Source organism: Gluconacetobacter asukensis (assembly GCF_014174375.1).
Classification (GTDB): domain Bacteria; phylum Pseudomonadota; class Alphaproteobacteria; order Acetobacterales; family Acetobacteraceae; genus Gluconacetobacter; species Gluconacetobacter asukensis.
Window position 1 is genome coordinate 227713 of sequence record NZ_JABEQE010000003.1, and the last position, 56655, is coordinate 284367.

Genomic DNA, 56655 nt, shown 5'->3' on the forward strand with positions numbered 1-56655 from the left:
TGAGGGTCGGGCAGCGCGTGCGTCACATCTCGCGGGCCGCGACGGCGGCGAGCGCGGCGCAGACCGCCGCCGCCGCCATCATCAGCAGCCCGTCGACCACCAGCGAATCGGCCGTCACGACATGCGAGCCGATGACGATCTGGTGCGGGATGGTGCCGGCGACATGGGTGACGATATCGCGGGTCTGCGGATCGGCGGAGGCGGCACTGGTGCCGATGGCGCCGACGATATGGGGCAGTGCGCCCCAGCCCACGCCCAGGATCAGGACCAGCGGGGCCAGCAGTTCGGTGACCTGCTGGACGAAATAGAAAAGCCCGTAAAACACGGCGCATATCGCCACGCGGGCGATGCGGGCGATGGGAAAGCGCTGCGATCCGCCCGCGCGGGGCGGGAGGAACCGGTCGGTGGCGCGGCCCGAATTGAAACTGTCCATGACGGTCGGATCTCCGGCGGCGGCTGCGGCGCGCCCGATCTGCCGGGTACGCATCCCTGCCGGAGGTAGCCGTCACTTGTCATAAATGCAATCTTCGGGGAGAAAAGCAGGCAGCAAACGCGCCGGCAAGGCTTTGCCGGACCGGCTCGGGTGGAAGGCAGCAAAGCCCCGGTGTCAGTGGCCGTCGTCATCTTCCGTCTTGTGGATACGTGTTACGGCCTGCCCGCGCCCGCGGTGCGGGAATGCATGCCCATGCCGGCGCTTGTCCGCCCGGCCGGGACGCCCGCGCCGGTGCTGGGATTCTTTCGCCTGGGTGCGGAACGCGTGGTTGTCATCGATCTTGCAGTCCTGCTGGGGTTGCGGGCGTGGAGCGCGCCGGACGATGACGCGATGCTGTATCGCCCGCTGCTGCTCTGCGATCCGGGTGCCGGGATGAAGGTGGCCTTCATGGTCGACAGCGTACTGGATGTGCGGCAGAGGACGGGGGCGGTGATGGCGCTGCCCGCCGATGGCATGCCGGCCGGCGGCTGGCTGGCGGGGGAGGTCGAACTGGCCGGAGGAATGACCGCGTTGCTGATGGACCCTGACCGGCTGCTGATGGAGCGCGAACGGCAGCGGATCGAGGCCCTGGCCCTGGATGCGGCATTGCGCGATGCAATGTGGGAGAGCGCGGATGGCTGACCGGCAAGGCACCCTGGAGCGGCTGGCCACCCGGATCGTCGCGCGGACCGGGCTGCATTACTACGTCGACAAGATGGACCTGCTGGAGATGGTGCTGCTGCGGCGCATGGATGCCTGTGGCTGTGCCTGCCCGATGGATTATCTGTCGCGGCTTTCGGACGATGCGGCGGGCGAGGCCGAGTGGCGGGCGCTGGAATCGGCCGTGACGATCGGCGAGACGTTCTTCTTCCGCTACGCCGAGCAGTTCCATGCGCTGGAACGCACGATCCTGCCCGACCTGATCACCCGGCTGCGCCCGCTGCGGACCATCCGGATCTGGAGCGTCGGGTGCTCCAACGGTGCCGAACCCTATTCGCTGGCCATTCTGCTGCACCGGCTGCTGCGGGCGCGGGGGGAGCAGGACTGGACCGTCGATATCCTGGGCACCGACATCAGCGATCTGGCGCTGGAGCGGGCCCGGCGCGCGGAATATGGGGCGTGGTCGCTGCGCGATGTCGGTGCCTCGGAACGGCGGCAATGGTTCCGCCCCGCCGCCAGCGGGCGGCACTGGACCCTGCGCGATGTCTATCGGCGCATGGTGCGCTTTGAATATGGAAACATCATGGACCTGCCGTCGGGCGGGGGGCCGGCCGGGCCGTTCGACCTGATCCTGTGCCGTAACGTGCTGCTGTATTTCGAGACGAAGCAGGCGCTGGAGCTGGTGCGGGCGCTGGCGGACCGGCTGTCGCCGCCGGGTTGGCTGCTGCTGGGCCATTCCGACCCGATCGGCGAATGCGGCGATTTTCTCGAGACCGTGACGTTCGCCGGTACGGTGGCGTTTCGTGCCGCGGGCTCGCGCCAGGGGCCGGCCGTGCCGCGCCGGGGCGCGCTGTCCTGCCTGCCGGATGCGCCGCTTGCCCCGCCGCCGCCGTTTCGCCCGGCGCGGGAGCGGGCGCCCGATATCCTCGCCCGCGCCGATGCGGGGCTGGCGCGGGCCGAGGCCCGGGCGCTGGCCGATCGCGGTGCGCTGGCCGAAGCGCGGGCCTGTTGCGGCGCGGCGCTGGCCCTGCATCCGCTGGATGCCGAGCTGCATTTCCTCTCGGCCGTTCTGGCGGAGGATTCCGGGGCCGCGGAGGATGAGTTCCGGCGCACGCTCTATCTGGATCGCGAGCATGTCATGGCGCATGTGCATCTGGCCCGGCTGCTGCGGGATGCCGGACAGACGGACGATGCCGAACGGGTGCTGCGGCAGGCCCGGACCCTGCTGCGCCGGTTGCCCGCCGACGCGCCGGTCGCGGATGGCGGCGGGCTGACCGTGGCCGGATTGCTGCGGCTGGTCGGCGGAGACGGGGCGGCGGATGCCGATGACGCGCGCGAGGATGGTTCGCCGATGCTGGCGCGGAGCGTGTCCTGACCGGTCGGGGCGGCATGCCGGGGGCGACGGGCCCGCGGGACGCGTCCGCCGGGAGCGCGGGCGGCTATGCCCGCCGGGTGATGGCGGAGCGTGCGCGGCAGCTGGCGGCGCGCGGGCAGGCGCCGGCCGATGATGCGGGGCGCCGCGCGGCGGTGATCCTGGACGTTGGCGGGCAGATCTATGCCATCGACCTGCATCATGTGCTGCGCATGGCCGAGCCGGCCTGGAGCGTCATGCCCCGGCGGCCGGACTGCCCGGCTTCGGTGCGGGGTGTCTATGGCTATGTCGGCCATCTGTATACAGTGATCGATCTGTCGGTTCTGCTGGGCGGGGCGCCGATGGATCATGCCGGGGCCATGGCGCTGCTGCGCCCGGTGGCCGGCCTGCCTGTGGCGCGGATCGCGCTGCTGGCCGGGCGGACGCTGGGTGTGGACGACGTGGTGGGGGCGCCGGCCGCCGCACCGGTATCGGCCCACCCGATGGCGGCCCTGCCTGATGGGCGGCTGGTCGCGGTGCTGGACCCCGCCCGCCTGTTCGCCGCGCGTCAATTCGGAGTCTGACCTGTCGTGACAATTGCCAATCGTCTTCTGTTCGGGTTCCTGGTCGGCGTCATGCTGATGGTGTCGATCGGCGTCTATGCGCTGGGGCAGATCCGCAATGTCCGCGACGAGATGACGGTGATCGTGACCCGGGACCTGCTGGTCTATCGCCACCTGAACCATCTGCGGGTGCTGGAGAACGACCTGGTGGCGCGGCGGCTGTCGATCCTGTCGCATTATTATGCGCGGGATTACCAGAAGGACCCGGCGATGCTGGACGCGGCGGTCACCGACTGGACCGGGGTGGACCGGCAGGCGGAGGATACGCTGGTGCAGGCGATGGCCGCAGCCAGCCAGGCCGATGACGAGGCGCGGATCGACGCGCGCCGCGCCATGTTCGCCGCCATTTCGGCCCGCCTGCACGAGGCGCTGGACCAGGCGCGCCAGAATGCCGAGGCGGCGTCGGACCTGTTCGCGGCCATCCGCCAGGGCGATGATGCGGCGGTACGCCAGCAATCGGCGCGGTCGGACACGCGCGACCAGACTATCGACCGGCTGATCTCCGACGCCGGGACCACGCTGGATGGCGGGGTGCAGGCGGGCGAGATGCAGAGCAGCGCGCTGTATGAATTCAGCCGCCGGTCGCTGATCCTGGGGCTGGCGGTGGCGGTGATCGTCGCGCTGATCGTCACCTTCTGGACCCGGCGGTCGATCCTGGCCCCGCTGGCGGCGCTGATGCGGGTGATGGAGCGGGTGGGGCAGGGCGACCTGTCGACCCATGTGACGGTCGGTGGCTCGGGCGGCGGACGGGATGAGTTCGAACGCCTGGCCGACGGGCTGAACCGGATGATCGACGGCCTGCGCGAGATCGCGCAGCAGAGCCGTGATGCCACGCGCAACCTGGATGCGGCGGTGGCCGATATCCGCGCCTCTGCCCAGCAGCAGGCGGCGAGCGTGGAGGAACAGTTCGCGGCGGTGCAGGAGACGGCGGCGACGGTGGACCAGATCACCCATTCCGGCGCGCAGATCAGCAAGCGCGCGCGGGAAGTGATCTCGTCGGCCGAGACCATCGTCCACAGTTCGGCCAGCGGGCTGGAGGCGGTGGAGGAGACCGCGCGGGCCATGGAGCGCACGCAGGAAGGCGCGGAGGCCGTGGCGTCGAACATCGTCGCACTGTCCGAGCGGACGGATGCGATCAGCGAGATCATCACCGCCGTCAACGATCTGTCGGAACGTTCGCACCTGCTGGCGCTGAATGCCGCGATCGAGGCTGCCGCCGCCGGCGAACATGGGCGCTCCTTCGCCGTGGTCGCGGCCGAGATGAAGATCCTGGCCGACCAGTCGCGCGATGCCACCCAGCATGTGCGTGCGATCCTGGGCGACATCCAGCGCGGCATCAACACTTCGGTCATGCTGACGGAGGAGGCGGTGAAGCGCGTCTCGGCCGGCAAGGAACGGACCGATATCGCCTATCGCACCATCGAGCGCATGACGGGCGGCATCGAGGAAGGGGTGAACGCGTTCCAGCAGATCGTGGCTTCGACCAACCAGCAGCAGATCGGCATCGAGCAGGTGATGACCGCGTTGCAGAGCATTCGCCAGGCCAGCCAGCAGACGGCGGCGGGGACCCGCAACCTGGAGGCATCCGCCAGCAATCTGGGCAGCCTGTCGCACCAGCTCCTGGCCATTTCCGCGCGTTACCGGACCTGACGGCCGGCCGTGGAGGCTCTGCGACAGGAACTGCTGGCGGTCTTCGATGCCGAATATCGCGACCATCTGCGCGTCGTGCGCGACATTCTGGCCGCCGGACCGCTGGATGGGCGCGGGATCGGCGAGATCTTCCGGCGCGTTCATTCGCTGAAGGGTGCGGCCCGCGTCGTCGAGCGCGCCGATATCGAGACCATTGCCCATGCGCTGGAGGGGCGGCTGTTCGGGCTGCTGGACGGGCAGCAGCCCGTGACGGCGGAGGATATCGCCGCCATCGGCACCGCCATGGACCAGGTCGACGCCCGCATGCAGGATCTGGCGGAGGCGCCGGTCGGCCCTGACGGGGGCGAGGCGGGGCCGCCGGGGCGGGAGGAGCCGGCCGACAGCTATGTGCAGGTGCCCGTGTCGCGCCTGGATGCGCTGGTCGGCGTCATGCACGACATGATGGGCATTGCCGAGCGGCAGGAACGGCTATGGGCCGATCTGGAAGACCTGACCGCCGCCGCGGCGCGGCGGACGGGGCCGGCCGCCGACCCGGCGGCGGAATTGTCGCGCCTGACCCGCGCCCTGTTTGCCCTGTCGCGCGAGCGCGGGCGGATCGCGGGGCAGGCCGACCGGGCCATGATGCGGCTGGACGAGGAAGTGCGGGCGGTGACGCTGGTGCCGGCCGGGACGGTCTTCGGCTCGCTGACCGGCATGGTGCGGCAGATCGCGCGCGAGCATGGCAGCGGCGAGGTGACGGTGCGCCTGCTGGGCATGGATGTGCGCGCCGACCGGCGGGTGATGCAGGCGCTGCGCGACCCGGTGATCCATCTGCTGCGCAATGCCATCGTCCATGGGCTGGAAAGCCCGGCCCGGCGGCAGGCCGAGGGCAAGCCGGCGGAGCCGGTCCTGACCCTGTCGGTGCGGATGCTGGGCGTGCGCCTGCTGGTGTCGGTCAGCGATGACGGGCGCGGCCCGGACCTGGAGGCGATCGCCGCGCGCGCCATCCGCCAGGGGCTGATGCAGCCGGATGATCCGGGCTTGCCCGAAACCCTGCTGAGCCTGGTGTTCGCGCCCGGTTTTTCCACGCGGGCCGAGGCCGACCGGCTGTCCGGCCGGGGCATGGGCCTGTCGGTGGTGGCGGAGGCCGCGCGTGCCCTGCAGGGGTCGGTCCGCATGGAGGCGGGCAACCCCTGGGGAACGGTGGTGACGATGGCGGTGCCGGTCTCGCGCCGGCAGCGCACCACGCTGGTGGTCGAGGCTGGCGACATGACCATCGGCCTGCCCGGGCGGGTGATCGAGCGGCTGGCGCGGGTGCGGCAGGCCGATATCCGCATGGTCGATGGCCGGGCCTGTTTCGCCCTCGACCGGCGGCGCGGGCCGGGGAGCGGGCAGGATGCGGGGGCTGCGCTGGTGCCGGTGGTGCCGCTGGCCGCCTTTCTTGGCCGGCCGGATGCGGCGTTGCCGGTCCATGACGGGGCGCTGTCGGTCGTCGTGCTGGGCATGGTGGATGGCGGGTGCTGCGGCTTTGCCGTCGACCGGATGCGCGAGGTCCGCATCCTGCATATTTCCGACGCCGAGGCGGCGGGGCTGGACAGCGAGCTGATCCCCGGTGTGGGCTGGCCGCGCGGGGACCGGCCGGTCTTCGTCCTCAATCCCGACACGCTGCTGGAACGGTGGCGGATGGCGGGGGCCACGGGGGGGCATTTCGACGGTGCCGGCGATGCGGGGCCGGACGGCGGGGCGCCGGCGGCCCGCCGGGTGCCCACCGTGCTGGTGGTTGACGATTCGATTACCACACGGACTCTCCAGAAGACGATCCTGCAGACCCACGGCTATGATGTGCTGCTGGCGACGGACGGGGTCGAGGCCCTGGCGCTGCTGCACCGGTCGCCACGTCGGATCGACGTGATCGTGACGGACGTGGAGATGCCCCGGATGGATGGTTTCGCATTGCTCGACGCGGTCAGATCGGACCCGCGCCTGTCCCGCATTCCGGTGGTGCTGATGACGTCGCGCAACGAGGAAGCCGATATCAGGCGCGGGCTGGAGGGTGGCGCCCGGGCCTATGTGACCAAGCAGGGGTTCGAACAGGGCGAATTGCTGGACATTATCCGAGGCGTGCTGTGACCGGCCTGGCCGGGCCGCGCGTCCGGGTGCTGGTCGTCGAGGATTCGGCTGTGGTCCGGCATGTGCTGGTGCGGCTGATCCGCGACGATCCGCGGCTGGAACTGCTGGAGGCGGTGGAAACGGCCGAGGAGGCGCTGCGCCTGGTGCCGATGCTGCGGCCCGACGTGATTTCGATGGATGTGCGGCTGCCCGGCATGGACGGGTTGGAGGCCACGCGGCGCATCATGGCCGAATGCCCGACGCCGATCGTGATCGTCAGCGACTCTTCGACCGATCCGGCGCTGCGGATCTCGATGAATGCGCTGCGTTCCGGCGCGCTGTCGGTGGTGCAGAAGCCGGCCGGATGGCCGGTCGATGCCGCCGGGGGGGCGGCGATCGCGACCCAACTCTACATCATGAGCCAGGTGCCGGTGATCCGTCACCGGCTGCATTATGGGGCGGTGGTGCCGGATGTGGGGACTCCGCCGCCGCCGCGTCTGCGCCCGCGCCTGGTCGGCATGGCGGCATCGACCGGCGGGCCGCAGGCCTTTGCGCATATCATGGGGGCGCTGCCGGTCAGCTTTCCGTGGCCGATCCTGCTGGTGCAGCATATGGGCACGGGGTTCATGGAAGGTTTTGCCGCCTGGCTGGATACTCAGACCCGGCTATCGGTCGCGCTGGCCCGGCAGGGGGAGATCATGCGGCCGGGGCATGTCTATGTGGCGCCGGCCGAGGCGCATCTGACCCTCGGGCTGAGCGATGAGATCCGGTTGTCGAACGCGCCGCCGCTGGGCGGGCAGCGGCCGTCGGCCACCGCCCTGTTCGCCTCGATGGCGCGGGTGGGGGCTGGGGCGATCGGCATTCTGCTGACCGGTATGGGCGAGGACGGGGCCGTGGGGCTGCGCGACATGCGCCGGGCGGGCGGATACACGATCGTCGAGGACCGGAGCACGTCGATCGTGCATGGGATGCCCGGTGCGGCCGAGCGGATCGGCGGGGCCTCGATCAGCCTGCCCCTGGGGCAGATCGCGCCGCATCTGGTGGCCGTGGCCTCGGCCGCCGCGCCCTTGCCGGTGGTGGCCGGGATGGAAGGACGGGGGCCATGACCGACGCCTCCGCCGAGGCGCAGGTGCCGCCGACGCTGCTGCTGGTCGAGGATTCCGACACCCAGGCGCTGCGCATACGCCGGATGCTGGAAAGCCACGGTTTCGCGGTGACGCGGGTGGCCAGTGGCGAGGCCGCGCTGGATACGCTGGATACGCGGATTCCGGATCTGGTGGTCGCCGATTATCATCTGCCGGGCATGAATGGCGGGCAGATGGCGCGCCAATTGCGCATGAGTGCGGCCACCCGCATGATCCCGGTGCTGATGCTGACCGAAGGGGGCGAGCCGGGCCTGGAGCGCGAGGGGCTGGAAAGCGGCGCCGATGCCTATGTGCCCAAATCGGCCGAACCGGACCTGATCGTCTTTCGCATCCGTGCGCTGCTGCGCGAGGGGGCGGGCACGGGGGCCGGTACCGGGCAGCGGGATGCCAGCCCGCTGTTCCGCCGGGCGCGAATCCTGATTGTCGGCGGCGAAGGGGCGCGGGAGCATGCGGTGGCGGCCCTGGCGGCCCTGATGCGCAATGACGGGCATGATGTGACCGTGATCGGCCATCCGGGCGCGATGGAGCGGGGGGACTGGTTCGACCCTGCGCGTGCGCCCGACTGCGTGGTGGTCGACCTGGTGTCCGATCGGTTCGACGGCATCGCCTTCTGCCAGGAACTGGACGATCTGCGGCAGGATGTCGTGGTGGCGGGCGGAGGGGCGCCCCGCATCCTGGGGCTGAGCGGGCCGGGTGCGGCGCGCGGTGTCTTTCCCGCACGGGCGTTCGAGGCCGGTGTGGACGACATGGTGGCCGACGATATCGAGCCCGATGTGCTGGCCCTGCGGATTCGGGCGCTGGTGCGGCGCAAGCTGCTGCAGGACGATGCGCGGCGTATCGACCTGGACCGGCAGGCGCGCGAGATCGCGGTCGAGGCCGCGCGGGCCGAGGCGGCGGCGATCGCCTCCAAGGCCTCGCTGGCCGAGGCGCTGGAACAGGCGAATGCCGAACTGGCCGATGCCAACCGCCGGCTGATCGAGACCCAGGGCAAGCTGGTGCAGACCGCCAAGATGGCGTCGCTGGGCGAGCTGGTGGCGGGCATTGCGCATGAGATCAACAATCCGCTGGCCTTCATCCTGGCCCACAAGGAGACGGTGGCCCGCCTGCTGGCGCAGGTGATTGCCGAGGAGGACCTTGGCACGGATGCGGATGGGAGCCGGCACGCGGCGCTGATGAAATGCCGCGACCGTGTCGAATCGATGAGCCTGGGCCTGCGGCGCATCCAGAACCTGGTCCTGAACCTGCGAAAATTCTCGCGCCTGGACGAAGGGCTGTTCCAGGTGATCGACGTGCCCGAGGCGCTGGAGACGGTGCTGGCCCTGCTGACGCAGAAATTCGGCAACCAGATCGTGGTGGAGCGGGATTATCGCGCGCCCGAGCGCCTGTATTGCCAGTCCGCGCTGCTGAACCAGGTGATGATGAACATCATCAGCAATGCCGCCGACGCGATTTATTCCATGCTGGAGGATGCCGGCGAGGGCGACCCGGCGGGGCCGGCGCGGGGGGTGATCAGGATTGCCACCGAATTGCGTGTCAGCGAAGGCTCGGGCGAGCAATCATATGTCTTTATCGTGACGGATAACGGTCCGGGCATTCCGCCGGAGATGGCGGAGCGGATCTTCGAGCCGTTCTTTACCACCAAGCCGGTGGGGGCGGGGACGGGGCTGGGGCTGGCCATCGCCTATAGTGTCGTGCAGGCGCATCATGGCACGATCACGATTGCCGACGCGCCGCGCAGGGCCGGCGGTGCCGGCACCGATGGAGGACGGGGAACGATGTTTACGATTTCGGTGCCCTGGCAGCCGCATCTGGAAGCGATGGCCGAGCCTGCACGGGGTGCTGCGGAGATGCAGGCGTGACCGACCGCCCCGTCGTGCTGCTGGTGGATGACGAGCCCGAGATCCTGGTGGCGCTGACCGACCTGCTGGAAGACAGTTTCACCATCCTGTCGACCACCTCGCCGGTCGAGGCGCTGGATATTCTGGCCCGGCGCCGCGATGTCGATGTCATCGTCTCGGACCAGCGCATGCCCGAGATGGGCGGCGACGTGATGCTGGCGCGGGCGCGCGGGATGTGCGACGCGCAGGCGATCCTGCTGACCGGGTATGCCGATATCGGCGCCGTGGCGGCGGCGCTGAACCAGGGGCGGATTTCCTTCTATTCGCACAAGCCCTGGGATGGGGATGCCCTGCGCGCGATGGTCGTCCAGGCGGCGCATCGCCACAAGCTGGAAGGCGAGTTGCAGACCGAGCGGATGCTGCTGCGCGGCCTGCTGGGGAATCTGCGCGCCGGCCTGGCCTTCAAGGACCCTGATGGGCGCTTTATCCGCATCAACCGCAATGCCGCCGCCTTCTATGGCCGGGACGAGGCCGATTGTCTGGGGCGGCGGGAGGAGGATTTGTCCGATCCGGCTCTGCTGCCGGCGCTGCATGCGGCCGAGGCGCGGCTGGAGGCCGAGGGCCGGGACGAGGAAGTGCTGCCGGTTTCCGGCCCCGGCGGCAGTGTGAGCTGGCGGGAGTTCACCCGTGCGCGTCTGGGCGTGAATGCGCGGGGCGAGGCCTATTCGGTGCTGATCAATCGGGACATTACCCGCCAGCGCGAGATGGAGGCGCGCCTGCGCCAGGCGGAGAAGATGCAGGCGCTGGGCACCATGGCCGGCGGAATCGCGCATGATTTCAACAATCTGTTGACGGCGGTGATGGGGTCTCTGGAACTGGCCGTCGATATGGGCGAGGGGCTGGACGACCGCACGACCCATCTGCTGGACAATGCGATGGGCGCGGCGCGGCGGGGGGCCGACCTGACGCGGCGGCTGCTGAATTTCAGCCGGCCGCGCGATCTGAGCCTGCAACCGGTCGATGTGAACGCCCTGTTGCGCGGCATGCATGACCTGCTGGTGCAGGGCGTGACCGCGCGGCGGCGCGAGGGGGCGGCGGGGCGCCCGCCGGTCGAGATCGGGATGGAGACCGCGGACCCGGGCGGGGAGGTGCCGCTGGTGCGGACCGATGCCGGGCAACTGGAACTGGCGCTGCTGAATCTGTGCCTGAATGCCAGCGACGCCATGCCGGATGGCGGTGGGATCATGCTCTCGACCCAGGTGGCGCGGCTGGAGGCTCCCGTGACCGAAGGGGACCTGCCCCAGGGCGAGTATGTGGTGGTGTCGGTGGCCGATCAGGGCACGGGCATGGCGCCCGAGACACTGGCGCGGATCTTCGAGCCGTTCTTCACGACCAAGGATGTCGGGCGGGGGACCGGGCTGGGCCTGTCGATGATCTATGGTTTCGTGCGCCATGCCGGGGGCGATGTGCGGGTGACCAGCGCGCCGGGGCAGGGGACGCGGGTGGATCTGTATCTGCCGGTCCATCGCTGCCCGGTGGCGGCCCTCGATCGGCCGGAGGCGCTGGAGCCTCTGCCTGTCCGCAAGGGGTTGCGCATCCTGGTGGTGGATGACGAGGCCACGGTCAGGACCGTGACGGCCGGCTTCCTGCGCGGCATGGGGCATGAGGCGATCGAGGCGCCGGGCGGCGAGGAGGCGCTGGCGCAAATCGGTGCGATGGCGCCCCATCGGCCCGACCTGGTGGTGCTGGACGTCATGATGCCGAAAATGGGCGGCGAGGAGGCGGCGCGGCGGATCGGCGCGCTGTATCCCGAAACGCGTATCCTGTTCCTGACCGGCTATGCCGACAATGCCGTGTTGCCGGAGGATGCGCTGGTGCTGCGCAAGCCCTTCACCCAGGCCGAATTGTCGGGGCATGTCGCCCGCGCGATGGGCGGATGAGGGGGCGGCTCTTGTCCTGAGGCGCGAACGGCCTATTTCTGTCAGTCATGCAGAACATACACGCGACCCCCCATGATCCAGTCGGCTGGCATGGAACGACGATCCTGTGCGTGCGACGTGGCGCAGAGGTGGCAATGGCCGGTGACGGGCAGGTGACGCTGGGCGCCACCGTCATCAAAGGCAATGCGCGCAAGGTGCGGCGGATCGGGCCGGCCGGCACCATCCTGGCCGGCTTTGCCGGCGCTACCGCCGATGCCTTTACCCTGCTGGAGCGGCTGGAGGCCAAGCTGGAGCGGTTTCCCAACCAGCTTGAGCGCGCCTGTGTCGAACTGGCCAAGGACTGGCGGACGGACCGCTATCTGCGCCGGCTGGAGGCGATGATGGCGGTGGCCGATCTGGAACGCTCCTTCACCCTGACCGGCAATGGCGATGTGCTGGAGCCCGAGGATGGCATCATCGCCATCGGTTCGGGCGGCAATTATGCGCTGTCGGCCGCGCGGGCGCTGGCCGAGGTGGACGGGATGTCGGCGGCCGAGATCGCGCGGCGGGCGATGCGCATTGCCGGCGAGATCTGTGTTTATACCAACCATTCGGTGATCCTCGAGACGCTGGGTGAAAAGGGAAGGGAGGACGCATGATGGATATTCCCAACCATTCCCCGCGCGAGATCGTCTCGGAACTCGATCGCTTCATCATCGGCCAGGGAGACGCGAAGCGCGCGGTGGCCATTGCGCTGCGCAATCGCTGGCGGCGGGCGCAACTGGCCGATGGCATGCGCGATGAGGTCGTGCCCAAGAACATCCTGATGATCGGGCCGACCGGCTGCGGCAAGACCGAGATCGCCCGGCGGCTGGCGCGGCTGGCGCAGGCGCCGTTCCTGAAGGTCGAGGCCACCAAGTTCACCGAGGTCGGCTATGTGGGCCGCGATGTCGAGAGCATCGTCCGCGATCTGGTCGAGGTGTCGCTGAACATGCTGCGCGACCTGCGCCGCCGCGACGTGCAGGCGCGGGCCGAGCAGGAGGCCGAGAACCGGCTGGTCGATGCGCTGGTGGGCGAGGGGGCCTCGGCCGATACCAAGAACAAGTTCCGCCGCATGCTGCGCGCGGGCGAGCTGGAGGAGAAGGAGGTCGAGATTTCGGTCGCCGATGCCCAAGGCGGCCCCGGCATGGGCGAGATGCCCAACATGCAGCCCGGTACCGTCATCAATTTCTCCGACATGATGAAGGGGCTGATGAACCGCGTGCCGCAGCGCCGGCGCATGACCGTTGCGGCGGCGCGCGAGGCGCTGACCCGCGAGGAAGCGGACAAGATGCTGGACAATGACGCCCTGGTCGGTGAGGCCGTGGCGCATGCCCAGGATCATGGCATCGTGTTCCTCGACGAGATCGACAAGGTCTGCGCCCGGTCGTCGGAGAGCGGTTTCCGGGGCGGCGATGTCTCGCGCGAGGGGGTGCAGCGCGACCTGCTGCCGCTGATCGAGGGGACCACGGTTTCGACCAAATACGGGCCGGTGAAGACGGACCATATCCTGTTCATCGCCTCGGGCGCGTTCCATATCGCCAAGCCGTCGGACCTGTTGCCGGAATTGCAGGGGCGGCTGCCGATCCGCGTGGAACTCTCGCCGCTGACGCGCGAGGATCTGCGGCGCATCCTGACCGAGCCGGAACATTCGCTGCTGAAGCAATATACGGCGCTGCTGGGGACCGAGGGGCTGGATCTCGATTTCTCGGACGATGCGGTGGATGCGCTGGCGGAGCTGGCCGCCGACATCAACGAGCGGGTCGAGAATATCGGCGCGCGGCGGCTGGCGACGGTGCTGGAAAGGCTGCTGGAGGATGTGTCCTTCACGGCGGCCGACCGATCGGGCCAGACCGTGCGGATTACCGCCGCCGATGTGCGCGACCGGGTGGAGCCGCTGGCCAGGAAGGGCGACCTCAGCCGCTTCATCCTCTGAGTTTGTGCCCGTAAACGCGCGCTGGTGGCGATCCGGCGCGCGTTTCCTGTGCTCCGATGCTCACGGCCCACAAGGCCGCTCCGCTTCGGTGCTCGGAAACACACGCTGGCCGTGCCGCTGCGCGGCACTCTCGCTCACCAGCCCACGTTTCCGGGCACAAACTGAGCGGCACAGGGGGCTGGTGGCGATCCGGCGCGCGTTTCCTGTGCTCCGATGCTCACGGCCCACAAGGCGGCTCCGCTTCGGTGCTCGGAAACACACGCCGGGCGTGCCGCTGTGCGGCACTCTCGCTCGCCAGCCCACGTTTCCGGGCACAAACTTTGTGTTCGGGGCCCCATCGCGGGTCGCGGGTTTCTGGTGAGTGGGGATGTGGTTTAGTCTCTGCTCGCCCATTTGATTGTTTTTTGTCAGGTAGCCTTGATGACTGATCCTTTCGTCACGCCCCAGGATGCGACTGCCGCCGACGCGATTGCCGCGATCGGTGAGGAGCTGGACCTCTTTGATGACTGGATGCAGCGCTACCAGTACATCATCGAACTGGGCCGCACGATGCCGCCCTTTCCCGCCGAATGGATGGATGACGCCCATCGCGTGCCCGGCTGCCAGAGCCAGGTGTGGCTGGAAATGACCGCGCGTGACGGTGTGCTGTTCTTTGCCGGGGCGTCGGACGCCGCCATTGTCTCGGGCCTGGTGGCGCTGCTGCTGCGGGTCTATTCGGGGCGGCCGGCGGAGGAAATCCTGGCGACCGATTCCGGTTTCCTGCGCGATCTGGGGCTGGTGCAGGCGCTGTCGACCAATCGCGGCAACGGGGTCGAGGCGATGGCGCGGGCCATCCGGCATGCGGCAGCACAGGTCGGCGCGTAGACACGCGGCTTGCGGCGACCCGGCGCGCGGGCCGGGTCGTGTCGCGGTTCAGTCTTGCCCGGCTGGTTCGGCGTCGGCGTCGTACAGCACCTGCAGCACGACGCACCATGGATAGCGCGGGTCGTAGCTGTGGCCGGTGGCGTCGGCCAGTTTTCCATCCGGCCCGACCGGGACGTGGGTCAGGGCCACCGTGTCGTCGACATTGCCGCCGATGATGCTGATCTGGCGGCCGAAGGGCTGTCCGTTCTGGCCGGTGGCGACCACGATGCCGCAATGGGCCGGGAAACCATACCGCGTCGGCAGGTCGGCGAAGCGGACCGATTTGCTGGCACCCCGGCCGACGCAGATCAGATCGCCCAGTGCCGGGGCGTAGGCGGCCGGGTCCTGCGCGCGGACGCCGCTTTCGGTGCCGGAGGCGGCGGCGTTGATATAGGTGGAATGGTTGGGCGAATAGGCGAAGCGGTCGTTCGCGCCGGCTACCCGCATGACATAGGAAATGAAGGCCGCCGACCAGGCGAACATGGCGTCATGGACATAGTCGGTGATCGCGCCTTCGGTATTGTGCTTGCCGGTCCAGGCGACCTCGCTTTCGCTCGGGTCCTGGCCGATCCACCAATATTCGCCCACCCTCTGCCACAGGCCGGGCATGCGTTCCGGCTTGACGGTCGCGCTGGCGGCCTCGGGGCGCTGTTCGGGGTCGTCGTCATCGACCGCCTGTCCGAACATCCGCCATTCCCGCATCGCGATCGCGGCCACATCCTGGCGGGTGAAGGGTTCGAAATTGCGGCTGGCGAAGTCGGGGACATGCTCGTCCACCACCAGCGCGCCCTGGCCGTTCGCGTATTGCGCCGATGGCGTATGGGCTCGGTGCGGGGAGGGATAATGCGGGGCGCAGGCGGCGAGGAACGCCAGGGGGGCCATGAGGGTAAGCGTGCGTGATGCCGTCATTGCGACCTTGCGCGACATTGATTCGCTTCTCCATTCAGCGCGGGCCGGCTGTGTCGCGCGCACGACGCCGGCTCCCTACCCATAGGACGCGACGCGTGGCAGGAAAAGAGGCCCCGGCGGGGAAGCCGGGGCGGGCGACCGGGCGCGTCCACCTGGAGTTTAGCAATATTGTGAAATGTTTTTTCATTGCCGCGTGGCCGGTTCTGGCGCCCGATGACAGATGACGGCTCGGCCGTCGCTTGCATACGAGGGAAAGACTTGGCCGGGGCGTGCGTACGCTCCGGTCCTTTTTGCGTTCTTTCCCCGTCGTTGAGTCCGCTCTCGATGAGAGGCGGGCAGGAAGGAGCATTTCATGCCGATGGAAAACATTGCCGTCTCGGGCATTCCCTTTCCGGTCTCGCGCATTGCGCTGGGCACATGGGCGATCGGTGGCTGGATGTGGGGTGGCGCGGATGACCGCCAGGCCATCGCCACGATTCACGAGGCGCTGGATCTGGGGATCAGCCTGATCGACACTGCGCCGGTCTATGGGTTCGGCCATTCGGAGGAAGTGGTGGGGCAGGCGCTGGACGGGCGGCGCGACAAGGTGGCCATCGCCACCAAGGTCGGGCTGGACTGGAAGGACGGCAAGCCGTTCCGCAACTGCTCCGCCGCGCGCATCCGGCAGGAAATCGAGGATTCGCTGCGCCGGCTGCGCACCGACCGGATCGACCTCTACCAGATCCACTGGCCCGACCCGTCGGTGCCGCTCGACGAGACCGCGCGGGTGCTGGAGGATCTGCATCGCGAGGGCAAGGTGCTGGCGCTGGGGGTGAGCAATTTCTCGGTCGCGCAGATGGAGCAGTTCAGCGCCGTGGCGCCGCTGGCTGCCGTCCAGCCGCCCTATAATCTGTTCGAACGTGCGATCGAGGCCGATATCCTGCCTTGGTCGGTCGAGCATGGTCTGGCCGTGCTGGCCTATGGGCCGCTGTGCCGGGGGCTGCTGTCGGGCAAGATGAAGGCCGACAGCCATTTCGGGAATGATGATCTGCGGAGTGCCGATCCGAAATTCCAGGCGCCGCGCTTTGCCCAGTATCTGGCGGCGGTTGCGGCGCTGGAGGCGTTTGCGAAGGAACGGTTCGGGCGGTCGGTGCTGGCGCTGGCGATCCGCTGGGTGCTGGACCAGGGGCCGACCATCGCACTGTGGGGGGCGCGCAAGCCCGAGCAGATCGCGGGGATTGATCAGGCGTGCGGCTGGACGCTGTCGGCAGACGACAAGGCTGAAATCGACCGTATTCTGGCGGCCCACATCACCGACCCGGTGGGGCCGGAATTCATGGCGCCGCCGGGCGGCTGAGGCTGATCACATCGGAGGCTTGTCGTTCAGAAACCGGTCAGGAGCAGGTCGAGGGCTCGGGTGATGTCGTCCTGGTGGATGGCGAAAGACGCCACCACCTTATTGAGCTCTCGATCGGGCACGGCGGCGAGGTACTGGGTCATCATGACCCAGGGCAGCCCGTCGAACGCGAAGACCGGATTCAGTCCTTTGGCGGGTTTCGGGGCTTTGTCGGGCGGCAGGAGCGGCACGACGACGCGGGTGCCGAGTTCCTGGAGCAGATCGGCCTGCACATCCAGAGCGTAACGCGCCTCTTCCCGGCCGGCGAGGCGGTAGACATCGAAGCGGGCCATCAGAAGGTGCGGAAATCTGCCAGCGGTAGGCCGTTCTCTTCGACGTAGCGACGGGAGCTTTCCAGCGCCTCGCGATTCTCGGCCAGCCACTGGCGCGCCCGGACGGAGGCGATGGCGGCGGCCAGGCCCTGCGCGCAGGCCTGGGAGATGTTCAGGTCGAGCGCTCGCGCTTCGGCGAGCAGGTCGGGCGGCAGCGTGACATTAGTCGGGCGGCGCATGGGCGCTGTCTTGGACGGGCGAGGCATGGAGAGAGTCCTCCGAAATGGCACGGGACCTGTATAGCGCATTTCTATGCGCATCGAAATGCGTGTCCGCGGCTTCCTCCAATCTCGTTGTCCCCTGATGATATCCTTCATGAGGGGCTGGGCGTGCCTGATTCCCTCTTATCGGGGTGTGAAGCAGACAGACAGGCTGCGGACACCCTGGGCGCCGCGGATGAGGACGCCCTGGATGTCGGCGGTGGCGGAGGGGCCGCTCATCAGGACGCCGTAGCGGGCGGTGTGGAGTTCGGGGCGCAGGTAGGCGGTGTGCATGTTTGCCGTGATCTGCGCCGGGTCCAGCAGGACCACCATGTGCTGGGTGAGGTGGGCCAGGGCGTTGAGGTGGAGTTGGGCTTCGCTGAGGAAGATCGAGCCGGTTTCGGCGATGCCGAATGCGGCGCGGACGATGGTGACGTCGACCGGTTCGGCGGCTTGCGGGGTGGGCAGGTCTTCGATTTGTACGGTGCCGGTGGCTTCGGGGACCAGGGAGCAGATCATCAGGCCGGGTTTGGGGAAACGGCGGGCGATGGCTTGGTCCAGCGTTTCGTCAGGGCGGCGGTCCAGCATGGTGCCGCCCATCGGGATGAGGTTGGTGGTGAAGCGTTCCGGGCTGGCGTCGGATTCACCCAGCAGGGCCGGCTCCGGCAGCGGGTGGGCGGCCGGGTCGGGGCTGTTGCGGCGCAGGGTGGCCAGAATGGTGTCGCGGGCGCTCATGGCGTGTTCTCCGCAATGTCGAGTTTGCCGGGCTTTGCTGCCGGGCGGTTGCGGCGGTACCAGCTGTGGAAGGTTTCCGTGACCGGTTCGGGGAGTTCCCGGTTTTTGCCCCAGGGGTTCAGCCAGTTATAGAGCGCGAAGCGGGGCAGGGTGCCGAGTGCGGTTTCGGTGCCGGCGATGGCAGCGCGGTAGAGTTTGGGCTGGCCCATCAGCTTGCCGGCCATGTGCATGATCTCGCGCTTCACGAACGGCATCTGGTGGTGCTCGACCAGGACCTGGCGCCATTTGAAAAGCTGTTCGTGGATATTGATCTTGACCGGGCAGACATTGGTGCAGCTGCCGTTGAGCGTCGAGGCGTAGGGCAGGGTGCTGTATTTGCGCTCGTTGAAGGTAGGATCGATGATCGCGCCGATCGGGCCGGAATAGACCGCGCCATAGGACAGGCCGCCCGAGCGGCGGTAGACAGGGCAGGTGTTCATGCACGCGCCGCAGCGGATGCATTTCAGGGACGTCCAGAAATCGTCCATGCCCAGTCGGGCGGAGCGGCCGTTATCGACCAGTATGACGTGCATTTCGCTGCCATCCTGCGGGCCGCGGAAATGGCTGGTATATTGGGTGATGGGCGAGCCCAGGGCGCTGCGCGAGAGCAGGCGGATGAACACGCCGAGATCGGCCATGCGGGGCACGACGCGTTCGATGCCGATGGTGGCGATATGCACGCCCGGCACGGTGGCGCTGAGATCGGCATTGCCCTCGTTGGTGCAGACGACGAACGTGCCGGTTTCAGCCACGAAGAAATTGCCGCCGGTCATGCCTGCGTCGGCATGCAGGATGACCGGGCGCGCGGCCAGGCGCTGTGCCTCGGCCAGTTGATGGGGATCGTCGGCGTTGGGATCGGTGCCGTAATGCCGGGCGAAGATCCGGGCCACGTCTTCGGTCAGTTTGTGGACCGACGGCACGACGATGTGGCTGGGCAACTGGTCGTCGAGCTGCTGGATGCGTTCGCCCAGGTCGGTTTCGGTGACCGTGACGCCGCGCGCCGCCAGATAGGAACGGAGGTCGCATTCTTCGGTCACCATCGACTTGCTCTTGATGAGCGTCCTGGCGCCGCGTGCGGCCAGGATTTCGGCGACGATGCGGTTATGCTCCGTGCCGTCGGCGGCCCAGTGGACGTGGATGCCGTTGCGTTTGGCGTTGCGTTCGAATTCTTCCAGATAGTCCGCGAGGTTTGCCAGCGCGTGTTCCTTGATGGCCGACGCCCGGCTGCGCAGTTCCTGCCATTCGGGCAGCAGGTGCATCTGGGCGTCGCGCTTCTGGCGCATGTCCCACAATCTTGCATCGTGGAAGTCCAGGTGCGGCTTGTCGGCGATGAAGGTGGCGGCGGCGCCGGCGTGGTTGATGGGCTTCTCCTTCATTGCCGGGCTCCGTTCAGGATTTCAGCGATGTGGATGAAGCGGATGTTCACGCCGGCGCGCTCGGCGCAGCCGCGCTGGTGCATCATGCACGAGGAATCGGCCGACACGATATATTCGGCGCCTGCCTGGTGGTGGTCGCGGACCTTGTCGAGGCCCATGCGGGCGGACACGGCTTCCTCGGAGACGGAAAAGGTGCCGCCGAAGCCGCAGCATTCGTCGGGCCGGGCGGGGGTGGCGAAGCGGATGCCCTTGACGCCGGACAGCAGGGTCATGGGTTTGGAGAAGGCAGGTTCGCCCAGTTCAGACATGCTGGCGGTGCGGAGCGCGCGCAGGGACGAGCAGCTATTGTGCAGCCCGACCGTGTGGGGAAATTCCGCCCAGGGGAAATCGCGCACTTTCAGCACGTCGTGCAGGAATTCGACCAGTTCGTAGGTGTGGGCGCGGACGTGGCGCACCGCGTCGGTCTGTTCGATGGCGTCGAAATGCGCGCGGACGTGATGGGTGCAGCTTCCCGAGGGCATCACGATCGCGTCGAAGCCGGCGAACAGGCGCACGAACAGGGCCTCGGCCGCCGCGGAATCCGACACGCAGCCGGCGTTCGTCATCGGCTGGCCGCAGCATGTCTGTTCCTGCGGATAGGTGACGTCCTGGCCCAGCCGTTCCAGCAATTCGAGCGTCGCGATGCCGACGCCGGGGTAGAAGGCATCGATATAGCAGGGCACGAACAGGCCTATTTTCATTCGCATCGGGCTTTCCCCCCTCGGCACCGCCGCCCGTGCGGGCCGTCATGATGGGCCGTTCCCGGCCTTCTCGGTTCTTGGATCGGCGATTGTTATAACAAGATGCGGGGGTGACTCAACCGGGCGTTTTGGGGGGATTTCGCGCCCGGTGGTCAGTCCCTGTGATCAGTCACTGTCGGGCCGGTCGCCGGCTGCGTTGCCGGTGATGCGTATCCAGGCGCCCTGGCTTTCCATGCAGACGGCGTATTGGGTCTTCAGGCGCTTGAACTGGTTGCCGCCGCCGCCGCCACCGCCGCTCATCACCGTCGTGGTGCCGCTGGTGGCCGCGTTGACGGAGGCATTGGTCTGGCAGAAGGCGTCGGCGGAGTGATAGGCGTCGCTGTTGCGGTCCATGATCGCGCGATAGCCGGAAACGGAACCGTAGATCGAATGTTCCTTGTGCGGGTGCGCCTGTGCCGGGCCGGCGAGGCTCATGCCCGTTCCGGCCAGCAGCAGAAGCAGGCGGCTTGCGTCGATGCGGAGGGTCATGGTCGAAATCCTTGTTTTTGCGGCCTCCGCCGGGAGGGCGCGCACGCAGGATAGCAGCCCTGCGCGCCGGCTTACATTGACCGTCCGGCGGGGGCTCCCCATTATTTCGGGTAAGGGGCGTGCCTGCATGACGGGGCGCCGGGGCGCAGCCGGGCGGCGCGCCCGTTTGTTCGACATCGCGTCCAGCCAGGGAGAAGACGCAGAACCGTGAGTACCGATCCGTACGAGATCCTGGGCCTGTCGCGCACGGCCAGCCAGGACGACATCCGCAAGGCCTATCGCAAGCTGGCCAAGAAATATCATCCCGACCTCAACCCGGGTGACAAGGTGGCCGAGGAGAAATTCAAGGCGATCGGCTCGGCCCATGCGTTGCTGTCGGATGCCGATCAGCGTGCGCGTTTCGACCGTGGTGAGATCGATGCCGCGGGCCAGGAGCGTGGCTGGCCCGGCGGAGGGGGCGGTGGCTATCGCGACCATGCCGAGGGGGCACAGGGGTTCCGCTATTCCGCCGGCGGGTTCTCCGAGGATGATCTGGGCGATGTTTTCGGGTCGATGTTCGGACAGCGGGGGTTTCGCCGCCGGCCGCAGGGGCCGGCGCGGGGCGACGACCGGAATTTCTCGCTGACCGTCAGTTTCGAGGATGCGGTCAATGGCGGCACGTCGCGCGTGACCCTGCCGGGCGGCGGGACGCTGGATGTGAAGATCCCGCCCGGGATCGAGGACGGGCAGGTGATGCGCCTGCGCGGCAAGGGGGGCGAGGGCCATCAGGGCGGGCCGGCCGGTGATGCGCTGATCACCATCGGCATTGCCCCCAGCACGACCTATACCCGTGACGGCAATGATGTGCGCATGACCCTGCCCGTGGGGGTGAAGACGGCCGTGCTGGGCGGGCCGATCAAGGTGCCGACGCCGAGCGGGTCGGTATCGATGAACGTTCCGGCCCATTCCGACAGCGGCAGCGTGCTGCGCCTGCGCGGCAAGGGCGTGAAGGCCCATGGCGGGCAGGAGGCCGGGAATCTGTACGTGACGTTGCAGGTCACGATCGGCCCCACGGACGCGGCGTTGGAGAACTTCCTGAAATCCTGGACCCCACCGGGCGAGGCGAAGGGGGGAGGTGCCGCATGATCACGATCGAGACCCTGTGCGTGCAGGTGGGCAATGTCAGCGCGGTCGATGTCCAGCACTGGATCGACAGCGCGTGGCTGCGGCCGGAAGGCGAACCCGGGGCCTATGTCTTTCATGATATCGACGTGGCCCGGGCGCGGCTGATTGCCGAACTGACCGGGGATCTGGGAATCGGCGACGAGGGGATGCCGGTGGTGCTGTCCCTGCTGGACCAGCTTTATGACGCGCGGCGCCAGATGCTGCATCTGCGCGCGGTGCTGGACCGCCCCCAGGCGGGCGACCTGCGCACGCGCCTGGCCGCCCTGTTGGGCGTGCCGGAGGAAGGGTAGCAGGCCCAGCCCGGCAGCGATGCTTCAAGGTCGGCCGAGAGAGCGTGGCCGGAAATGTGGGCTGGTGAGCGAGAGTGCCGCGAAGCGGCACGGCCGGCGTGTGTCCGCGAGCACCGGAGCGGAGCGGCCTTGATGGCCGTGAGCACCGGCGCACAGCGGACGCGCGCCGGATCGCCACCAGCGCGCATTTACGGCCACGCTCTCAGTCGTTGCGGCTGAGGGGGAGGTTGGCGACCTGACCGGGCTTGGTGCCCTTGATGGTCAGGTTGGCGCTGTTGGCCGAGACCAGGCGGAATGTCACCAGCGGGTCATGGCCGAGCGATTGCAGTTCGTCCTTGCCGTGGGGGGCCAATGTGACCTGATGCGGCGCGTAGGTGTGCAGCTCGTCGGGCAGGGTGACCTGGACCTGATGGTGTGCGTCGGGCGCGCCGACCACGACCGGGGAGAGGCCCATGGCGGCCCACTGGCCCGTGAGCGGGCTGGCGGCGGCATGGGCCTGTGTCGCGGACAGGGCCAGCAGCGCGGCGGCAAGGGCGTGAAGGCGGGGCATGGCGTACTCTCCGGGTTTGGCTGTCTTGTTGTCTGTCTTGTCTTTTGCCGGACCTTACTGTGTCTGGTCCGTGTCCGACAGGGGGGCGGCCGCGGTGGTGGTGTGCAGCGTGGCGTTGGGCGGTTTGGGGTGGGCCACCAGCCGTTTCAGCCCGTCGAACAGGGTGGTCCATGACAGGCGGGGCCGGCGGCCGTCGGGCAGGACCATCGAGACGCTGGCCGTCATGCCCGCCGAGAGCGTCAGCCCCGCGGGCAGCGTGTCGATATGGACGCGCACCGGGATGCGCTGGGCCAGCCTGACCCAGGTATAGACCGGATTGACCGAGGGCAGGCCCTGGGTCGAGCGCTCGGCATTGGTCGAGGAAATGCCGCGCGTGATGCTTTCCACATGGCCCCATAACGGGGTCGGCACGCCCATCAGGTCGATGCGCATCAGGGCGCCGCGATAGAGGCCGCGCAGCCGCGTTTCCTCGAAATACCCGTCGACCCAGAAGGAATCGGCGTCGATCACCTGGATGTCGGACACGCCGGCGGTCGCGAAATCGCCGACCCGCATCGTCAGGTTGGTGACGTAGCCGTTGACGGTGCTGTGGACCTGGGTGCGTTCCAGGTTGATGCGTGTCTGCGACAGGGCGGCCAGGGCTTCGGCATACTGGGCCTTGGCCTGTTCGGCCACGGCTTCGAACTGCTGCTTTTCCTCGGCCGAGGCGGAGGCCGAGGAGAGTTGCTGGCGGCGCTGATGCTGTGCCAGGCGCAGGGTCATGTCGGCCTGCCGTTCGTTGACGCGGGCTGTGGCCTGGGCGACCGCGACGCGGAAATCGAACGGGTCGATGGTGTACAGCACGTCGCCACGGTGGACGTACTGGTTGTCGGTGGCGTGGATCTCCACGATCTGGCCCGATACGCGCGGGGCGATGTTGGCGACCTGGACACGGACCTGGCCGTTCCGGGTCCAGGGGGCGGCGGTGTAGTATTGCCACAGCCCGAGCAGGACGATTGTGGCGACGGCCAGGATAGCCAGCGTGGTGGTCATCCGCATGACCATGCGGGCGCGTTCGAACACTATCGGACCCTTTTACAGAAGAAACACATACAGCCCGACCAGGCAGATCAGGATGCCGAATTCGACCAGCGGCACGTTCCACACCCGTTTCTGCACCATCCGGCTGGCCAGAAGCGGGCGCAGCAGCAGCAGGGTCAGGACCGCCAGCCCGGCATCGATCAGGAAGGAGGCGACCTCCACCCCCGCTATCGAGATAGTGGGTGTCATCGCGATGCCTCCGGCACGGGCAGGATGCCGTAATGGCGCAGGGCCCGGGCGTTGCGGTCCAGCAGGCGGGCCGCGCCGAACAGGCCGGATACGGCGCCGATCAGCGTTTCGCGGTCGGCCGGGGGCAGGGTGTCGGACGCTGCCAGCAGGTGGGCGGCCTGGCCCAGGATGGGGGCGCCGGCCTCGGCCAGGTTGAGGGTGCGCAGCATGTCCTGGGTCCGGGCGACCGGCTGGGCCACCGCCGGGATGGTGGCGGCGCGCATCAGGTGGCGGCGGGCCCGTGCCAGCGCGCCGTTGAGGTCGCCCAGCGATACGATGCGGTCGAACACGCGCAGGGTGATGGGTTTCTGCGGCAGGTGGCCGGTCCAGGTGCGGGCCTGGAGCAGGCGGTCATATTGCCGGCTGATCAGGGCGGGGCTGGCGATGTCGCCCTGGCCGGTGAATTGGCGCCGCAGCGTCATGCACACCGCCATGGCGATGCGGAACCGCCGCCGCCGGGCCGACGGGGGGGCCAGCGTGAGCGCGAAGAACAGGATCACCGAAGAGAGCATGTAATAGAGATTGCGGTCGACGAACTGGGTCGGGTCGTAATTATGAAAATTGTCCAAGCCCAGCACGATGAAGAAGAAGACCCCGAAATTCAGTCCTATCGGCATCAGGCGCGGATGGATCAGCAGCAGGCAGCTGGCGAAGATGACCGGAGCCAGCATCAGCGAAAAGAAGATCATGCCCGAGCCATAGGGCAGGATGCGGGTATCGAGCACCAGGGCGCAGACGGTGGATAGCGGCACGCCGATCAGGGCCCCCATGCCGAAGGCGCGCGTGTCGAAGGTGGTGATCGACAAGGTGAGGATAGTGGCGACCTGGATCAGGGTCGTCGTCGTTCCCGGCAGGCCGCTGAGGATGCAGATCAGGGCGGCGACGGTGAAGCCGACCATGACCCGCGTGCCGTTCAGCAGGGCCAGCACCGGGTCCTGCTGGCGGGCGATGTGCACGTCCTGGGCGATGCGGGGGGCGGCGCGGCCTTCTTCCAGCGTGCGGATGCCGTCCCGGACCCAGCGCCCGTAGGAGAGCAGGGCCATCGTGCGTTCGATCAGATAGGCTTCGGCCGGGGTCAGGGGCGGGGCGCCGGGTTCGAGGAGCAGCAGGTCTTCCAGTGCGCGGCTGGCTTCGTCCTCGTCGGCGAAAGGGGTGCCGTCGCCGAAGCGCCGGCGCACGCGGGCGAGGATGGTGGGCCGGACTTCCTGATCCATGCGCAGGACGCCGCTGATGGCGCGGCTGCACGAGATCATGTCCAGCATCGCGACCATGGCCGAGCGTGCGCCGGTCATGCGCAGGGCGCTGTCGGCCAGTTCGGTGCGGGCGAAGGAGACCTGGCTGGTCAGGGCCATGATGCGCCCCGCCAGCGACACCCAGGTGACGTCGTCGGGCGAATCCTGCCCGTTGACGGCGTCGCGGGCGATCCGCTGCACCTCGGCGGCGCCGTGGCGCAGGCCGGCGGCCAGCCGGTGCCATGCGGTGGGCGAGCCCGTCACGTCATTGACGACCGCCACCGAGACGATGCCGATCATGATGGCCGAGACGCGGAAGATGGCGACGTTGAAGACGTCCTCGGGGCGGTCGATGCAGCCGATGCCGATGATGGCGACCGTGTAGCCGGCCAGCAGCGCGCCATAGGCCCGGAAATCGCGCAGCAGCGTGCCCACCACCACGCACAGGCCCAGCCACAGGGCGGCGCCGCCCAGGAACATCACCCGGTCCTGCCCGAAGAGTGCGATCAGCCCGATGGCCACCGTGGCACCCGTCAGGGTGCCGGCCATGCGGTAGAGCGCCTTGGACAGGATCTGCCCGCGCAGGGGCTGGGTCAGGATCATGACCGTGACGCCCGCGCTGGCGGGGGAGTCGATCTGCAGCCAGAAGGCCACGCCCAGTGCCAGCATGACGGCGGCCCAGCTGCGCAGGCAGAAGGCGATGCTGCCCGGCGGCAGCCAGGCCGGGCGTGCGGTAGGCAGCCAGATCCAGCGCGCGAGGGCCGTCGCCATGCCCGTTCCGCCCTGTTTCATCGCCTTCATGGTCCTCCGTCAGCTCGCACGGCGCGGACTATGGCGGTTGCGGACGAGCCATATATGTCCAGGTCGCGACAAACCGTATCAGAGGCTGGGTGCTGCGGGGATCGGAAAGACGTGAATGTGAAAAATACGTGATTGGTGAATGAAAAATCTCGTTATCGCATGCGCCGGTTCTTGCTTTGGGTGGTAGCGATGGCTGGTATGCGCCGGTGGCATGTCCCTCTGGCCGTCCCTGCCGGATCGGGCGATAAGGGGGGATGCGCCTGCTTCACACGTCCGACTGGCAGATCGGCAAGGTCTTCCGCTTCGCCGACGACGATATCCTGCCCGTCCTGCAACAGGAGCGGCTGGAAGCGATTGGCCGGATCGGCCGTCTGGCCCGCGCCCAGGGGGCGGAATGCGTCGTGGTGGCGGGGGATATCTACGACCATCTGCGCCCCTCGGAGCGCACGCTGCGCCAGCCGGTGGAGCGGATGCGCCAGTTTCCCGACCTGCGCTGGCACCTGATTCCCGGCAACCATGATTTCAACGAGCGGGACGGGCTGTGGGAGCGGCTGGCACGGACCGGCCTGCCGGATCATATCGTGCCGCATCTGGCCCACGCGCCGGCGCCGCTGGATGCGGCGGGCACGGCGTGGGTGCTGCCGGCTGGGCTTGGGCATCGGCATGTCATCGGCGACCCGACTGCCTGGATGGATGGAACCGCCACGCCCGAGGGGGCGATCCGCGTCGGGCTGGCGCATGGCTCGGTGCGGAGTTTCGGGGAGGAGGCGCCGGGGCATAATCTGCTGGCCATCGATCGGGCGCGGCAGGCGGGATTGTCCTATCTTGCGCTTGGCGACTGGCATGGCGCCCAGAAGATCGATGCCCGCACCTGGTATTCGGGCACGCCGGAGGTCGATGGGTTCGACCTCGGCGGTGCGGGCGGGGGGCAGGCGCTGCTGGTGTCGCTGGATGGGCCTCGGGCCGAACCGGTGGTCGAATCCCATGCGGTCGGGCGTTTTCGCTGGGCGCGGGCGCAGGCGGTGCTGACCTGTGCCGACGATATCGTGGCGCTGGAGGGGCGGCTGCGCGCAATTGATCCGGATGACCCCAGTCGGGTGCTGGTGTGGCTGGCCGTGAGCGGGGCGCTGGGGCTGTCGGACCTGGAAGGCTGGCAGGCGCGGATTGTGGACGGGCTGGGCTCGGCATTGCGGTTACTGCGAATCGATGGCGCGCCTGGGCTGGCGCCATCCTCGGACGATCTGGACGCGTTCGGGCCGGGGGGTGCCGTGCGGGCCGCCGCCGAGACGCTGGCGCGGCAGGCCGGCGAGGGCGACGAGGCGGCGCGGGCGATCGCGGCGGCGGCGCTGCAACGGCTGTATCTGCTGGCGCGCGACGGGGCCGGGGGGTTGGCATGACCGGTGGCATGATTCTGCGGGGGCTGGAAGTCGAGCAGGTTCGCCGGTTCGGTGATGCCGTGCGGCTGACGGGGCTGGGGCCGGGCATCAACCTGCTGGGGGCACCGAACGAATTCGGCAAATCGACGCTGCTGGCGGCGTTGCGTGCGGTGTTTCTGCTGCCGCACGGGTCGAAGGCGCGGCCGATCGCGGACCTGCAACCTTATGGCGGGCGGGGGGCGCCGCGTATCGTGGTCGATTTCACGCTCGACGGGGGCGACTGGCGGCTGGAGAAGCGCTTCATGCGGCGGGCTTTTGCCCGGCTGGAAGGGGGCGGCGAACGGCTGGATGGCGACGCGGCCGAGGCGCGGTTGCAGGATCTGCTGGGCGTGGAGGCGGGCAAGCGCGGCGCCGAGGCGATGGGGCTGCTGAATGCGCTGTGGGTGACGCAGGGGCAGAGCCTGGTGCAGCCCGACCTGTCGGACCCGGCGCGGGCCACCATCCGGTCCTGTCTGGAAGCCGATCTGGATGCCATGACCGGCGGGGATGCGGCTGGCCGGGTGTTGTCGCGGGTGACGGCCGATCTGGCCGTGCTGCTGGATGGGCGTGGAAATCCGCGCGGTCGCTTTCGGGCCGCGAAGGAGGGCGAACAGGAGGCGGCGGCCGAACTGGCGCGGCTGGAGACGCGCCGACAGGGGCTGGAAGATGATCTGAACGCCATGGCGGATCTGCGCCGCCGGCTGGCGCATGAGGACGATGCCGACCGGCGGGAAAAGGAGCGGGCCAATCTGGCCGAGGCGGGCCGGGTGCGGGATCGCTTACGGGATTATGATGCCCGGTATCGGGCCGCGCGGGCGGTGCGCGACCATGCGGCGGCGCAACTGGCTGCCGTGCGGCAGGATCTGGCCGGGCGGGCGGCGTGGGAACGCGATCTGGCGGCGGGGACGGCGCGGGTGGCGGAGCTGGAAGCGGCATTACAGGCGGCGCAGGGCGCGCATGATGCGGCGGGGGCGGCGCATGCCGCGCGGCTGGAGGCGGTGCGGGTGGCCGATGCCGGGCGCCAGGCGGCGCGCCGGGCGCTGGACCTGGCGGCGGGCCGGGTGGAGCGGGCGCGGCTGGTGCGTGAGCGGCGCGAGGCGGCGGCGGCGCTGGACCGGCTGGACGAGGCGGCGCGGGCTGTGACGCAGGCGGCGGCGGAGCTGGATGCCTGTACGATCGACGATGCGCGGATGGGGGCGATCCGCAAGGCCGAGCGCGCGCTGGATGCGGCGCGCGCCGCCAGCCGGGCGCAGGCGACGACGCTGGATGTGACATTGGCCGATGGCGCGCGCGGGCGGCTGGTGCTGGATGGGCAGGCGCTGGAGAGCGGCCGCATTGTGGTGACGGATAATGCCGTGCTGCGGATCGAGGGGATCGGCACCATCCGCATCGAACCGGCCAGCCATGGGCGCGACGCGTTGCGCGCGGACCTGGCGGGGGCGGAAGAGGTGCTGCGCCGGGCGCTGGCGGTGGCTGGTTGTGCCGATATTGCCGGTGCCGAGGCGGCGCTGGCCGCGCGGCGGCAGGCCGAATTGGCCTTTCAGGCTGCGCGGACGGTGCTGGGCGGCCTGTTGGCCGGTGCCGATCAGGTGCCGGCGACGGCGATGGAAGCGGCCCGGCGGCGGTTGGCGGATCTGGATGTGCGCATCGCGCGGATCGGTGAGGCCGACGATGGGACGGATGACCCGCTGGCGGTGCTGGAGGCGGCCCGGAAGGCGATGGAGGCGGCCGAGGCGCGGTATGATGCCGCGCATCGGGCGCTGCTTGCCCCTGACGAGACGATGCGTCGGGCGGCGGAGGATCTGGCGCGGCTGCGGGCCGAATGGCAGGTGGCGCGGGATGGCGCGGCCCAGTTGGCGCGCGATCTGGAGGCTGCGCGGGCGGTGGAGGCGGATGAGGCGCTGTCTGCCCGGCTGGCGGCCGGCCATGAAGCCGCCGAGAGGGCGGAGCAGGCGCTGGTGCGTATCGAGGAGACGCGGCCCGAGGGGACCGAGGCGCTGGCCGATGCGGCGATCCAGCGGCTGGAGCGCACGATTCAGGACGGTCATGCGCGCCTGGCGGCGCTGCGGCAGGAGATGGCGGCGCGCGAGGCCCGCATTCGCGCGGCGGAGGGCGACGGGCTGGACGAGCGGATTGCGGCGCAGGAGCGGCTGCGGGCGGCCCATGCAGCGGAGGATGCGGCCTGCGTGCGGGAGGTTGCGATCCTGCAATGCCTGCGCGATGCGGTGGCGGCGGCGGAGCGGGCGGCGACCGAGCGTTATCTGGCGCCGCTGGCCCGTGCGATCCAGCCGGCGTTGGGGGCGCTGTTTCCGCGCGCCGTGGCGACCGTGGAGGCGGATTTCAGTATTTCGGCGCTGTCGCGGCGGATCGACGAGCCGTTCGTGAATCTGTCGGATGGCACGCGCGAGCAGATTGCGGTGCTGGCGCGGCTGGGGCTGGCGGACCTGATGCAGGCGCGGGGGCGGCCGGCGATGCTGGTGCTGGACGATGCCCTGACCTATGCCGATTCGGGGCGGCTGGACCGGATGTTCGACATTCTGACTGAGGCGGCCGGCCGGTTGCAGATCCTGATCCTGACCTGCCGGACGGAGCTGTTTACCGGGCTGGGGGCAAGGCGGCTGGCGGTCGAGCCGGTCGGTGGGGAGGCCGCGGAAGGCCATTGACGCCGTTTCCGGCGATGGAGGAACATGCTGCCATGTCAAAGCTGGATCTTACCCGCCCCTTCCTGCCTGTCCGCATTGCGGTGATGACCGTATCGGACACGCGTACCCTGGAAACCGATACGTCCGGCACGTTGCTGGCCGAGCGGATTGTTGCCGCCGGGCATCATCTGGCGGCGCGCAGCATCGAGCCGGATGATGTGGACCATATCACCGGCTGCCTGAAGGAATGGATCGCCGATCCCGAGATCGACGTAATCATCTCGACCGGTGGCACCGGCGTGACCGGTCGCGATGTGACGCCCGAGGCCTATGAGCAGGTGCTGGAAAAGCGCATCGAGGGGTTCGGCGAGCTGTTCCGCATGCTGTCGTACCAGAAGATCGGGACTTCCACGATCCAGTCGCGGGCGCTGGCCGGGGTGGCTAGGGGGACCTATCTGTTCGCGCTGCCGGGGTCGAGCGGTGCCGTGAAGGATGGCTGGGACGATATTCTGGTCTGGCAGCTCGACAGCCGGCATCGGCCCTGCAATTTCGTGGAGCTGATGCCGCGCCTGCGCGAGCATCTGCCGGCTTCGCACGACTGAACGACGACCACGGAAAAGGGAACGCGATCCATGAGCGCGAAGAAATTGCTGCTGCTGGCGGGCGACTATGTCGAGGATTACGAGATCATGGTCCCGTATCAGGCGCTGTCGATGCTGGGGTTTACCGTCGATGCGGTCTGTCCGGGCAAGAAGGCGGGCGAGCATGTGCTGACGGCGATTCACGATTTCGAAGGGGCGCAGACCTATAGCGAGAAGCCGGGGCATCGTTTCGCTCTGACGGCGGATTTCGAGGAGGTGAACGCGGCAGATTATGCCGGGCTGGTGATTCCGGGTGGCCGGGCGCCGGAATATCTGCGGCTGGACCAGCGGGTGATTGATCTGGTGCGCGCCTTTGCCGGCCGGCCGGTTGCTGCCGTGTGCCATGGGGCCCAGTTGCTGGCCGCCGCCCGGGTGATCGAAGGGCGTACCGTGTCGGCCTATCCGGCCTGCCGTCCGGAGGTTGAACTGGCGGGCGGGATTTATGCCGATATCGCGGTCGATGACGCGGTGACCGATGGATGGCTGGTCACGGCGCCGGCCTGGCCGGCGCATCCGCGCTGGCTGGCGCAGTTTATTGCCGTGCTGGGGGTGGGCGTCACGATCTGATCGGCTGAGGGCCGTCCATGTCGGCTGGCGGCATTGGCATGGGCGGATAGCTGTGCATCATGGACAGGCAAGGGCGGCGTTCCGGCCGCCTGATCATGTCTGGGAGAATTCCGTCTTGCGCACCCGTCATCTTCTGGCCCGCTCGGCGCTGGCCGTTGCGATCGCCACCGGCTTTGCCTCCGCCTCGTTCTCCGGCCCGCAGGCGTTCGCGGCCTCCCCGCCATCGGCCACCACGCCGCTGAAGCTGAAATCGCTCGTCATTACCGGGAACAAGCAGGTTTCGACGGACGAGATCCTGGCCGCCCTGCCGTTCCATCAGGGTGATACCGTGACCCGGGACCAGATCGCCGCCGGCGCGCAGGACGTGATGGGCGTGTATCAGAAGAAGAATGTGGGCCTGAAATTCGGCCAGAAGATGAAATTCGCCGGTGCCGCCGTCTATGTCGAATGGGCGATCGAGGAGCAGGCGCCGGAGGTGGTGCAGACCGCGCTGGTGGTCGACAAGATCGTCTTCGAGGGGAATAAGAAACTGTCTGCCGCCGACCTGACGGCCGCGACGAAGCTGCGTCCCGGCTCGACGATCGATCAGGCGGCGATGGCGGCCGATCAGCAGGCGGTGCAGAAGGCTTATCAGGACCATGGTGTCGGCGCGGCGATCCAGGTGGTGCCGTCGCAGCCGGCTGGGGATAACCATGTGGTGCTGACGTATCAGATTACCGAGAAATAAGGGTGATGGACGCGGGGCGGGGCTGTTGGCTGCGCTCCGCGTCTTTTTTGGATAGAGCCGTGGCTTGGGCGGGCGGTTGCTCGGTCCTCATTTATGACGCTGTGCGTCCATAAGACGTTCCGATAACTATATGGAATGCGCCTGAACGCTCTGGTTTGAGGGCCGTTCTATGAATCCTTTATGACATTGACTGTCTGCTGCTTCGTTCCGTGCGCGGGAATGCGAAACTGTCGAGATCGTTCATCCGGGCCCGGAGCATCTCTTTCATGTTTCAGATCAACCGACGTTCCTTTCTTTCCCTGACGGGTGGGTTCGCGTTGGCCAGTGCCGCCAGCGCGCGGGCGGCGGTGCCGAGCCGGCCGCCGATGCGCGCGCATGAGCCATTTACCTTTCTGTTCATCACCGACACGCATCTTCAGCCGGAGCTGAACGCGCAGGTTGGATGTCATGCGGCCTTCGTCAAAGCGCGTGGTGTTCCAGCGGATTTCGCCATTCAGGGCGGTGATCATGTTTTCGACGCGCTTGGCGTCAATGCCTCGCGCGCCACGATGCTGCTGGACCTTTACAAACGCACGGCCGACGATCTGATGCTGCCGGTTCATCATACGATCGGCAATCACGATTGCTTTGGCGTCTATACGAAGAGCGGCGCCGAACCGACCGACCCGATGTATGGCAAGAAGTATTTCGAGGATAATTTCGGCCGTCTTTATTATTCATTCGACCATAAGGGCGTGCATGTCGTCGTGCTCGATTCCATCGGGATCACGGCGGATCGCTCATATGAGGGGCGGATCGACGCCCCGCAGATTGCGTGGCTGGCCAATGATCTCGCCGCGCAGCCTGAAGGCACGCCGATTATCGTGGTGACGCATATTCCGCTCGTTACCGCCGTCGAGGACTATGCGGCCCCGCCTGCGACGCCTGCGAAGCATCACGCGCTGAGCGTCGTCAACGCTTACGAGGTTCTTCCCCTGTTCGACCGCTATAATGTCATCGGTGTATTTCAGGGGCATACGCATATTCTGGAGCGTATCGACTGGCACGGCGTGCCCTACATTACCGGCGGTGCCGTCTCCGGCAACTGGTGGCATGGCACGCGTTACGGGACCCCGGAGGGCTTCATGGTGGTGGACGTCGCGAATGGGGCTGTGAAGACACGGTATGAGACTTATGGTTTTCGGAGTGTCGATCCGCAGAATACGTGAGGAAAGTGGGGGTATGGACCCAGAGTCGGGCGTCGGAACGGCTGATTGAGTTGCGTTTGGAGCGGATTGTTTGCGTTGCGAGCGTGTCCGCTTACGCCCTCATACTAGTCATCAAAGACGCTCGATGTCTTTTCTCTGAGCGGGCATAGTGCTCCGTGTTAACTCCAGCAACCGGAGCGGTCTCTTGCTCATCGTTTTCAGCGGTCGGCCCGGCTCGGGCAAGTCGACCATTGCACAGTTGTTCGCGAAGATGTTGCCCGCATTTTACCTTCGGATCGATGAGATTGAGCCGGCAATCAAAACCTGACCTTTCGAAAGGTTACGTCGACTGCCGCCTCATATGCGTCGTTCTTAGATGCGGCGAGAGGCGCTACAAGCGGGCGCTCTTTTCGGAGGCAAGAATGGAGAACGAAGCTCTGGGCACCTTCGATGTGAAGGTCTCGCCGATCGGCGATGATGACGAACCAATTGGCGGGATGTCGATCAACAGAACATTCCACGGCGACCTGAAGCGCTTAACTGCCAAGCGAATTTGAGCAGATAGGCGGCAGTCGCCTTTGTCCTCCACACGAGTTCTCGTAAATAAACCATGCGAGGCCTGCTGGACGAGCTCGAAAGCGAGACGTTTGAAGGTAAGGACATGGTTTTGACACGAGGAGGGAAATTACCCATGCGACCTATTATTCACGCCGCGACTGCGCTGGTTTTATGGACTGCGTTTCAGCTTCACGCAGCCGGCGCGCAGGAGACACACGCCTTATCTTTACCCCAACTTGAGGGTTCCTGGTCGTGTGAGGGATACTTCATCCGAAATAAACGCCCGATCGCTTCAAATATTTCCGTTACGCGTGATGTTGGTAACGGCGCATTGCTTCTCCATCATGACGATAAGCCGCCTGCCTTATACCATTCCCTGGAAGTCTGGAGTGTCAGCAAGGATGGCTCTCTGAAATCCTCAATCAGTGATGTCTATGGCATGCGCTGGTTCACTGCACAGGGCTGGGACGGAAACGGTTTGAAACTGAATCGAACCGAAGGTGGTTCAGTGGTCGAGCAATTCACCTACGCATTCAGAAACGCGAACACACTCGAACTCGACTGGGCTATTAGTCGCAGTGGACGGCCGTTGACGATTGGCGATACGCTTACCTGCCATCGAACCGGTTAACCGTTCTCAGCAGGTAGAAGGTTGGCTCCCATTGTCGAAGGAACCCCGACCTAATGTACGGGCCGCGAACACACGTCTTTGCAGGACGCTTACAGCTTGGTACGCAGGGCGTGCTAGGTGCTGGACCTTGGCTAACGCTGCGAGCGGCAGCGTGGACAGCCGTCTTGGCATTTGCAGTCGAAGGACCAGCCCTCGCCCCTGCTGCTGTTGCGCATATCACTCATCGACACATTGCCTTGTCGCCAATTCTGCTCACCGGCATCTTATTGCTCAGCTACGGCGGCTATGGGCTTTTGGTGCGTTGGGGTGAGCGTCGGCCAGTTTCTGAGTTGGCACTTTGGCGCGCGCCGTTTGAGTTGGGGGCTGGAGCGCTGACGGGCGCGGTCCTTATGATAATGATATATGTCTCGTTGCTCGCGACTGGCCTTTATCAAGAACATCAAAGCGGGGCTCCAGAATGGCTCTTTCAAGCTCTGGCATGTTTTGCCACGGCTTCTCTCGAGGAACTTCTTTTTCGTGGTATAGCTTTTCGCATCTTGGCGCGGCTGCTCGGCTCGGTCCCAGCCCTGGGTATATCCGCTTTATTGTTTGGCATGGCTCACCTTATCGCCCCGGATGCGAGCATACTGGCCGCCGTAGGAATTGCTGTTGAGGCGGGACTTCTCCTGGCAGCCTGTCTTATGCTCACTGGGCGCATATGGTGCGCCGTGGGCCTGCATGCCGCCTGGAATTACATGGAAGGCCCGATTTTCGGAGCTACCGTCTCCGGTCATGTGCGGCCAAACGCCTTGCTAAGCAGCAGTCCGGCAGACGGTGCTTCGCCTCTATGGAGCGGCGGAAATTTTGGTCCCGAGGCGTCTCCTGTTACCATGCTGATCGGTCTGGTCGCTTTTGCGGCGGTCATGGCTGTGATCATTCAGCGCGGGCGCAGGGAAACGGGCAAGCTCGCGTGACAGCAGCCAAACGGCGAGATCGACGCTTTTGCCTACTCCATGCCAAACCAAAATGTTATCTCTTGAAAACTATTTAAAAAACTCCCACGCGATTATGCCCGTATAAGATAGACTGTTTAGAAAGTTTCTCGGCAGTAAGGCATCGAACGGTGATCTCCATGCGTCGACAAGCACACGAGAGATGAATTTCAAATCACCTGTCGTTGCGCGGCGTATCGAAACCTTTTCGGCCATCGTCGGTCACTCTCCTGTATTGGCCGTTTCCATGTCTGCTTATCTAAGATTTCTATCTACAGCAGACATTCCGCTCCTTCCGCAGTCCGGACGTGGGGCGTTCTGGTGAGGTGATTTGATCGCCCGTTAAGGATGGTCGTGCGGCTGTAATGCTGCCTGCGATATAGAGGAGCATGGTGGACGCACGCCGGATTGTTTCCGGCGTGCGTTTGTAAGGCTGGTGTCAGTTCGGGTCTGTGCCCAGGATGCGGTGGTTCAGCATGGGGGTGATGTCGGGGTCCTTGCCGTAGAAGGCGCGGAATAGGGGGGCGTAGTCCTGCGTGTGGCCTTGGGAGAGGACCATGTCGCGGAAATGCTGGCCGTTTTCACGGGTGAGGCCGCCATGGTCGCGGAACCAGGCGAAGGAATCGTCGGCGAGCATCTGGGTCCACAGATAGGCGTAGTAGCCGGCGGAGTAGCCGTTGGACCAGATGTGCAGGAAGTAGCTGGACCGGTAGCGGGTGGGGACGAGGGCGGTGTTGAGGCCGGTCTTGTCCAGGGCCGCCTTTTCGAAAGCGTCGACATCCTGCTGGGACGCGTTGGCGGGCAGGCTGTGCCAGGCCATGTCCAGCTGGGCCGCCGCGATCAGTTCGCCCATGGCGTAGCCGCGATTGAATGTCGCCGCCTTCTTGATCTTGTCGACCAGTTCCTTCGGCATTGCGGCACCCGTCTGGTAGTGGCGCGCGTAATGGGCGAAGACGGTCGGATCGAGCGCCCAGTGTTCGTTGAACTGCGAGGGGAATTCGACGAAGTCGCGGGCAACCTGGGTGCCTGACACGAGCGGGTAGGTCTGGTTCGCGAACAGCCCGTGCAGCGCGTGACCGAATTCGTGGAACATCGTGACCACGTCTTCGAACGTGATCAGGTCGGGCTGGCCGGCCGCCGGCTTGGCGATGTTGGCGACGTTATAGACGACCGGCTTCGTGCCCAGCAGTTTGGACTGGCCGACGAAATTCGACATCCACGCGCCGCCATTCTTGTTGTCGCGCTTGAAATAATCGAAATACATCAGCCCGAGGGTGGAGCCATCCTTGTCGAGGACCTCGAACACCATCATGTCGGGATTGTAGACGGGAATGTCCTTGCGCTGCTTGAAGGTGATGCCATAGAGCTGCGTCGCCGCGAAGAACACGCCGTCGCGCAGGACCGTGTTGAGCTCGAAATACGGCTTCACCTGATTTTGGTCGAGCGCGTAATCCTGTTTGCGCACCTGCTCGGCGTAATGCGTCCAGTCCCAGGGTTGCAATGCGAAGGACTGGCCGTCCTTGCGGATCGTTTCCTGGATGCGGGCGGCTTCGTGATCCTGCTGCGTGCGGGTCGCCGGCGCCAGCTGGGCGATAAAGCGCTGTACGGCGGCGGGTGTGCCGGCCATCTGGTCATACAGCACATAGGATGCGAAATCGGGGTAGCCGAACAGGGCCGCTTTCTGCGCCCGTGCGTGGGCCAGGATCGAGATCGTGGCGCGGGTGTCGTTGGCATCGCCCTTTTCGGCGCGGGTCCAGCTCTGCTGGAACAGGGCCTCGCGCGTGGCGCGGTCGGTCATGCTTTCCAGATCGGGTTGCTGCGTCGTGTTCTGTAGCGGGATCAGCCATTTTCCGGACAGCTTGCGGTCGCCGGCATCCTTGGCGAATGCGGTGATCGTGCCGTCATCGAGGCCGGTGAGGGCGGCCTTGCTGTCGACCGTCAGCGCGCCGTCACGGGTGGCGGCCAGGAGCTTCTGCTGGAACGCTGTTTCCAGTGTGGAAATCTGCGTGTTCAGGGCACGCAGTTTCGTCTGGTCGGCGGGTGAGAGCTTCGCGCCGGCATGGACGAACTGCTGGTAGTAGAGTGTGAGCACCTGCGTCTGCTCGGGTGTGAGATTCAGGTGGGCCCGGTCATTGTACAGGGTCTCGACGCGCTTGAAGAGTTTCGCATCGAGATAGATCGAATCCTGATGTTGCGAGAGCAGCGGGGCGACGATGCTCTGTGTCTTGTCCAGCGTGTCGTTGGTGTTGGCCTGATAGACGCCGTAGAAGGTCAGGCCCACGCGGTCGAGCATGCGGCCCGAGCGTTCCATCGCGACGATCGTGTTGTCGAAGGTCGGCGCGGCGCGATTGTCGGCGATGCGGCGGATTTCGGCCTTCTGGATCGCCATGGCCTGGAGGAAGGCCGGCTTGTAGTCGCCGTCATGGATGATGTCGAAACGCGGCGCCTGGAGCGGAAGCGTGCTCGGGACGGCGAATGGGTTGGAGGAAGCCATTGCGCTAGCGGAAAGACTGGCGAGCGCGGTCGTGGCGATCAGCGTGCTGATGCGGAACAATCGTGTCATTCAGTGAACCCTCGGAACCCAGGCGGCGCCGCGTGGCGCCGCTGGCGAAGCCGGATGATCCGGCCGATGGTCATTTATAGGCAGCCATGGCCGGTGTGGGAACCGGGTCACCCTGTCCGCAGCCGATTTTGTGGGGGAACGTCGCCGGCGCACTGATCCCGCGGGGGAGGCGGTCGGGCGGAGGGATCGGGAATGATCCGCTTGCAGGCTGGGTCTATTGGAAACGGGTGATGAGCCGGATGATCGCGATGCGCCTGGTCGAGTGCTTCAATAATTCGGCATCTCTCGATCTGTTCGCAGATATACGGAACAGGTCTGCGATGTGGTCACACCTGTTCTTCGGTGCATGCGCGCAGGGCGTCGGCGACTTTTTTCTGCTCGTGGTCGGGCAAGGGCAGCACTGGCCTGGGCGGTCTGGCCTCGGACAATCCGAGATGATGGATGGCCGCGTAGGCGACGCGGAGGCTGCCATGGGCGCGGAAGAGTGCCCACATCGGCTGGAGCCGGTCGTTGCAGTGCCGCACGGTGGCATCGTCACCCGTGCGGGCGGCGGTGACCAGGGTGCGGGCCAGTTTCGGCAGGAAGCCACCAAGGACGCTGAACCAGCCGTCGCAGCCTGCCAGCAGGGCCTCGGCGGCGATCCAGTCGCCGCTATAGCCGATGGCCAGTCTGCCCACCGGGCCGGCGCGGAGGCGGGCGAGTTCGTCGGCGACGGCGCCTTCGGGCGGGGGCGGCATCTTGACGGCGGCGATGTTGGGGACGTCCGCCAGCCGTTCGAGCAGTTCCGCGCCGAAGTTGAAATGGGTGGTGCTGGGATTGTTGTAGATGCACAGTGGCAATTGCGTGGCGCCGGCGACTGCCACGTAATGCTGGTACGCCTCTTCCTGTGTCAGCGGGGTGTAGGAGACCGGGGCCATGAGCAGCCCGTCTGCGCCTTCGGCTTCGGCATCGCGCGCGAGGGTCTGGGCGTCGTCCGTGCGCAGGGTCCCCACGCCGACGATCAGGGGTGTGCGGCCGCCCACGCTCTTGGCCGCGGCGCTTATGGCCCGGCGTCGTTCGGCGCTGGTGAGGTAGGCATAGGTTCCGGTGCTGCCCAGCAGGCCGATGGAATCGACGCCGGCCGCCGAGAGGTGCGCCGTCAGGCGCGTGACGCCGTCGGCATCCACGACGCCGTGTTCGTCGGCCGGGGTGATCGGGAAGGCGGACAGGCCGTGGAAGATCGACATGCTATCTCTTATCTCTTGGTATCAGAGATGGGCGGTGGCGACCGAGGGGCGGTTGAGCATGGACATCAGCTCGCGCCTTGTGTCGGAATTGGTGCGGAAGACGCCCAGCATGCGGCTGGTGACCATCGATACGCCGGGGCGGTGGACGCCGCGCGTGGTCATGCACTGATGCCCGGCTTCCAGGATCACGGCGACGCCGTGGGGTTGCAGCACGTCGTTGATCGTGTTGGCGATCTGTGCCGTCAGGCGTTCCTGGATCTGCAGGCGGCGCGAAAAGGCGTCGACCACGCGGGCCAGTTTGGAAATGCCCACCACGCGTTTGCTGGGCAGGTAGGCCACATGGGCGACGCCGATGATCGGCACCATGTGATGTTCGCAATGGCTTTCGAAGCGGATGTCGCGCAGGAGCACGATCTCGTCGTAATCATCGACCTCGGAGAAGGTGCGCGACAGGATGGAGGACGGGTCTTCGCCATAGCCCGCGAAGAATTCCTCGTAGGAGCGCACGACCCGGCCGGGCGTGTCCAGCAGGCCCTCGCGCGACGGGTCCTCGCCCGCCCAGCGCAGCAGGGTGCGGATCGCGTCTTCCGCCTCCTCGCGAGAGGGGCGGAGAAGGGGGGGCTGGGAGATCTCGGTCATGAATCCTGTCTTCGGGAACGAGCGTGCGCGGGCGCTAGTGGATGATGGTGGGGTGGTAGGGACAATCCAGGCTGAAGGGCGGGACCTGGACGTCGAACGGCCGGTGCGAACGGGCATCGATCATGTGATAGAGGCCGCGCATGAAGCCGGTCGGTGTCTGCAACCCGGTGCCGGATGTGTATTCGAAGACCTGGCCGGGCTCCAGCACCGGCTGTTCGCCCACCACGCCGTCGCCGTGGACATGTTCGACCCGCCCGACGGCATCCATGATCTCCCACGTCCGGCGCAGGAGCTGGACCGTCTCGCGGCCCAGATTCTCGATCCGGATGCGGTAGGCCCAGGCGAAGCGGTGTTCCTCGGGCATGGACTGGTCGTCCAGCCAGAAGGTCTGCACGATCACGCGGATCGATTCCGTGGTCGCCTCGTAGCAGGGGGCGCCTTCCATGGCCTCCGCCAGAGCGGCGTCCGGGTCGGGGGGCATTCCCGGCGGCGGCGGTCTGTCAATGGCCATGGCGTGGTCCCCGTCGGCTCAGCGCGACCGCAGGGCCGCGAGGCCGCGATCCAGATCGTCTTTCAGGTCGGCGATATCTTCCAGCCCGACCGAGAAGCGGATCGCGCCGTCGCTGATGCCCAGGCGTGCGCGTTCTTCGGCGCCGATCTTCATGTGCGTGGTGGTGGCCGGATGGGTGACCATGGAGCGCGCGTCGCCCAGATTGTTGGAGATCGCGATCAGCCGCAGCGCGTTCATGAAGGCGAACGCGCCCTCCTTGCCGCCTGCGACCTCGAACGCCACCAGGGTGGAGGCGTCGCTCATCTGGCGTTTGGCCAGTTCGTATTGCGGATGGTCGGTGCGGCCGGGGTAGAAGACTCGGGTGACGCAATCGGCGGCGGCCAGATGGTCGGCGACGGCGGCGGCGTTTTCGGTCATTGCGCGCACGCGCAGCGACAGTGTTTCCAGCCCCTTCAGCATCACCCACGCATTGAAGGGCGAAAGGGCGTTGCCGGTGTTGCGGGTGAAGGGTTGCAGCGTATCGGTGATCCAGTCGCGGCGGCCCAGCACCGCGCCGCCCAGCACGCGGCCCTGGCCGTCGATATGCTTGGTGCAGGAATAGACGACCACGTCGGCGCCCAGTTCCAGCGGCTTCTGGTACAGCGGGGTGGCGAAGACGTTATCGACCACCACCAGCGCGCCGGCCGCGTGGGCGAGGTCGGAGATCGCGCGGAGGTCCAGGATATCGAGCATCGGGTTCGACGGGCTTTCCAGCAGCACCGCCGCCGTGGGGCGGGAGAGGGCGGCGGCCCAGGCGTCCAGGTCGCGCCCGTCGACGAATTCGGTCTCGACACCGTAGCGGGGCAGCAGGTTGGCGACGATCCAGTGGCAGGAGCCGAACAATGCGCGCGATGCCACGACCCGGTCGCCGGCCTTGACGTGCGACAGCAGGGCCGAGGAGACGGCGCCCATGCCCGTGGAGGTCGCGATACAGGCCTCGGCCCCTTCCAGGTCGGCCAGGCGGGATTCCAGCGCCGCGACGGTGGGGTTGCCGAAACGGCTGTACTGGTAATGGACCACGTCGCCGGTGAAGGTGGCCTCGGCCTGTTCGGCATTGTCGTAGACGAAGCCGGAGGTGAGGAACATCGCCTCGCTCGTCTCGCCGAAGGGCGTGCGCTCGATGCCCGCATGGAGCAGGCGGGTGGCGGGGCGGTAGGTGCTGGTGGAGTCGTTGCTCATCGTCAGTTCCCGGAACAAAACCGTCAGGAGGCCGAGGCTGGGAGCATCCGGGTGGCGAACCGGTTCTGCGGCCCCGCGTCCTGACGCGGAAATCCGACCGTGGAAACCGTGACGCCCGCGGAGTCTGGCGGTGTCAGGCCTCTTTAGCGCGTCTGTTTAACCTCGTCGCAAGCCGGCCGATCCAAATCACGAGGGCCCCGCGGCCCCCTTGGGGCCATTGGACGTCAGGGTTATTGCGGATCGCGGGGCTGCTCGTCAACCATGTGGGGTGGGTGGGGGTGGATTGCATCGGGCCGGCCGGTGCGGTATAGGGCTAGCCGCGACGCGGGTGTAGTTCAATGGTAGAACGGCAGCTTCCCAAGCTACATACGAGGGTTCGATTCCCTTCACCCGCTCCAGACTTGCTGATAAATTCCGGTTGGTGGCGATCCGACGTGCGTTTTCTGCGCCTCGGTGCCCGGAAGCATGCGATGGCGTGGCCCTGTGCGGCACTCTCGCTCATCAGGCCGCATTTCTCAGTTGGCCGTCTGGCCGGGTAGCGGCGGGCCGCCCAATGCCTTCTGGCGGCATTGGGACGGGAGCGGTTTCCGGGCAATTGGGCTTGAGTTTCAGTCCTTGTGAGTGGCGACAAAGAGTTCGCCATTTGCGTCGATCCAGCCGCGAAACATGCCTTCTGTGTTGAATTCCGCCGTGACCGTGCCGGCGTGGTCGATGGCGATGACGCCGCCGCCGATCCCCTGCGGCGTGAAGGTCTCCGCCAGGATCATGCGAATCGCCTCCCCGACCGAGTGTCCGGCATAGCGCACGCGTGCAGCGATCTCGTGGCCGATCACGTGGCGGATGAACTGTTCGCCCTGTCCCGTGCAGGAAACCGCGCAGATGCCGTTCTGCGCATAGGTGCCGGCACCGATGATGGCACTGTCGCCCACGCGGCCCACCGCCTTGTTGGTGAAGCCCCCGGTGGAGGTGGCGGCCGCGAGGTTGCCGTCGCAATCCAGTGCCACCGCGCCGACCGTGCCGTGCTTCTCGCTCTCGCTGGCGAAGGTGCCCAGCCGGTCGTGCGCGCGCATCGCCTGCAGCGCCTCTGCCCGACGCGGGGTGGTGAAATAGGATTGCGGCATCGTCTCCAGCCCATGGGCGGCGGCGTATTCGTCGGCTGCCGGGCCGGCCAGCATCATGGGGATATCCTGTTCCATGAGCCGTCGGGCCAACCGCACCGGGTTGCGCACGGCCCGTGCGCCCGCGACGGCACCCGCCAGCGCGGTCGCGCCGTCCATGATCGAGGCGTCCAGTTCATGCCCTCCCGCGGCGTTCAGTGCGGCGCCATGCCCGGCGTTGAAATGCGGGGAATCCTCCAGGGCCATCACGCAGGCTTCGACGGCCGCGACGGATGGGCCGCCTTCGGACAGGATCGCGTATCCGGCTTCCAGCGCCTTGCGGATGTCGGCTCGCGCGTCGGCCCATTCCTCCTCGGACAGAAGGGAACGGGACATGACACCGCAGCCGCCATGCAGGGCGATGACGGGGCGGCGGGTCGGCGCGGGGCTCATGGCGTATCTCCCTGGGGGTGGGCCATGCACCAGGCCGCGACCTGCTCGTGTGTGGCGAACCAGACATCCCCCTTCTGCCGGGCGGCTTCGAGCAGGGCGGCGATCACGCCGATCCGGCTGCGATGGCCGCTGATATGCGGATGCAGCGTCAGCAGAAACAGCCCGCCTTCGTCATGGGCGCCCTGGAATTCTGCCAGGAAGATATCCAGTACGTCGCGCGGGGGCGTGTAGGGGCGGAGCGCCGAAAAGCGGTCGAAATTGAAATAGACGGCGTCGTCCCGGATCCATTCGGGCGGCAGTTCGACGATACCGGTGGGGGCCCCGTCCTGTACCAGTTCGTACGGATCATCGTCGGCCATCAGGCTGCTGTCGTATAGCAGGCCCATCTCGCGGATGATGGACAGCGTGTTGAGCGAGAAATCCCAGCTTGCCGTGCGGATGCCGACGACCGGCTTGCGGCTGATATCCTGTAGCACCTCCCGCGCGCGGGAGGTCAGGTCCCTTTCGGTTTCTGCGTCCAGATGGGTGTTGCGCTCGTGGATCCACGAATGGATGCCGATTTCATGCCCGTCGGCGACGATGCCGCGCACTTCCTCGGGATAGAGGAGAGCGGACACGGCGGGGTAGAAGAAGGTTGCGGGCACGCCATGGCGTTGCAGCAGCGCGCGGATACGCGGCACGCCGCGACGGTTGCCGTAATGGCCCTGGCTGATCCGCATCGGGCTTTCATCGCCGTCACGCAGCGGGATCGTGTCGTGGTCGGCGTCGAACGAAATGGCGAAGGCGCAGCGTGCGCCGTCCGGCCACGCAGCGGGATGCAGCGAGCGCCCGGCCCTGGCGCGTCCGACGGCTGCGCGCCAGCGGCTCTCGGGCCATTGCCAGGGAGGGAGAGGGGCGTCGGGAGGCGTCGTCATGGCAGGGTTTCCAGGATTGGTTCGTTGGCGGCCGGCGGTGGCGGAAGCGCGCGGCGCCAGTGTGCGTCCATCTTGCGGGCGAAGGGGATGAACAGGGCGGAAGCGAGGGCGACGAATGCCGCCAGCGCGGCCAGGTTGCCGAACAGATGCGCATATCCGGCGATGGAGGCCGCGCTGAGACCTCCTGCCGGCCCGTGCGTGGCATCGGTGGCGATGAGGCTGCCGAGATAGCTGGCAAGCCCGCCGAGGACGGAGAAACACCCCATCAGGCGGCCGACGCCGTCGGGCGGTGCGTAGCGCGCGATGACGGCGAGCCCGAGGGCCGCGATCAGCAGTTCGCCCAGTGAGAACAGCGCATATCCCGCGACCATCCACCAGGGCGAGACCGGCCCGGCCGCGCCAGCCAGTGCTGCCGCGCGCCACAGGACGAAGGAGCCGGTCAGCAGTACGAAACCGGACAGGAAGCGGATTGGAACGGAAATCGGGCGCCCCTTCCGTTCGGCGCGGTGATAGAGTGCGGCGAGGCAGGGGGCGAACGCGACGATCCACAGATTGTTCAGCGACTGGAACTGGCCGGGTTGCAGCGCCCAGTCCATGCCCGCGAGGCGGATCGCGCCCGCGACGTGGTCGCGCGCGAAGCCGGTCAGTGAGGTCGCGATCTGCTGGTTGAACAGGAAGAACAGGATCGCTTCGGACTGGAGGGCGAAGGATAGTTTCAGGCCCGCGCGCCAGGCGGGTTTCGCACGCCGGTAGAGCATGATCCAGATCAGCAGGATGGCGGTGGCCGCGACCCAGATGCAGGTCCTTGCGAGCGCCGGATAGTGAAGCAGTGTAAAGGCCGCGCCGATACCGGCACCGAGCAGCAGCCACAGGCGGCGATCGGGCGCGCCGGCCGGCGGGGGCGCCGTGGCCGGCAGCGTCAGCGAGACCGCGAAACCGGCCCACAGCACGGCGGCGGCGATACCGAAGCTTGCCTGCCAGCCGATATGCACGGCGAGGAAGGGAATGGCGAGGGCCGCGATTGTCGCCCCGATATTGATGGACATGTAATAGATGGTGAAAACGATATCGAGCCGGTCGTCGGCGCCGCTGAAGGCGTGACGCAGCAGGCTGGTGATGTTGGGCTTGAAGATGCCGCCGCCGCAGACCAGGACGGCCAGCACCAGCGAGACACCGGTCGCGCCGCTCATGCCGCTGGCCAGGCCGGTATAGCCGATGGCCAGCAGTGCGAGCGCGACGGCGACCGTCCGCCGGGCGCCCAGAATCCTGTCGCCAAGCCAGCCGCCCAGAACGGGCACGCCGAACATGAGGGCGCTGAATGCGCCCCACAGCATGATGGCGCCCTGTTCCGACAGACCCATGGTCCTGATGAAATACAGGACCGAGACGCTCTGCAGGCCGTAGAAGCCGAACCGTTCGCACAATTCGAGCGTGGCGATCCGCAGGAAGGTGCGTCGGCGGGGCTCCATCATGTCAGAACCTGGCGTTGATGGAGCCGAAGAACTGGCGGGGCGAGCCTGCCAGCAGGGACTGGCGGTCGCCCACCAGCGGGAAGCCTTGCTCGCCCACCGTCGAGATGTAGGGTGTGTTCAGCAGGTTGTAGACATCGAACGAGACCGAGAGGTCGCGGAAGATGCTCTGCTGGCCGAAGCTGTATCGCGCACCGACATTCGTCATCCAGAAACCCGGCACGCTGGTATCGTTGGTGTAGCTGAGATAGCGGCGCGAGATGTAGCTTGCATCGAAATGAGCCGAGAGCCCCTCGTAGCTGTAGGTCAGGCTCGTTTTGTACATGAACTGAGGGTAGGCGGGAACCTTCTTGCCCTGCAGATAATAGAGCACGCCTGCCGAGGTGATGTTGTTGTCGTATGTCGAGTGATTGTAGCTGATGCTGTTGTCGATCGCGAGATGGCGGATCGGGCGGATCACGACGTCGGCATCCACGCCGTTCATGGTCACGCCGCCGAGATTGCCGACGGTCGAGGTCGGATTGACCAGCGAGCCGGAGGCCATGAGCCCGAGGCGGTTGGTGAAGTTCGAGCGGTAGGCGTCGACGGAAGCCGACACGACCTTGCCGTAATAATGATAGCCGACGACGTAGGTCCAGTTGCGTTCCGGACGCAGTGTCCGGCGCGCGATATCGAATGCCGCCTGGTTTTTGACGCCCCACAGGGACGGCACGCTGCCCGACTGGTAACCTTCGTAGGTGAAGGCGCGCATGTTCTCGGCCATGTCGAAATAAAGCTCGTGGTTTTTGAGGAAATGCCAGTCGATATTGACGTGCGGCAGGAACGCGGCCGATGAGGTGACGCTGCCGTTCGGCAACTGGTCGACATGGGTGTAGGAAACGTTATTTTCGTTCGCGCCGCCGGCCGTGGTGACGACGAGGGACTTGAAACCGCCGGTGATCGCGAGGCCCGGCAGGATGTGGTACGTGTCGGTCAGGTGGTATTGGACCGTGTTGGTGTTGAAGCCCATGCCCCAGACCTGGGCGAACGGGCCGCCATAGGTGTTGAACGGGCCGACTGCGCCGATCGGAGCGCCCTGCCCGAGGACGGGTTCGGAATAGTAATATTTTCCGATATCGTAACTATTGTTCTCGAACCACACGCCCGTGCGCAGCACGTTGTTTTCGTAGGTGTGGGTCATCTCGGTCGTGAAACCCAGGCGCCGGACCTGCTCGGGGATGACCATGAACGATAGCGGGGCGCCGGTCGGCGATGCGACATAGGGGTTCGCCCAGGTCGAGTATTCCTGGCTGCCATGGCCGTAGAACAACGTCTTCCAGCGGATATGGTGGCCCATGTCGAAATCGAGTGTCAGGCCGCCCAGATAATCGCGTTCGGCCTGTCCGCCATTGTAGTAGGCGGCATCGGCGGGATCGGACAGCGAGGCGAAGGACGAGGGATAAATCCCCTGCGCGGCGAGGTAGGCGGTGCGGTAGTCGGGCGCGTAGTTGTCCAGGCGCTGGCCTACCTTGTGCAGCAGCTCCAGGGACAGGTCCTGGTATTCGTACTGGGCGAGGTCGCTCCAGTTGAAAAATGCCTTGATACTGCTGTTGTTTCCGATGGGCTGGACGATCTTGGCATTGACCTGCTGGGTGAACTGGTCACCATAGCCTTTCCATTTATCGGCATCGACCCGCATATAGGATACATATGCCTTCGTTCCGAAAGGCGTGAAGGTGCCGGTATCGCCCTTTATGTAGGTGCGATAGCTGTTGTAGCTGCCGAACATCTGCGAGATCGTGCCGCCTGCCTTGTCGGCCGGATCGGCGGAATAAAATTCCATCGCGCCGCCCAGTTCGCTGGTCGACGGAAGCGTGACGTCCCCGCCGCCCTGGCTGAGATTCATCCGGGCGATATTGTCCTGTGTGATCGCCGAATTGACGTCGAGGCCGTTATATTTGTTGTAAGACTGGTCCCCGAGCGGAATGCCGTCGAGCGTCGCGCCGAGCTGGCTCTGGTTGAAGCCGCGCACATAGAACGATTTCGAATAGATATCGAGGCCAAGGGGATCGTTGGACACGAAGTTCGCGCCCGTCAGGCTGCCGAGGATCTTGAGCGGGCTTGTGCCTGCGACGAATTTTTCCATGTCCTTCCTGGACACGTCTGTGATGGCGCTGTGGGCGGCCCGGAGTGCCGCGGTGACCATGACGTTTTCGTTCTTCGCGCTCGATGCCGCATGTGAACGCTCCGGTTTCGCATGCTGCTTCTGATGGGGCGTGGCGTTCTGCGGTGTCGCAGCCAGGGCGGTCGAGGACAGCAGCATGAAGGCTGCGGCGCCGAAGGGGTTCATCTTTCTGGTGAACATATGCGTGCCTGCGTCTCCGTTGCGTCATGTCGGGTCGTCGGGTCCGCCGGCAGGTCATTCATCGACCGGAACGAACCGTTATCGGATTAAGCACACAAAATGTTACTCTGCAATGATACAAGATGGATGATATGGCAAATTTTAGCATCCTTGTGTGTAACAAGTTTCCGTCCTAATATGAGCAGGCACGTTGCGCCGTTCCCGAATGTTGTCGAACAGGTCCGGCGATGGAGGAGGAGGATCTCATTCGACAGGACAGCGCCAACCCGGAGGTGGTGGAACAGGATGGGGGCGAGCGCCTGGACGTGACCCTCTTTCGGATCGACAGGACTCTGGACCTGCCGATCGGAACGCAACTCAAGGGACAGATCGAATATGGGATCGGGCTCGGCGTCATCAGGCCGGGCCAGCGGCTTCCGCCTGTTCGCGAACTGGCCGAGCGGCTGGGCATTTCCCCGGTCACGGTGGGGCAGGTCTATGCCGAACTCAAGCGCGGCGGCGTACTGCGCGGACGGACCGGGGCAGGCACGTTCGTTGCCGACCTGATGGCCGGATGGTCGGCCCGAGGCGCGCGCGGCTCGGAGATCCAATCCGCGATCGATGTGTTGGTCACCCGTGCCCGGGCGCTGGGGCTGAGCACGAGCGAGGTCCTGGGCCTGGTCAGCGCGCGGATGGAAGGTGGCGGCCTGGGTGTGCCCCCGCCATCGGTGATGGTCGTGGGCAATTTCATGCAGACCACAATTGCCTATTGTCGGCAGATGGAGCGGCTGAGCGAGGGGAAGGTACGGTTTCTGCCGACGACCATCACCCAGTTGCAGACGAATCCGTCAGAACGGCAGCGTGTTGACTTGTGTCAGATGGCTGTGACATTTGCTCATCGCCGCACCGAGGTCGCGCGTATGTTGCCCGGACTGGGCGTGGCGGTCATCACCTTCATTCCGTCGATGGAGACGCGGATGAAACTGGCGCAGATCGATCCGGGCAGCCGCGTCCTGCTCGTCGTCATCAATCCGGAGTTCGCAGGGTCGATGAAAGCCGGTGTCCAGCAGTTCGCGCCGCATATCGCGGAACCTGTGGTCGTCCTGATCGACGCGCCGGAATGCGAGGTCCTGACGAGGAATGCCGATGTGATCGTCTACGCCACCGGCGCGGATGATCTCGGGCTGAAATTCCCTGACGAATCGATCCATTTTGAATATCAGCACACGCCCAATCCCCATGACGTCAGCCGCCTGATCGCCGAGCTGACCGCACGGCGGCCGTGAGGGGCGCATGTCACAGGAAACATCATGAATTTACGCGAGATGAACTGGATGCAGGTCGAGGCCTATCTGGAGGCGGATGATCGCATCGTTATCCCGCTCGGTTCGACCGAACAACATGCCTATCTGAGCCTGTTCACGGATGCGATCCTGGCCGAGCGCGTGGCGCTTGAAGCCTGCGGACCGCTGGGGATTCCGGTCTGTCCCGTTGTTCCGTTCGGCATGACGCCGCGTTTTCTTGCCTATCCCGGCACGATTTCGCTGCGGACGGAAACCTATCTTGCCCTTCTTGAGGACCTCGTGACCAGCCTCCACGGCCAGGGGTTCCGTCGCTTTGTGTTTGTGAACGGGCACGGTGGCAATTGTCCGATCTGGCCGTCACTCTCACTGTGGTTTGAGAAAAATATCGATTGCAGAGGCGTATTTCATGATTGGTGGCGGGCGCCGGAAACCTGGCGTATCGTGACGGCGACCGATCCAGTGGCGATGCATGCGTCGTGGATGGAGAATTTTCCGTGGACGCGTATTGCGGGCATCGCCCAGCCGGAGGAGGCGAAGCCGGCCATCATGCTGGAACAATTGCATGATGTGACGCCCGAAATGGTCAGGATTCGCCTGGGCGACGGCAATTTCGGCGGACGCTACGCACGCGCGGATGCGGAGATGCACGCCATATGGGCCATCGCGGTCGAGGAGACGCGGCGGGTCATTGCTGCGGTCTGATCACGGTCGGTACCCGACGGCGGTGCCGGCACAACCCGTTATTGCGGCGGTTGTTCCGTGTGATGTTGCGCCTGGAATTGTTCGATCGAGCGGCGCAGGCCGGTGTCGGGGGCGGCGGGCATGGTGTCGCGGTAGGTGGTGCCGTTCCAGACCCAGCGGTCGGTGCTGTCCACGATCAGGTCGCGCATGCCGCCATGGAGGTGGTGTGACAGGGCGATCGGTCCGCTGACGGAATCCAGCACCTTGACCCAGTCGTGCCGGTCGCGCCGCAGATAGACCGAGGTGGCGCAGCCGGCCGAGCCGCACAGATTGGCCGATTGCAGTTGCACGAACAGGGCCGTGTCCCCGGCATGGGTCGAGAGGGGGGCGGAGCCGACCAGGACCACGGGCGTATCGCCCTTGCGCGTGGCCGCCGCCAGGTCGGCTGCATTGAGCGTGCGGGCTGCCTGGTCCAGCGCGCCGCCGGGTTGCTGGGCCAGGATGACCGGATCGCCGCTGTCGATCGCGGGGGCTGCCGGGTGGCGGGGTGCGGCCAGGGCGGCAGGGGCGAGCGCCATGGCGGCGGCCAGGGTGGCGAGCAGGCTGGTATGACGGGGCGGGCGAATCATGCGATGAGGTCCGTCGGTTCGCGGGCGGTCCTGAGGGCCGCCTTGGGGGAAGGCTGGCTCCGGACCGCGATCCGGAGCCCCGTGAGGGGAGTAACGCATGAACGAGACCGAAAGGACACGGCCGGGTCCATACCGTCATTACAAGGGCGGTCTGTACACGCTGATCTGTGTCGGCCGGCATTCCGAGACCGAGGAATGGCTGGTGACCTATCGCAGCGAGGCGCGCGGTGATTACTGGGTGCGGCCACTGGCCATGTGGGTCGAGGACGTGGACGGCGTGCCCCGTTTCAGCCCCGTGCGCGAGGCGGCGGGCTGATCGGGCGGCCTGTTGCGTTTTTGAATCGATCGCCGCACGATCGGCGGATGTCGCGATTCTCCGTTGTCTGTGCCCTGGCCGCCGGCCTGATCCTGCCGGGGGCGGCTCTTGCCGCGCCCCAACCCGTATCGTCCGATGCCGCGTCGCGCGCTTTTGCGCTGCTGGGCCGGGATCCGGTGCGGTTGGATATGCTGTTGCGGGCCATGCCCAAGGGCGCGGACCTGCATAATCATCTGGCCGGCGCCGTCTATGCCGAGAGCATGCTGGACTGGGCGGCGCAGGATGGGTTGTGCGTCTCGCCCGCGCACGGGCGCATTCTGGCTGGTGCCTGCGCGGCGGGCGGCGATGGGGTTCGGGCTGCCGACCTGTCGGGGCGGCCGGACATGCGGGCGGACATGATCGATGCGCTGTCGATGCGCGATTTCGTGCCGACTGCGTCCGACCGGTCGGGGCATGACCATTTCTTTGCGACCTTTGCGCGCTTCATGCCCGCGCAGGCGGCCCATGGCGGCGACATGCTGGCGGAGGCAGTGACGCATGCGGCCGGCGACCATGTCCTGTATCTGGAACTGATGATTTCGCCCCAGCTTGGCGCGGTGGCGGGGCTGGGGGCGCGGCATCCTCTGCATGACGAGGCGTTTGCCGAGGCCGACCGGGCGATTACTCCCGACCTGCCGGTGCTGGTTGGGGCGGCGCGGCAGGATGTCGACGCCATGGAGGCGCGGATGCGGGCCGTGCTGCGGTGCGGGACGGCGCAGGCCGCGCCGGGATGCGGGGTGACGGTGCGCTATTTGTACCAGACGATCCGCACCATGCCGCCTGCCATGGTCTTTCCTCAGCTTGATTTCGGGTATGCGCTCGTCCATGCCGATCCGCGCTTTGTCGGTGTGAATATCGTGGCACCCGAGGATGATGCGGTGGCGATGCGCGATTACGGGTTGCATATGCGCATGTTCGGCTGGCTGGCCGAGCGCGATCCGGGGGTGAAGCTGTCGCTGCATGCGGGGGAGCTGGCGCCCGGCATGGTGCCGCCCGAGGGGTTGCGCGACCATATCCGGCAGGCGGTCGAGGTGGCGGGGGCGCGCCGGATCGGCCATGGGGTCGATATCCTGCATGAGGACGATCCGGACGCGCTGATGGCGGAGATGGCGCGGCGCCGGGTGATGGTGGAGATCAACCTGACCAGCAACGATGTCATTCTCGGCATTGCCGGGGCGGGGCATCCGTTCGATGCCTATCGCGCGGCGGGGGTGCCGGTGGCGCTGTCGACCGATGACGAGGGCGTGTCGCGGATCGACCTGACGCATGAATATGCGCGCGCGGCGACGGTCTATGCGCTGGATTATGCCGCCTTGCGCGATCTGTCGCGCGCCGGGCTGGAATATGCCTTTGTCCCCGGCGAGAGCCTGTGGCGCGGGGTGGCGCCTTATCGGATGGTTGCGGCCTGTGCGTCCGTGCCGGCGGGGCCGGTTCCGGCCAGCGGTGCCTGCCATGATTTTCTGGCCGCGAGTGCCCGGGCGCGCCTGCAATGGGCGCTGGAAGCGCGGCTGCATGATTTCGAAACCACGATGATCCGCGAAGCGGGGCTGGGTGCTGGCTCCGCGCGGTCGAAAGGACATGGACCGGCATGATGACGCACGCATCGCGCAAACGATTGGGCCGGCGGCTGGCGGGGGCCTGTCTGCTGGGTGCCATGGCGGCCTGTGGGAGTGCCGGGGCCCGCGCGGCGCAGATCCCTGTGCGCGTGGTGGTGGTGGTGACGTTCGAGATCGGCAAGGATACCGGTGACGTGCCGGGCGAATTCCAGACCTGGGTGGAGAAGCTGCCGCTGAAGCAGGAACTGCCGGCGCCGGGCACCTGGCATGGGGTGATGCGCTATAATCCCGACCTTCAGGTGCTGGGCATCGCCACTGGTGAGGGACCGGAACATATGGCTTCGGCCATGACCGCGCTGGTGCTGGACCCGCGTTTCGACCTGCGGCGAACCTATTTCGTGCTGGCGGGCATTGCCGGCATCGACCCTAATTTCTCGTCGATCGGTGGGGCGGCGTGGGCGCCACGCGTCATCAATGGCGGGCTGGCGCATGCGATCGATGCGCGGGAGATTCCGTCCGACTGGCCGGATGGCTATACGCCGGTGCAGGGCAGCACGCCGACCGACAAGCCGGTGCCGCCTTTGCATTCGCTGTCGGGCGACATGGAATATACGCTCAATCCGGCGCTGGTGGGCTGGGCGTATAATCTGACGCGTTCGCTGGCGCTGCCCGACACGCCGGCGCTGAAGGCGATCCGGGCGCGCTATGTCGGCTATCCGCAGGCGCAGAAGCCGCCTGCCGTGCTGCTGGGCGACACGCTGTCCAGCGAGACGTTCTGGGTCGGCGAGCGGATGAACCGCTGGGCGGAGCGCTGGGTCGGCTACTGGACCGAGGGCAAGGGCACCTTCGCCACCACGGCCGAGGAAGAAATCGGCCTGATGCAGGCGCTGACGTTGCAGGCGCAGGCCGGGCGGGTGGACCCCGATCGGGTGCTGGTGCTGCGGACCGGCAGCAATTTCGACATGCCGCCGCCGGGCGAGAGTGCAGCCGAATTGCTGAAATCCGAGGCCAGCGAAGGCGGGTATTCCGGCTATCTGCCCTCGGTCGCTGCCGCCTATCAGGTCGGCAGCGTCGTGGTGCGCGAACTGGCGCTGCATTGGGACCGGTATGCCGACCATGTGCCGGGGGCACCGCCGGCGAGGGCGGGTGAATGATCTGACGCGGTGCTGTCCAACTTTCCCCGGATCGTATTGTGCGTGCGTGTCGGAAAATCGACACTGGCCGACCGCTTCGTTATAGCGGGCGACATTCATCAACGTGATCTTCAGGGAGTGGCGTGTGCAGTGCGAATGGCGTCGATCTTACGACAGGCTGGTGCCGATGCTGATCAAGGAGCATTTCGGTGATCCGGGCGGCCTGACGCGGCAGTTTCCTTATATGAAATCGACGTTCCAGTGGAAAGGTGACGGCTTCATCATCAGTGCGGAGGCCCTCGCCAACCCTCATACCGAGTATCATGGGCTCGAGCGGCTTGCTTTGAAGCATCATCGGGCCGGTTCCTATGCTCTTGCAGGGGAGCATTGGTTGATCGCGGCTGGTTGGCGTCGTGGCATGATGGATGCCAATGACGAGCGCCATGTGGAGGCGCTACAGTTCGTCTTGCGTCATGTGGAATATGACAGGGCGATGGCGGAGTGGAAAAAGAAGAAACTGGGGCGAAGCGCGATGCCTTATCCCGGTCAGTTCGGGCTTGCCGACGATTGACGGTCGGAATTTTTGGAATCCACATGAAGTGGAGTGTTCCGGTTTGGCGCATGTTGAAAGTCAATGAGGCAGAAGGGCGACTTAGAGCCATGTCCATTCACACTGGTTCATGAGGGTGTCTCTAGCACATTGTTTTAACGATTATCTTTATCCAACCAGATGCGTCTATCCGATTGGATAGTGCTCTAGCCGTACGCTTGCATATTTTTTATCTGTGATTATTGTAATTTTCTCTCTAATGATAGAAAATATATGATTTTTCCATAATATTGGAAGTATAATATTTGACAACATGAAGATAAATGTCTGAAATGTGTGTGGTAGATACGTAATTTTGGGGAGTAGTCGAAACAATGCAACCGCTTGAAGTTTTGCGCCAAGCGACGTTCGGCCGACGGACCGCAGAGGAAGAAGCTGAGCAGCTTAGGCGTTATTTTGTAGAAACTGAGCAATGGAGTCAGGTTTTTAAAGGTGAAGTAGATGTCGTGTATGGACCGAAGGGAAGCGGAAAGAGTGCAATTTACAATTTGATCATACAGAGTGCCGACGATCTTTTCGACCGAAATATTTTGCTGGTCCCTGGAGAGAATCCCCAAGGCGCGCCAGCGTTCAGGGACATCATTGACGACCCGCCATACGATGAATTTCATTTCATAGGCGTTTGGAAGCTCTATGCTTTGACGCTCTGTGTTCACGCGATTCGTGATTATGGGATAAAGGGACGCCATATTGACCAGCTTTTCACAAAGCTGGAAGAGGCCGACCTTATCCCGGCGCGGTGGTCGCTCAGCCGAGCCCTGCGCTATGCGATGGACTATGTGCGCGCGCTATCCAAGCCAGAGTCGATTGAGACAGAACTCTCCCTCGATCCCATTTCTGGAATGCCATCCGGTGTAAAGGGGAAAATTGTTCTTCGCGAACCAACATCCTCACAAGCCAGAAAAGGCATCGTATCTGTCGATGAGTTATTTGAGCTTACCAGTGAAACATTACTTGAGGCAGGGTATTCTTTATGGATCGTACTGGATCGTTTAGATGTAGCTTTCGCCAGTAAGCCGGGCCTCGAAGCGGCAGCGCTTCGAGCTCTTTTTAAGTTTTATCTTGATACGAAGCGACATAAAAATATTTCTACGAAGATTTTTCTTCGAACCGACATATGGCGTGAAATTACAAAAGATGGTTTCCGCGAAGCAAGCCATATCGAACGAGCGCTGATCATCAATTGGAGCGCAGAAGACTTGACAAATTTGGTGGTGAGGCGAGCGTTAGCAAATAATTCTATTTGCGAATATTATAAATTAAACCCGAGTGAGGTGCTGGAGGATTTTGTTACGCAAGAAAATTTTCTTAATTCTATGTTTCCCGATCAAGTCGAGACTGGTCCAAATAAACCGAAAACATTTGGATGGATTCTGGGACGAACAAAAGATGCAATCTCATCTACCGCGCCGAGAGAACTGATCCATTTTCTAAGCGAACTCCGAGATGTGCAGATCAATCGACTCGAACGCGGTGAAAGACAACTTTCCGGCGGCCGTCTATTCGAACAAAGTTCATTTAAAGAGGCTCTTCCAGAGGTTTCAAAAAGTCGTCTAGAACAAACGATTTTTGCAGAATATCCCTCTCTGAGACCCTATATTGAGGCTCTGAAGGAACAGAAGGCGACACAACCGCTGTCGAATTTAAAAACTCTATGGAATACTGATGATGCGGCCACGATTATTATTGTTGGTCAACTCGAGGGGATAGGTTTCCTTGAAAAACTCAGCAGTTCGCCACCAGCGTGGCGGGTGCCCTTCCTCTATCGACCAGCACTCTCGCTAGTCCAAGGGAGCGCAGAAATCTAGAGCTTTTCCATCGAATGCCGGTTCGGCGGATGCAATGTGCATCCGCTTCCCAGAGGACGAAATGTTCATATCATTGATCGAAAGGCATGTATTGTTGCCGAGAACGTCGGCCATATGATGGTCGTTTTTTTGGTGTTGCCGCCTGACTGCGGACCATCCGTTCATCCCGTTAAATCGGAAATTTGCACTAAACATGACCGAATGGACAAAGATGCATCTTTATCTCTTCTCTTTCCCTGGAAAAAGAAGAGATTGTTGATTTGGATTCAATATTTCAGATTCTGAGTGCTTGTGACGATTTGGTCGGCTAAGGCGTCTAGCGCTGACTGGGTCAGGGTGGCGACCTGATCGTCGGTTGTGGCGGGGCCTTGGCGGGTCAGGGTCGTGCGTTGGTGCAGCAGGGGCTGGCGTTCGTCGCGGGGGATGATCGACCAGTCGGCGGTCAGAGAGGCGGTGCCGTCATGCGCGATGTCCAGCCGGCTGATGTTGATTGCGAGTCTCCAGGTGGCGGGCAGGATTTGCGGCTGGTCGGTCACGAACAGGTCGGTGCGGCTCTGTGCCAGGCGCGCGGTGATGAGGTCGGTGGCGCCCAGGGACAGGCGGCTGGCCCAGCGGCCGGTGGCG

The 56655-nt window shown here is 65.7% G+C and carries 53 protein-coding genes, 1 tRNA gene and 1 riboswitch (1 of these 55 only partly in view); of the genes, 31 read left to right on the forward strand and 23 right to left on the reverse strand.

All coding sequences use genetic code 11. The features are described 5' to 3' along the window. Positions 1 to 22: 22 nt before the first annotated feature. The gene (locus tag HLH35_RS05325; RefSeq protein WP_182978146.1) at positions 23 to 433 is read right to left on the reverse strand and encodes a hypothetical protein; all 411 of its coding nucleotides are present in this window, start codon (positions 431 to 433) and stop codon (positions 23 to 25) included. A gap of 177 nt (positions 434 to 610) precedes the next feature. Here HLH35_RS05325 and HLH35_RS05330 point away from each other — a divergent pair, with 177 nt between their 5' ends. From HLH35_RS05330 to HLH35_RS05380, 11 genes are all read left to right on the forward strand, one after another. Beyond that, on the forward strand, positions 611 to 1114 hold the full coding sequence (locus tag HLH35_RS05330) for a chemotaxis protein CheW (protein WP_338029300.1): 504 nt from the start codon (positions 611 to 613) through the stop codon (positions 1112 to 1114). After that, positions 1107 to 2507, forward strand: a complete 1401-nt coding sequence (locus HLH35_RS05335) for a CheR family methyltransferase (RefSeq protein ID WP_182978148.1) — start codon at positions 1107 to 1109, stop codon at positions 2505 to 2507. Before HLH35_RS05330 ends, HLH35_RS05335 begins: the two co-directional genes overlap by 8 nt. Before the next feature lie 14 nt (positions 2508 to 2521). Continuing rightward, entirely contained in the window at positions 2522 to 3067 is a 546-nt protein-coding gene (locus HLH35_RS05340) for a chemotaxis protein CheW (protein WP_182978149.1), read from the forward strand. Positions 3068 to 3073: 6 nt separating this feature from the next. Then, positions 3074 to 4756: a methyl-accepting chemotaxis protein gene (locus tag HLH35_RS05345; RefSeq protein ID WP_182978150.1), complete on the forward strand. Its 1683-nt coding sequence runs from the start codon at positions 3074 to 3076 to the stop codon at positions 4754 to 4756. A gap of 9 nt (positions 4757 to 4765) precedes the next feature. Next, positions 4766 to 6865, forward strand: coding sequence for a response regulator (locus tag HLH35_RS05350; protein WP_182978151.1), 2100 nt, complete (start codon positions 4766 to 4768; stop codon positions 6863 to 6865). Beyond that, complete coding sequence (locus tag HLH35_RS05355; RefSeq protein WP_338029296.1) at positions 6862 to 7950, forward strand: chemotaxis protein CheB; 1089 nt, start codon at positions 6862 to 6864, stop codon at positions 7948 to 7950. Before HLH35_RS05350 ends, HLH35_RS05355 begins: the two co-directional genes overlap by 4 nt. Continuing rightward, positions 7947 to 9848: a response regulator gene (locus HLH35_RS05360; protein WP_182978152.1), complete on the forward strand. Its 1902-nt coding sequence runs from the start codon at positions 7947 to 7949 to the stop codon at positions 9846 to 9848. Before HLH35_RS05355 ends, HLH35_RS05360 begins: the two co-directional genes overlap by 4 nt. Beyond that, positions 9845 to 11767, forward strand: coding sequence for a response regulator (locus HLH35_RS05365; protein WP_182978153.1), 1923 nt, complete (start codon positions 9845 to 9847; stop codon positions 11765 to 11767). Before HLH35_RS05360 ends, HLH35_RS05365 begins: the two co-directional genes overlap by 4 nt. 47 nt (positions 11768 to 11814) lie before the next feature. Then, on the forward strand, positions 11815 to 12405 hold the full coding sequence (gene hslV / locus HLH35_RS05370; protein ID WP_182964410.1) for an ATP-dependent protease subunit HslV: 591 nt from the start codon (positions 11815 to 11817) through the stop codon (positions 12403 to 12405). Continuing rightward, positions 12405 to 13721 carry an ATP-dependent protease ATPase subunit HslU gene (gene hslU, locus HLH35_RS05375; RefSeq protein WP_182978243.1) on the forward strand — a complete coding sequence of 439 codons (1317 nt, stop codon included), beginning with the start codon at positions 12405 to 12407 and terminating at the stop codon, positions 13719 to 13721. Before hslV ends, hslU begins: the two co-directional genes overlap by 1 nt. A 420-nt stretch (positions 13722 to 14141) precedes the next feature. Beyond that, positions 14142 to 14585, forward strand: a complete 444-nt coding sequence (locus HLH35_RS05380) for a SufE family protein (RefSeq protein ID WP_182978154.1) — start codon at positions 14142 to 14144, stop codon at positions 14583 to 14585. Positions 14586 to 14633: 48 nt separating this feature from the next. Here HLH35_RS05380 and HLH35_RS05385 read toward each other — a convergent pair whose 3' ends face one another. Beyond that, positions 14634 to 15551, reverse strand: coding sequence for a DUF2272 domain-containing protein (locus HLH35_RS05385; RefSeq protein WP_182978155.1), 918 nt, complete (start codon positions 15549 to 15551; stop codon positions 14634 to 14636). A gap of 334 nt (positions 15552 to 15885) precedes the next feature. Here HLH35_RS05385 and HLH35_RS05390 point away from each other — a divergent pair, with 334 nt between their 5' ends. Beyond that, positions 15886 to 16869, forward strand: coding sequence for an aldo/keto reductase (locus HLH35_RS05390; protein WP_182978156.1), 984 nt, complete (start codon positions 15886 to 15888; stop codon positions 16867 to 16869). Between the two features lie 26 nt (positions 16870 to 16895). Here HLH35_RS05390 and HLH35_RS05395 read toward each other — a convergent pair whose 3' ends face one another. The 6 genes from HLH35_RS05395 to HLH35_RS05420 form a co-directional block, all read right to left on the reverse strand. Continuing rightward, positions 16896 to 17201, reverse strand: coding sequence for a CcdB family protein (locus HLH35_RS05395; RefSeq protein ID WP_182978157.1), 306 nt, complete (start codon positions 17199 to 17201; stop codon positions 16896 to 16898). Beyond that, a complete protein-coding gene (locus HLH35_RS05400; RefSeq protein WP_246384859.1) occupies positions 17201 to 17419 on the reverse strand; it encodes a type II toxin-antitoxin system CcdA family antitoxin in 219 nt (72 codons plus the stop codon). The genes HLH35_RS05395 and HLH35_RS05400 overlap by 1 nt, the downstream gene beginning before the upstream one ends. A 165-nt stretch (positions 17420 to 17584) precedes the next feature. Next, entirely contained in the window at positions 17585 to 18175 is a 591-nt protein-coding gene (locus HLH35_RS05405; protein ID WP_182978159.1) for a LutC/YkgG family protein, read from the reverse strand. Beyond that, positions 18172 to 19590 carry a lactate utilization protein B gene (locus tag HLH35_RS05410; protein WP_182978160.1) on the reverse strand — a complete coding sequence of 473 codons (1419 nt, stop codon included), beginning with the start codon at positions 19588 to 19590 and terminating at the stop codon, positions 18172 to 18174. Before HLH35_RS05410 ends, HLH35_RS05405 begins: the two co-directional genes overlap by 4 nt. Next, positions 19587 to 20330 (reverse strand): (Fe-S)-binding protein, encoded by a 744-nt coding sequence (locus HLH35_RS05415; protein WP_182978244.1) that lies wholly within the window; start codon positions 20328 to 20330, stop codon positions 19587 to 19589. Before HLH35_RS05415 ends, HLH35_RS05410 begins: the two co-directional genes overlap by 4 nt. A 165-nt stretch (positions 20331 to 20495) precedes the next feature. Continuing rightward, the gene (locus tag HLH35_RS05420; protein ID WP_182978161.1) at positions 20496 to 20858 is read right to left on the reverse strand and encodes a hypothetical protein; all 363 of its coding nucleotides are present in this window, start codon (positions 20856 to 20858) and stop codon (positions 20496 to 20498) included. Between the two features lie 207 nt (positions 20859 to 21065). Here HLH35_RS05420 and HLH35_RS05425 point away from each other — a divergent pair, with 207 nt between their 5' ends. Both HLH35_RS05425 and HLH35_RS05430 read left to right on the forward strand, forming a co-directional pair. After that, on the forward strand, positions 21066 to 21983 hold the full coding sequence (locus HLH35_RS05425) for a DnaJ C-terminal domain-containing protein (protein WP_182978162.1): 918 nt from the start codon (positions 21066 to 21068) through the stop codon (positions 21981 to 21983). Further along, complete coding sequence (locus HLH35_RS05430) at positions 21980 to 22312, forward strand: chaperone modulator CbpM (protein WP_182978163.1); 333 nt, start codon at positions 21980 to 21982, stop codon at positions 22310 to 22312. The genes HLH35_RS05425 and HLH35_RS05430 overlap by 4 nt, the downstream gene beginning before the upstream one ends. 202 nt (positions 22313 to 22514) lie before the next feature. Here HLH35_RS05430 and HLH35_RS05435 read toward each other — a convergent pair whose 3' ends face one another. Genes HLH35_RS05435 through HLH35_RS05450 form a run of 4 tightly spaced genes read right to left on the reverse strand, consistent with a single transcriptional unit; the run spans position 22515 to position 26203 of the window. Next, positions 22515 to 22862, reverse strand: a complete 348-nt coding sequence (locus HLH35_RS05435; RefSeq protein ID WP_182964420.1) for a hypothetical protein — start codon at positions 22860 to 22862, stop codon at positions 22515 to 22517. 54 nt (positions 22863 to 22916) lie between these two features. Beyond that, positions 22917 to 23924 carry a biotin/lipoyl-binding protein gene (locus tag HLH35_RS05440; RefSeq protein ID WP_182978164.1) on the reverse strand — a complete coding sequence of 336 codons (1008 nt, stop codon included), beginning with the start codon at positions 23922 to 23924 and terminating at the stop codon, positions 22917 to 22919. Positions 23925 to 23936: 12 nt separating this feature from the next. Continuing rightward, positions 23937 to 24131: a DUF1656 domain-containing protein gene (locus HLH35_RS05445; RefSeq protein ID WP_182964422.1), complete on the reverse strand. Its 195-nt coding sequence runs from the start codon at positions 24129 to 24131 to the stop codon at positions 23937 to 23939. Further along, positions 24128 to 26203, reverse strand: coding sequence for an FUSC family protein (locus HLH35_RS05450; RefSeq protein WP_182978165.1), 2076 nt, complete (start codon positions 26201 to 26203; stop codon positions 24128 to 24130). The genes HLH35_RS05445 and HLH35_RS05450 overlap by 4 nt, the downstream gene beginning before the upstream one ends. A 254-nt stretch (positions 26204 to 26457) precedes the next feature. On the opposite strand from HLH35_RS05450, the gene HLH35_RS05455 reads away from it, so the two are divergent. The 9 genes from HLH35_RS05455 to HLH35_RS05490 all read left to right on the forward strand — a co-directional run bounded on the left by HLH35_RS05455 (position 26458) and on the right by HLH35_RS05490 (position 35524). Then, entirely contained in the window at positions 26458 to 27600 is a 1143-nt protein-coding gene (locus HLH35_RS05455) for a metallophosphoesterase family protein (protein ID WP_182978166.1), read from the forward strand. After that, positions 27597 to 30281, forward strand: a complete 2685-nt coding sequence (locus HLH35_RS05460; protein WP_182978167.1) for an AAA family ATPase — start codon at positions 27597 to 27599, stop codon at positions 30279 to 30281. Before HLH35_RS05455 ends, HLH35_RS05460 begins: the two co-directional genes overlap by 4 nt. A 32-nt stretch (positions 30282 to 30313) precedes the next feature. Beyond that, on the forward strand, positions 30314 to 30862 hold the full coding sequence (gene moaB / locus HLH35_RS05465) for a molybdenum cofactor biosynthesis protein B (protein ID WP_182978168.1): 549 nt from the start codon (positions 30314 to 30316) through the stop codon (positions 30860 to 30862). A gap of 30 nt (positions 30863 to 30892) precedes the next feature. Next, positions 30893 to 31468, forward strand: a complete 576-nt coding sequence (locus tag HLH35_RS05470) for a DJ-1/PfpI family protein (protein ID WP_182978169.1) — start codon at positions 30893 to 30895, stop codon at positions 31466 to 31468. A 115-nt stretch (positions 31469 to 31583) separates the two neighbouring features. After that, the gene (locus tag HLH35_RS05475; RefSeq protein ID WP_246384860.1) at positions 31584 to 32195 is read left to right on the forward strand and encodes a POTRA domain-containing protein; all 612 of its coding nucleotides are present in this window, start codon (positions 31584 to 31586) and stop codon (positions 32193 to 32195) included. Positions 32196 to 32461: 266 nt separating this feature from the next. Next, entirely contained in the window at positions 32462 to 33403 is a 942-nt protein-coding gene (locus HLH35_RS05480) for a metallophosphoesterase family protein (protein ID WP_182978171.1), read from the forward strand. Positions 33404 to 33804: 401 nt separating this feature from the next. Beyond that, a complete protein-coding gene (locus tag HLH35_RS20170) occupies positions 33805 to 33939 on the forward strand; it encodes a hypothetical protein (protein WP_275944214.1) in 135 nt (44 codons plus the stop codon). Positions 33940 to 33992: 53 nt separating this feature from the next. Continuing rightward, positions 33993 to 34571: a hypothetical protein gene (locus HLH35_RS05485; protein ID WP_182978172.1), complete on the forward strand. Its 579-nt coding sequence runs from the start codon at positions 33993 to 33995 to the stop codon at positions 34569 to 34571. A gap of 164 nt (positions 34572 to 34735) precedes the next feature. Beyond that, the gene (locus HLH35_RS05490) at positions 34736 to 35524 is read left to right on the forward strand and encodes a CPBP family intramembrane glutamic endopeptidase (RefSeq protein WP_182978173.1); all 789 of its coding nucleotides are present in this window, start codon (positions 34736 to 34738) and stop codon (positions 35522 to 35524) included. Between the two features lie 457 nt (positions 35525 to 35981). Here the strand turns inward: HLH35_RS05490 and HLH35_RS05495 are convergent, their stop codons facing one another. The 5 genes from HLH35_RS05495 to metZ all read right to left on the reverse strand — a co-directional run bounded on the left by HLH35_RS05495 (position 35982) and on the right by metZ (position 41699). After that, positions 35982 to 38105, reverse strand: a complete 2124-nt coding sequence (locus tag HLH35_RS05495; protein ID WP_182978174.1) for a M3 family metallopeptidase — start codon at positions 38103 to 38105, stop codon at positions 35982 to 35984. A 326-nt stretch (positions 38106 to 38431) separates the two neighbouring features. Continuing rightward, positions 38432 to 39331 (reverse strand): dihydrodipicolinate synthase family protein, encoded by a 900-nt coding sequence (locus HLH35_RS05500; RefSeq protein ID WP_182978175.1) that lies wholly within the window; start codon positions 39329 to 39331, stop codon positions 38432 to 38434. A 21-nt stretch (positions 39332 to 39352) separates the two neighbouring features. After that, a complete protein-coding gene (folE, locus tag HLH35_RS05505; protein WP_182978176.1) occupies positions 39353 to 39970 on the reverse strand; it encodes a GTP cyclohydrolase I FolE in 618 nt (205 codons plus the stop codon). Positions 39971 to 40004: 34 nt separating this feature from the next. Next, a complete protein-coding gene (gene apaG, locus HLH35_RS05510) occupies positions 40005 to 40481 on the reverse strand; it encodes a Co2+/Mg2+ efflux protein ApaG (RefSeq protein WP_182978177.1) in 477 nt (158 codons plus the stop codon). A gap of 18 nt (positions 40482 to 40499) precedes the next feature. Then, entirely contained in the window at positions 40500 to 41699 is a 1200-nt protein-coding gene (gene metZ / locus HLH35_RS05515; RefSeq protein WP_182978178.1) for an O-succinylhomoserine sulfhydrylase, read from the reverse strand. Between the two features lie 122 nt (positions 41700 to 41821). Beyond that, positions 41822 to 41902, reverse strand: a riboswitch (SAM riboswitch). Between the two features lie 121 nt (positions 41903 to 42023). Here metZ and HLH35_RS05520 point away from each other — a divergent pair. After that, a tRNA-Gly gene (locus tag HLH35_RS05520) sits at positions 42024 to 42097 on the forward strand. Between the two features lie 210 nt (positions 42098 to 42307). Here the strand turns inward: HLH35_RS05520 and HLH35_RS05525 are convergent. Genes HLH35_RS05525 through HLH35_RS05540 form a run of 4 tightly spaced genes read right to left on the reverse strand, consistent with a single transcriptional unit; the run spans position 42308 to position 47976 of the window. Further along, on the reverse strand, positions 42308 to 43249 hold the full coding sequence (locus HLH35_RS05525; RefSeq protein WP_182978179.1) for an isoaspartyl peptidase/L-asparaginase family protein: 942 nt from the start codon (positions 43247 to 43249) through the stop codon (positions 42308 to 42310). Further along, positions 43246 to 44163, reverse strand: coding sequence for a polysaccharide deacetylase family protein (locus HLH35_RS05530; RefSeq protein ID WP_182978180.1), 918 nt, complete (start codon positions 44161 to 44163; stop codon positions 43246 to 43248). The genes HLH35_RS05525 and HLH35_RS05530 overlap by 4 nt, the downstream gene beginning before the upstream one ends. Next, positions 44160 to 45635 carry a peptide MFS transporter gene (locus tag HLH35_RS05535; protein WP_182978181.1) on the reverse strand — a complete coding sequence of 492 codons (1476 nt, stop codon included), beginning with the start codon at positions 45633 to 45635 and terminating at the stop codon, positions 44160 to 44162. Before HLH35_RS05535 ends, HLH35_RS05530 begins: the two co-directional genes overlap by 4 nt. A gap of 1 nt (position 45636) precedes the next feature. Continuing rightward, on the reverse strand, positions 45637 to 47976 hold the full coding sequence (locus tag HLH35_RS05540) for a TonB-dependent receptor domain-containing protein (protein ID WP_246384861.1): 2340 nt from the start codon (positions 47974 to 47976) through the stop codon (positions 45637 to 45639). A 227-nt stretch (positions 47977 to 48203) separates the two neighbouring features. Between HLH35_RS05540 and HLH35_RS05545 the strand changes: the two genes are divergently transcribed. Both HLH35_RS05545 and HLH35_RS05550 read left to right on the forward strand, forming a co-directional pair. After that, entirely contained in the window at positions 48204 to 49241 is a 1038-nt protein-coding gene (locus HLH35_RS05545; RefSeq protein ID WP_182967660.1) for a GntR family transcriptional regulator, read from the forward strand. A 24-nt stretch (positions 49242 to 49265) separates the two neighbouring features. Beyond that, a complete protein-coding gene (locus HLH35_RS05550) occupies positions 49266 to 49961 on the forward strand; it encodes a creatininase family protein (protein ID WP_182978182.1) in 696 nt (231 codons plus the stop codon). 38 nt (positions 49962 to 49999) lie between these two features. On the opposite strand, the gene HLH35_RS05555 is transcribed toward HLH35_RS05550, so the two are convergent. Next, positions 50000 to 50518 carry a hypothetical protein gene (locus HLH35_RS05555; protein WP_408870099.1) on the reverse strand — a complete coding sequence of 173 codons (519 nt, stop codon included), beginning with the start codon at positions 50516 to 50518 and terminating at the stop codon, positions 50000 to 50002. A gap of 148 nt (positions 50519 to 50666) precedes the next feature. On the opposite strand from HLH35_RS05555, the gene HLH35_RS05560 reads away from it, so the two are divergent. The 5 genes from HLH35_RS05560 (at position 50667) to HLH35_RS05580 (ending at position 56031) form a co-directional block, all read left to right on the forward strand. Beyond that, on the forward strand, positions 50667 to 50885 hold the full coding sequence (locus HLH35_RS05560; RefSeq protein WP_182978184.1) for a DUF1653 domain-containing protein: 219 nt from the start codon (positions 50667 to 50669) through the stop codon (positions 50883 to 50885). A gap of 47 nt (positions 50886 to 50932) precedes the next feature. Next, on the forward strand, positions 50933 to 52516 hold the full coding sequence (locus HLH35_RS05565; RefSeq protein WP_182978185.1) for an adenosine deaminase family protein: 1584 nt from the start codon (positions 50933 to 50935) through the stop codon (positions 52514 to 52516). 62 nt (positions 52517 to 52578) lie between these two features. Further along, positions 52579 to 53634, forward strand: a complete 1056-nt coding sequence (locus tag HLH35_RS05570) for a purine nucleoside permease (RefSeq protein ID WP_246384881.1) — start codon at positions 52579 to 52581, stop codon at positions 53632 to 53634. A 166-nt stretch (positions 53635 to 53800) separates the two neighbouring features. After that, entirely contained in the window at positions 53801 to 54184 is a 384-nt protein-coding gene (locus HLH35_RS05575; RefSeq protein ID WP_182978186.1) for a hypothetical protein, read from the forward strand. Between the two features lie 353 nt (positions 54185 to 54537). Further along, positions 54538 to 56031 (forward strand): P-loop ATPase, Sll1717 family, encoded by a 1494-nt coding sequence (locus tag HLH35_RS05580; protein ID WP_182978187.1) that lies wholly within the window; start codon positions 54538 to 54540, stop codon positions 56029 to 56031. Between the two features lie 266 nt (positions 56032 to 56297). On the opposite strand, the gene HLH35_RS05585 is transcribed toward HLH35_RS05580, so the two are convergent. Continuing rightward, on the reverse strand, positions 56298 to 56655 hold the 3' portion of the coding sequence (locus HLH35_RS05585; protein ID WP_338029297.1) for a PqiC family protein. It continues 215 nt past the right edge of the window; only the last 358 of its 573 coding nucleotides appear in the window; its start codon lies off the right edge, out of view; it ends in the stop codon at positions 56298 to 56300.

Bases quoted from the DNA above. Each gene is read 5' to 3' on its own strand.
- HLH35_RS05325 (WP_182978146.1), bottom strand. From the start codon at position 433: ATGGACAGTTTCAATTCGGGCCGCGCCACCGACCGGTTCCTCCCGCCC.
- HLH35_RS05335 (WP_182978148.1), top strand. From the start codon at position 1,107: ATGGCTGACCGGCAAGGCACCCTGGAGCGGCTGGCCACCCGGATCGTC.
- HLH35_RS05340 (WP_182978149.1), top strand. From the start codon at position 2,522: ATGCCGGGGGCGACGGGCCCGCGGGACGCGTCCGCCGGGAGCGCGGGC.
- HLH35_RS05360 (WP_182978152.1), top strand. From the start codon at position 7,947: ATGACCGACGCCTCCGCCGAGGCGCAGGTGCCGCCGACGCTGCTGCTG.
- hslV (WP_182964410.1), top strand. From the start codon at position 11,815: ATGCAGAACATACACGCGACCCCCCATGATCCAGTCGGCTGGCATGGA.
- hslU (WP_182978243.1), top strand. From the start codon at position 12,405: ATGGATATTCCCAACCATTCCCCGCGCGAGATCGTCTCGGAACTCGAT.
- HLH35_RS05380 (WP_182978154.1), top strand. From the start codon at position 14,142: ATGACTGATCCTTTCGTCACGCCCCAGGATGCGACTGCCGCCGACGCG.
- HLH35_RS05385 (WP_182978155.1), bottom strand. From the start codon at position 15,551: ATGTCGCGCAAGGTCGCAATGACGGCATCACGCACGCTTACCCTCATG.
- HLH35_RS05390 (WP_182978156.1), top strand. From the start codon at position 15,886: ATGCCGATGGAAAACATTGCCGTCTCGGGCATTCCCTTTCCGGTCTCG.
- HLH35_RS05395 (WP_182978157.1), bottom strand. From the start codon at position 17,201: ATGGCCCGCTTCGATGTCTACCGCCTCGCCGGCCGGGAAGAGGCGCGT.
- HLH35_RS05400 (WP_246384859.1), bottom strand. From the start codon at position 17,419: ATGCGCCGCCCGACTAATGTCACGCTGCCGCCCGACCTGCTCGCCGAA.
- HLH35_RS05405 (WP_182978159.1), bottom strand. From the start codon at position 18,175: ATGAGCGCCCGCGACACCATTCTGGCCACCCTGCGCCGCAACAGCCCC.
- HLH35_RS05410 (WP_182978160.1), bottom strand. From the start codon at position 19,590: ATGAAGGAGAAGCCCATCAACCACGCCGGCGCCGCCGCCACCTTCATC.
- HLH35_RS05415 (WP_182978244.1), bottom strand. From the start codon at position 20,330: ATGAAAATAGGCCTGTTCGTGCCCTGCTATATCGATGCCTTCTACCCC.
- HLH35_RS05420 (WP_182978161.1), bottom strand. From the start codon at position 20,858: ATGACCCTCCGCATCGACGCAAGCCGCCTGCTTCTGCTGCTGGCCGGA.
- HLH35_RS05430 (WP_182978163.1), top strand. From the start codon at position 21,980: ATGATCACGATCGAGACCCTGTGCGTGCAGGTGGGCAATGTCAGCGCG.
- HLH35_RS05435 (WP_182964420.1), bottom strand. From the start codon at position 22,862: ATGCCCCGCCTTCACGCCCTTGCCGCCGCGCTGCTGGCCCTGTCCGCG.
- HLH35_RS05445 (WP_182964422.1), bottom strand. From the start codon at position 24,131: ATGACACCCACTATCTCGATAGCGGGGGTGGAGGTCGCCTCCTTCCTG.
- HLH35_RS05450 (WP_182978165.1), bottom strand. From the start codon at position 26,203: ATGAAGGCGATGAAACAGGGCGGAACGGGCATGGCGACGGCCCTCGCG.
- HLH35_RS05455 (WP_182978166.1), top strand. From the start codon at position 26,458: ATGCGCCTGCTTCACACGTCCGACTGGCAGATCGGCAAGGTCTTCCGC.
- HLH35_RS05460 (WP_182978167.1), top strand. From the start codon at position 27,597: ATGACCGGTGGCATGATTCTGCGGGGGCTGGAAGTCGAGCAGGTTCGC.
- moaB (WP_182978168.1), top strand. From the start codon at position 30,314: ATGTCAAAGCTGGATCTTACCCGCCCCTTCCTGCCTGTCCGCATTGCG.
- HLH35_RS05470 (WP_182978169.1), top strand. From the start codon at position 30,893: ATGAGCGCGAAGAAATTGCTGCTGCTGGCGGGCGACTATGTCGAGGAT.
- HLH35_RS05480 (WP_182978171.1), top strand. From the start codon at position 32,462: ATGTTTCAGATCAACCGACGTTCCTTTCTTTCCCTGACGGGTGGGTTC.
- HLH35_RS20170 (WP_275944214.1), top strand. From the start codon at position 33,805: ATGGAGAACGAAGCTCTGGGCACCTTCGATGTGAAGGTCTCGCCGATC.
- HLH35_RS05485 (WP_182978172.1), top strand. From the start codon at position 33,993: ATGCGAGGCCTGCTGGACGAGCTCGAAAGCGAGACGTTTGAAGGTAAG.
- HLH35_RS05495 (WP_182978174.1), bottom strand. From the start codon at position 38,105: ATGACACGATTGTTCCGCATCAGCACGCTGATCGCCACGACCGCGCTC.
- HLH35_RS05500 (WP_182978175.1), bottom strand. From the start codon at position 39,331: ATGTCGATCTTCCACGGCCTGTCCGCCTTCCCGATCACCCCGGCCGAC.
- folE (WP_182978176.1), bottom strand. From the start codon at position 39,970: ATGACCGAGATCTCCCAGCCCCCCCTTCTCCGCCCCTCTCGCGAGGAG.
- apaG (WP_182978177.1), bottom strand. From the start codon at position 40,481: ATGGCCATTGACAGACCGCCGCCGCCGGGAATGCCCCCCGACCCGGAC.
- metZ (WP_182978178.1), bottom strand. From the start codon at position 41,699: ATGAGCAACGACTCCACCAGCACCTACCGCCCCGCCACCCGCCTGCTC.
- HLH35_RS05525 (WP_182978179.1), bottom strand. From the start codon at position 43,249: ATGAGCCCCGCGCCGACCCGCCGCCCCGTCATCGCCCTGCATGGCGGC.
- HLH35_RS05530 (WP_182978180.1), bottom strand. From the start codon at position 44,163: ATGACGACGCCTCCCGACGCCCCTCTCCCTCCCTGGCAATGGCCCGAG.
- HLH35_RS05535 (WP_182978181.1), bottom strand. From the start codon at position 45,635: ATGATGGAGCCCCGCCGACGCACCTTCCTGCGGATCGCCACGCTCGAA.
- HLH35_RS05540 (WP_246384861.1), bottom strand. From the start codon at position 47,976: ATGTTCACCAGAAAGATGAACCCCTTCGGCGCCGCAGCCTTCATGCTG.
- HLH35_RS05545 (WP_182967660.1), top strand. From the start codon at position 48,204: ATGGAGGAGGAGGATCTCATTCGACAGGACAGCGCCAACCCGGAGGTG.
- HLH35_RS05550 (WP_182978182.1), top strand. From the start codon at position 49,266: ATGAATTTACGCGAGATGAACTGGATGCAGGTCGAGGCCTATCTGGAG.
- HLH35_RS05555 (WP_408870099.1), bottom strand. From the start codon at position 50,518: ATGGCGCTCGCCCCTGCCGCCCTGGCCGCACCCCGCCACCCGGCAGCC.
- HLH35_RS05560 (WP_182978184.1), top strand. From the start codon at position 50,667: ATGAACGAGACCGAAAGGACACGGCCGGGTCCATACCGTCATTACAAG.
- HLH35_RS05565 (WP_182978185.1), top strand. From the start codon at position 50,933: ATGTCGCGATTCTCCGTTGTCTGTGCCCTGGCCGCCGGCCTGATCCTG.
- HLH35_RS05570 (WP_246384881.1), top strand. From the start codon at position 52,579: ATGGCGGCCTGTGGGAGTGCCGGGGCCCGCGCGGCGCAGATCCCTGTG.
- HLH35_RS05575 (WP_182978186.1), top strand. From the start codon at position 53,801: ATGCTGATCAAGGAGCATTTCGGTGATCCGGGCGGCCTGACGCGGCAG.
- HLH35_RS05580 (WP_182978187.1), top strand. From the start codon at position 54,538: ATGCAACCGCTTGAAGTTTTGCGCCAAGCGACGTTCGGCCGACGGACC.